Raw genomic sequence first — 55590 nt, forward strand, 5'->3', positions numbered from 1 at the left:
TTAATGGAAAACGGCGGCCGTATTCAGCCCAAACAAAAACTGGAGTCACGGTTATATGAATGGGGCGACGAAGTCTCAAGCAATACTATCGAAGTGCACATCCACCATTTGCGTAAAAAGCTGCCGGAGAACTTTATCAAAACCATTCGTGGTGTAGGCTACAGTATCCCTGTTAACGGAGCCTGACGATTGCACTCAATACGGCGCACGATAACGCTGGTGCTTATCAGCTCGCTGATCCTGGTGATTTTCAGTGCTGCGATCCATGGTTATCGCGCGGCGCTGTCGATGTCGTCGCGGTTTATGGATCAGGAGCTAACTACTCTGTTGTATTCGGTAGCACTGAGCAATGGTCAGCAAATGGATGGCTTCGGTAGTAGTGAACTGGTGTATCAGATCTGGCGCGACGGTACACTTATCACCGACTCGCCCAATCAGCCAGATGAGCCGCTCACCATTGGCGCGGATGGCTTTTCCGAACAAAATTTTGATGGCCGGCGCTGGCGGGTTTATAAACAGACTCTGACAGACGGTACTACAGTTATCGTTGGGCAGCCGTTACAAAGCCGCGTGGGGTTAACCGATGCTTTAACGGTATCGGTCATTATGCCGTTTATTTATGCGGTACCGATATTGGCGCTTATCGTCTTCATATCGGTGAGTCTGGGGTTAAAGCCCCTTAAGTTACTGTCATCAAAACTGTCTAACCGCCAGGGCAAGGATTTGTCGCCGGTGTCTTTGCCCCAGGTGCCGACTGAAATGCAGCCGGTGATGGACACCCTTAACACCATGTTCCTGCGCCTTAATGAAGCCTTTGAGCGCGAACAGCAGTTTGCTTCCAATGCCGCCCACGAGCTGCGCACACCACTGAGCGTAATGAAAATTAACCTGCATAATCTGGCCAAAGAGCGCCATGACGATGCGGGTAAACTGCAAGCCATACAGCAGGACACCGATCGAATGATCCACGTGGTGAATCAGATTTTACTGCTGAGTCGCACCAGCCCGGAGATGTTTCACTTGCAATTAAGTAAGGTGGACGCTTTTGTTGTGGCGCAAAATGTGATTGCTGACATTTACAGTAAAATCGACAGTAAACATCAGGACATCAGCCTCGAGGGCGACAGTGCATTTTTGATGAGCACCGAATTTACCCTGTACACCATGTTACAAAACCTGATTGCCAACGCCAGTGCCTATTCGCCTCAGAGCGCAGCCATTCAGGTAACGGTGTTGAGTCAGGATAATCAGGTGTGTTTTATGGTGGAAGACTCAGGCCCTGGTATAGCACCACATGAGCGCTCCCAGGTGCTTAAACGCTTTTACCGCGATCAGAAAGATGAAAAGTACAAGTCAACGGGCAGCGGCCTGGGACTGGCCATTGTTGGGCAAATTGTCACCTTGCATCATGGCAAAATTGCTCTCGATGATTCTGTGCTGGGGGGCTTAAAAGTGACGGTGAGTTTACCTTTTGAGGTAACTGAGTCATGAAGCTGATTCTGCAAACCATAACGCTAACCCTGTTAACACTGGCGCCATTGCATGCGTTGGCAGCGCTGCCAGAAGTGGTGATTGAAATTCGTGACCATCTGTTTATCCCGCAAACCGTGCGCATTCCGGAAGGTAAGAAAGTGCGTCTGGTATTTATTAACCATGATCCCTCGCCAGAGGAAATTGATAGTTTTGATCTTAACCGCGAGAAGGTGATTTTTGGCCACAGCAAAGGCACTATTTTCGTTGGCCCATTGCCAAATGGCCGCTATAAGTTTTTTGGTGAATTGCACCCGAATTCCGCATTGGGCTATGTCATTGTAGGCGACAAGGAGGCAACGGATGCTGATTAACACCGTGATCCTGTTTATTCGTGACACCTTGCCCGTATTTCTGTTGTTCAGCTTTTTACTGGCTCAGCAGGGGGGAAATGCGCGTTATCTGCTTGGCGGCACACTGGCGGGTTTTCTGATGGCTGTGGGATTGTATTTCAATTTATCCGTCGTTTCTGAATGGTTTGAGGGGGGCGGTCTGGAGCTCATTAAAACGCTGGTGCTGGTTGTTATGCTAAGCGGGTTGGGAGAGTTTGTCCGCCGGCAATATCAGGGCAATACCTCTTCAACGCAGTGGTTAAGTGCCTTGCTGATGGTTGGCATTACGTTTATTAACGTGATCCATTTTATTATTTATTTACTTGCCTATTGGTCGGCATCCGATGCCGGTGCGTCACTCATTCTGGGCAATGTCATTGGGCTTGGGATCAGCCTGAGCGTGGGGGTACTGCTCTATGTCGCAGTCGCTGCAATTCGCGTCAGAGTGATTAAGTTCGCGGTTCTGATCCTCTTCTTTGCTGGTCAGATTGCTGGCATCGCGATGTTGCTGGAACAAATAAATTTGCTGCCAAATCAGCGTCGGTTATGGGATACCTCAGGCTGGGTGGCGGATGACAGTGAGTATGGTCACTTTCTCAATGTGTTAATCGGGTACGAAGCTACGCCGACGGGAGCTTATATGTTGATTTACGTGGCTTCGATACTGTTTCCGGTTGTGTATTGTTACTTATGTTCGTTACTGGTTGGTAAGCGTCAGCTAACCGGGGAGTTAAGATGAGATTATATCTGGTTATAGCCCTGTTACTGGTTTTGCCGGGCAAGGTGTGGGCCGACAATTTTACCGTCGACAGGGTTTATCATCCCTATGTTTTACCCTTTGAGCGTGAAGTCGAATGGCGCCTGACCTCTCGCCAGAGTGAGGAAGACGGCAATATTCTGATGCAGCGGATTTCGTTTGGTCATGCGTTGTCTGAATACACTATTCTGGAGGCCTATATTGTTGGCTCTCGTGATGACACCGGCAATTTCGGTGTGGCTGGTTACGAGCTGGAGTTGCGTTCGATGCTTACCGAGCAAGGGCAATACTGGGCTGATTGGGGGCTGTTGTTTGAATTGGAAAAACAAAATGCCAGTAACGATTGGGAGTTTAAGGGCGGTGTGCTCACCGAAAAAGAACTGGGGCGCTTTAGCTTAACTACCAACGTGCTGTTGGTGTACGAATGGGGAGACACCATCGAGTCTGAGTTTGAAAGCGAGTTTAAAATGAAATTTCGCTATCGCTGGATCCCGGAAATTCAGCCGGCTGTGGAGTTTTATGCCGCGGAGGATTTTATTGGTGTAGGTCCGGCCTTTATGGGGATAAAGCGCTTCGATAAACAAAAGCAACTTAAATGGGAGCTGGCTTTTATTGCCGGACTCAACGGTGACAGCAAAGACCATACACTGCGTATGGCCATGGAATACGAATTTTAGTAAATCGCTACACCCTTGATGTATATCGTCGGTACGCTACTGGCAATGGTGTTTGGCTGGCTGTCTTGGGCGGCCAGGCTCCCGCCAGATGCGTGGCAATGCCTGAAAATAGCCGCTTGAGTTAGCCAGACTGTAGTGCGCAAAATATAAAGTGTACCGTCATCCATACCGGTAAACCCCAATTGCAATGCCAACATCTCTTGTGGCGTGCTGCACTGATGGTTGCTCCTGACCATTACTGTATACGCAGCCTGACTTAGTTTATGGTTAAAGAGGTGTTCACCTGAGTTGGCCAGAAATTGCTCGAGGCGCTAAACGATCAGTGAAATTCAACTCTTTGTCATTATTAACGAGTATCAACTTGCCACTATAAATAGCTAAATACCATAGGTACTGCATCATGGGGAAACAGTCCGCACGTTATATTGGCGTTAGCGTGCAGAGAGGCCCTGAGGTATACTCTGAGATGGTTTTCAGGCGGCATAAGGTCGCTTTGGCAGATGAGGCAGAAAAATTAGCACAATGCGGTTAATTTCCTATTGCATACTCTTACTTCTAAGCAGTGTATTCTCTGCCGGTCGTGCAGTGGCCTTACCGCCGACGCAAGAGATCATCTTTGCGATTAATTCGCCCGGCTCACCGCCCTATCTGTATTTTGATTCGCAAAGTCAGTCCTATCAGGGCGTGGTTGTGGACTTTTTTAACAGCTTTGCCGACAAGGCAAACCTGCGGGTCACTTACCTTGATTCCAGCCGCGCCCGCAACGAGTTATTCCTGCGCCAGGGTAAGGCCGATATGTTTCTTTCTGGCGAGGAATGGCTGGACGACCCCAAGGGATTTATCTTCAGCAATCCGCTGCTACAGCATGATAGCTATCTGTACGCAACAACCGCTTTTGACGGGCCATTTGAGTTGGCTGAGAGTAGCGGAGAGTTGGTTTGTACCCGCCTTGGGTTTAAATATCCGGTGTTACAGACGGCTTTTGAAAGTGAACAGCACCCACTGATTCGTGTAAACTCGGCCAGCCAGACACTGATGGCGCTTATGCTCACCAAAGGCCGTTGTGATTATGCCATTATGAGCGAACAAAACGCGTTGTCGGTGCTCAATAAACGCCAATTCTGCGACAATGAGTTTTATCAGTCTCCCAATGTGATCAGCAGTGTTGATCTGGTGTTTGTCCTCCGGCCAGGAAGGCAAGATCTGCTGCCAGTCATCAATCAATATATGGCCAGTTATATCAACAATGGCCAACTCGCCAATTCCATTGAACGCCATTCCGGTGTCCACACATTTCCCAAGTTGCTCTGTGATTAAAAGTCCGGCATCGCGGATTGAGTTTGTCGCTTAATTTGCGTGGAACTGCAGAGCTCGTCAGCAGTTTTAGCCGGATTCGGATGGCTAACCCGTTGGTGTTATATAAAAAGAGCCAAGGCAAACCCGCTGATTTTTATTGGTGAGACAAGCTTTTAAGGAGATCCGGATAACGTAGACGTTTCCGGAGTGCCCAAAAATCTGTAGATTTTTGGGCACTTAAGGTTCGCTTAATATTGACAGTTCATAATTTCGCTCAACAGTCACCCAATGAGACGAAGTTATGTTGAGTACCATCCAACCTGTTTCAGAACAATTATCACGCCTGCGTGTTCCGCGTAAAGGCTCGACTGTGGTGCCTGCTGCCAGCTTACCAAGCTTACAGGTAGTCAATCAGCAAAGCACAAAGAGAAAAACCATTGAAAACCATATTGCTAAAGGCTTTAACCAGGCCTATCAGGCAGACATTACCGAATTTATGCCCGTGCTGATTGCCCTCGGAGGTAACAACATCGAAGCCGCACTGGGCATTCGTACCGGCAATGAAAAAATGTTTGTGGAAACCTATTTCCCTGACTCTTTGGAGCAGGCACTAAGCGATAATGGCATCCATTGTCCGCGCCATCGACTGGCCGAAATCGGTAATCTCTACAGCAAATCTTCCCGCTATACCATGCCGTTGTTATTGCTCACCGCCATGGGATTATTTCAGCAGCATATTTCAGTATTGGTGTTTACTGCCACTACCCGACTACAAAGAATGATGGAACATGGCGGCCTGGCTCTGCATTACCTTACAGACGCCGATGAAACCCGGTTAGGTGAGCCAAAACAAAATTGGGGTACCTATTACCAAACAGGACCTAAAGTCGTGGCAGCCAAGGTCGCCGATATTATTCAGTTAACCCTGGACAACCCGAAATTACGCACCGGCTATGAGCAGTTTGCGCCTCTGGCTCCGGCGTTCTCGGCACAATTGGGAGCACAGTTATGATTTTGCAAAACTGGCAACAATGGCCAGCCAGGCAAGCGCTTAGCTGGCGAAGCGGCAGTCTGACTTATGCAGAGTTGAATGACCGGGTGAGTCAGGTGGCTGACTGGTTGGCTTCGCACTTTGCAGAACGCATAGCATTGCTGGCCGATAACAGTGCCGAATGGATTACTTGCGATTTGGCCTGTCAGCGGGCAAATAAATTACTGGTTCCGGTACCACCTTATTTTTCAGCGACCCAGCGGCAACACCTGCTTGCCGAAGCCGGTATTGAACTCATTATCACCGATCAACCCAGATTGTTTTCCGGTGGTCAGCCGACGTCTTCGCCGTTTAATCAATTGTACGCAACATTGTGGGATAACCCGATGTTGCCAGAAGTCCCCGTCGGCACTGGGAAAGTTACCTTTACTTCCGGCTCTACCGGTAATCCTAAAGGCGTCTGCCTGAGCAATGTCTCGCAAGCCAGGGTTGCTGCCAGTTTGGATGCAGCGCTGAAGATGCCGCATGTGCGCCATCAATGCCTGTTACCTTTGGCAACCCTGCTGGAGAATATCGCTGGTGTGTACGCTCCTTTAATCTGTGGTGGCACAGTGGTGATCTGCGGTAGTGACGAGCTGGGTTTTTCCGGCGCCAGGTTAACCGACCCGGCGGCGATGCTAAGTGCTATCAGCAAAGCTCAGCCTCAATCGTTGATTCTGGTGCCAGAGCTCTTATTGATGCTGGTTACCGCCTGCAGTAATGGCTGGCAGCCACCACGGTCATTAACGTTTATTGCGGTGGGCGGCGCTCATGTGCCCGCTGGTTTGATAACCACAGCCCGAGAAGTCGGTTTGCCGGTTTATCAGGGCTATGGCCTGTCTGAATGTGTCTCGGTAAATACTCTCAATCTGCCTGGTGCAGAAAGTGCCGATAGCGTAGGGCGCTCGCTTGGTCACAATACCCTAACGGTTGAAAACGGTGAGCTGGTGGCCAGTGGGACGATTTTTCTTGGCTACCTGAATCAGCCTGAGTCGTTTTATCCATCAAAAGTGAAAACCGGCGATTTGGTGAGTAAAAAGGATGGTTATTACTACGTGGCTGGTCGCAAAAAAAATCTCATCATCACCTCTTTAGGGCGCAACATCTCGCCAGAGTGGATCGAGAGTCAACTGATGGCTGGTGGCTTGTTCAGCCAGGTATTGGTGGTAGGCGAAGCGCGCCCGCACTGCGCTGCACTACTGGTACCACGCCATAAATCGGTCACCGCGCAAATGATTGAACAATACCTTGCGGCAGTGAATAAACAACTGCCCGACTATGCCCGCTTACAGGCGTGGCAAACCCTGCCTGAAATTGCTGCCGATACCGGCTTATTTACCGCTAATGGCAAATTAAAACGGGATAGAGCCGTTTCGCATTTTCAGTCTGTTATCGAAACTATGTACGCGCCAGAAATTGTATAGGCGAGGAGTAATCAGCATGAATTTATATACCCGTTTAGAGCAGGAAACCCAGGCAGAAAGAGCTTATTTAACCAGTTCGCCTATCATTCAGCAGGTGTTTAAAGGTGATATTTCCCTGCACGATTACACCGCCTTCCTACGCGAAGCTTATCACCACGTAAAACACACAGTGCCTTTACTGATGGCCACCGGCGCGGCATTACCAGAGAGTAAAGAATGGTTGCGCGAAGCGGTTGGCGAGTATATCGAGGAAGAAATGGGCCACCAGGAATGGATCCTCAACGACCTGGCTACCTGCGGTGTGGATAAAGAGGAGGTTCGTCACAGTCAGCCTGCTGCGGCCACTGAATTAATGGTGGCTTACGCTTACGACGCAATACGTCGTAAAAATCCTTTGTGCTTCTTTGGCATGGTGTTCGTGCTGGAAGGTACCAGCATCGCGCTGGCGGATAACGCTGCCGCCATGATCAGGAAAACCCTGGATTTACCCGGTGGCGCGTTTAGCTATCTGCGTTCTCATGGGTCGCTGGATCAGGAGCATATCGTGTTCTTCCGTGACCTGATGAATAAAATTGACGATAAAGCTGAGCAGGATTTAATCATTCACTCTGCCAAAATGTTCTTTCAGTTGTACGCCAATATCTTCCGTACGCTGGAATGTAAAACAATGCTGGTGGAGGCCGCGTAATGGCTATTCAATGGCAACATCAGGTGTGCCTGATCACCGGCGCCTCCGGCGGTATTGGTGAAGCCATTGCCCGCAAACTGGCTGGCCTGGGTGCCTCGCTGATCCTGACTGGCCGCAATAGCGCTAAACTCAGCGAACTGCTTGAATCATTGCCAGGGCGTCACACGGTTGCCTGCGCTGATATCACCACGGCAGATGGTCTGGATAAGGTTGTGGCGGTGTGTCATGAGCACCCGCCCACGATGCTGGTCAACAGCGCCGGTATTAATGAAATTGGCGATTTCAGTGCTATTCCAATGGCCCGTATTGAAGCGCTATTGACCACTAACTTAACGGCGCCTATCGCCCTGACCCAGCGCTTACTTCCTGTATTGCAACGTGCAGGCAAGAGTTACGTGGTCAATGTTGGCTCTACCTTTGGCAGTATTGGCTTCCCTTGTCATGCAGCCTATTGCGCGTCTAAGTTCGGTTTACGCGGATTTACCGAATCACTTATTCGCGAGTATGCGCACAGTTCAGTTAACTTTTTTTATCTGGCGCCGCGGGCCACTCAAACGGCCATTAATTCCGATGCAGTGGTATCGATGAATAAGGCTCTGGGTAATCAGATGGACCCGCCTGAACGGGTTGCTGATGCCCTGGTTGCACAACTGGAAGGTAATAAATCCCGTTGGTTTATTGGTTTCCCGGAAAAACTGTTTGCCCGCATTAATGGTGCATTTCCTGGCATTGTCGACCGTGCGCTTATTAAAAAACTACCCGTTATTCAACGCTTTTTGACATCTGTCACAAAGGAGAAACTGTCATGAAAACTGTTCGTTATCTGCTTGCTTTGCTGGCGGCTGTGTGTCTGCCACTGACTGCCGCTGAGAGCACACCTGGTTTGGCTGACATTCAGTCGGCCTGGGCTAAAATTAACTACGCTGACATCGATAGCGATAAAAAAGCCGATGAATTTAAATCACTGATCAAACAAGCCGAGGCGTTGGTGGAAGCCCAGCCTAAGCAGCCGGAATATTTAATCTGGCTGGGTATTGTGCAGTCGAGCACTGCCGGTGCAGAAGGTGGCATCGGCGCACTGAAATACGCCAAGTCTGCTAAGAAGAGCTTTGAAGATGCGCTGGCTATCGATTCTCATGCGCTGCAGGGATCGGCAATGACCAGCCTTGGTGTGTTGTACCATAAAGTCCCCGGCTGGCCGATTGGCTTTGGCAGTGACAAAAAAGCAGAGCAGCTGTTAAAAAGTGCGCTGAATGTGAATCCGGATGGTATAGATAGCAACTATTTTTACGCAGAATACCTGTACGACGATGGCGAATATGAACAGGCGCTGGCTTATCTGGATAAAGCGTTAAATGCCGCGCCACGACCCGCACGACCATTAGCTGACGAAGGTCGTCACAAAGATATCGCGGCTCTGCGCGCCAAAGTAGAGAAAAAGATCCACTAAAAGTTATAGCTGTTTGTTCGAAACGCCCTGGTGGCAGGTTACGTCAATACCATAGTTTGCTTATTAATGGCGCTGGCCTACCACTGTTTTGTAAGGCGTCAGCGCTGAAGGTAGGTTTGCATACCCGCCGTTTTCTCCAGCTTGCGTAACACCAGTACGGCCAGCAGAATACCTACTGCATCGGCGCTTAGATCGGCAAAGTCAAAGGTACGGGAGGGGATAAAGGCCTGGCTGATTTCCTCTCCGATCACGAACAGCGTAACCGCGATGGCACCGAAATACAGCCTGGTGTTATTTAGCGTCCAGCCGGTAAACTTAGATGCCAGCACAGTTAAAAAGGTTAAGGTGCCGAATAAACCTACGTGGCCAAGTTTGTCGCCGTAGGGAATGGCTGCAACAAAGTCAAAAAATACACTGTTGTGCCCGGCGTTGGCCATATAAATAACCCACACAATAAACAGTAAAAAAGCAAGGGCTGCTAAGCGGGTTAAATTAGTCATTGAATGTGTACCAAACGCTGATTGACTTCGTCCTGCAGACCGCCGTCAGTAACTTCCCGGGTAGCCGCAAATAATCCCGGCTTGTAGGCGAGGGTTTTGGTAAAAATTCTGACTTCCATGTGTTGCCTTTCAAAATAGCCAGTACAGTGTGACTATAATCCACCGGATGCGTCGATAAAGCTACCTGTTACAAAGGATGATTTATTAGTTGCCAGCCAGATGATGGCTTCAGCAACTTCTTGTACAGTGCCCGGTCGCTGCAGAGGTATCTTTGCCTCCAGGCGTTTGACTCTGTCTGGCTCGCCACCTGAGGCATGCATTTCATTATCTATCAGGGCCGGTCGCACTGCATTCACCCGAATCCCTTCGTCAGCCAGTTCCAGTGCGGAGCCGCGGGTAAAGCTGTCTATGGCACCCTTTGATGCGGCGTAATCCGTGTATTCATTGGGGGCTCCGGATTTGGCCGCCGTGGAGGAAACATTTACGATAGTGCCGCCGCAGCCGCCCTCTTTTGTCGACATTCTTGTTGCCGCTGCCTTGGTACACAAGAAGCAGGACAGTACGTTTACATTCAGGATATGACGAAACCGCTCCGCCGAAATGCCGCGCAGGCCGGTTTGTTGCGCCAGGATGCCGGCGTTGTTAACCAGCACTGCAAGGGGGCCCAAAGCGTCGGCCTGTGAAAACAAGGCTTCAACCTGATCTTCCTCAGACACATCTGCCTGTACCGCGATGCACGGCACACCCATAGCGCTAATTTCTTGCTTTAATGCTTCAGCCGGTCCGGCAGAGTTCTGATAATTAAGCACTATCGAATAGCCTTTTGCTGCCATCAGCCGCGCTGTTGCTGCGCCTATTCCTCTGCTGCTGCCGGTAATGACTGCGACCTGATTTAGCATGGGATGTGCCTCTTATTGTTCAGTTTACGAAAGCGTTTAGCGACGAACGAAAGTAATGCATTTCTTTGTTATTGTCGACATTAATATTCATAAAAACCGTAATAAATATATATTTCTAAAGTTTTACATTAATATTGTCGACAATGTTGGCGTGAAAAGGATTGCGATTTTGACTTTATATAATTTACTCGGCGCCATTAATACCCTGTTTATCATGATAAGCGTACTGGGTGTTTACTCTCAACTGGGTACCATCTGGCGCCGTAAACACATGGCGAGTGAGGTAGCGCGCCCGACCGCTTTACTTTCTCTGAATCAGTTTACCGTAAGCTTTTTTGCCTACCTGTCATTTTTTATTTATGGCTACTCCATTGAGCCATTTAATCACTATATTGTCTGGCCGCGGTTACTCGCGGCAATGCTGGTGATGGGGATTTTGTTAGAAATCTGGCTGGACCGCAAATCCAGGGCGGCCCGGTTGAGTGTTGTGCTGGCAGCGGCGAGCCTTGTATTAGCGGGGGCGGGGTTGTTGTCAGGTGAAACTATCGCCGATCAGGGCCGGCACATTGCGACATTGCTGATTGTACTGGTGTCGGTGTTTATTGCTCAGGGCTACTATCATCAAATCCGCTTGATCCTGACCGCGGGTCAGACCGGTGCGGTGGATCTTAAAATGAGTCAGTTTATTTTGCTGATGGACATTTCTACCATTGCCTTTGCGCTGAGTATGGGAGTGAGTAAAGGATGGCCATTGCTGGTACTGGCAATCACCAGCGGTATTACCAAACTGGTGATTATGTATCTGTTCCGCTGGGTAAAAGTAAGTGCAGTAGCACAGCAGCGCCGGCAAGCGTATGCCACGAGATAGTCAGCTTAGGTTACGGAGCCAACATAACGAGTTACATGTTACCTGTGCTGTTTTTGCACAGTAATGTGTCACTTTTTGATATTCACAGGTGTGAGTCGGTGTATTAACATTTTTTTATCGTTTATCCGGCTGGCTACAGGACCCTCAATACCCATGAAGCTAAATAACATTGTACAATTTCGCTGGCTTAATCTGTTGTTTTTAATGTGTTTAGCCATAACGTTAGCGCCGCAGGTAAGAGCCATGAATGAGACTGTTGTAAATCTGGGTGATCGCGATATACCCGAAACTGATAAAGTGCCTGGCATGCAGCACGTGCTCACACTGGTAGTGACGGTCGATGAGCTTGTTGAAGTCGGTGAGAGTGACAAAGGCATCCGCAAATACGTGCCAATTACCGGGGGATACTTTGCCGGACAGCATGTAAATGGTGAGTCGTTGTCTGGTGACGTAATCCCTGGTGGTGCGGACTGGCAGCTAAAGCGCCCTGACGGCGTGTTGGAAATTGACGCCCTTTACAGTATCAGAACTTCGGATGGCCAAACGATTATTATCCATAACAGTGGGATTGCATCCCAGGCCGATGAGGGAGGCCCCTACGTTCGTACAATACCAAAATTCCAAGCCCCGAAGGGCAGGTATGACTGGCTGAATCAGCGTGTTTTCACCGGTACCATTGACCTGATAAAAGGTGGTGGTGCGGTAATCATCCGTGTGTTTCAGGTTTTATAAAACCAATTTCAGGAGCACATGCTGATTGCGGGAAAGTTTACCCGTCACACGCAGAAAAGAATGCGCTGACGGGCAGCCAGACTAGCTGAAAGTTATTTGGTTTTAGCTACGCTGATTTTTTCAATATCCTGCCTGTTTACCGCACTTTCATCGTCGTCGGTCGCCAGTTTGAAGTCCAGTTGTACTAAAATACCGGTTTGTCTTTGTGCCTTACCGCTTTGGACCCGTGGCTTATACTGCCACTGCTCCATCGCTTTCACTGCACTAGAGTCAAATACGCCAGCCGGTGACGACTTAACCACTTTAATGTTGTCGGTAGCGCCGGTTTCAGTGATATCAAACTGGAGAGTGACAAATCCCTCCTGATTTGCCAGGGCTGCGCTGTCTGGATAAACCGGCGGCACACGTTTTACCGGCGTAGCCAGATTGACTTTGTCGGCCTGAACATCACTGGCAGGCAGGTTTGCCAGTGCTGTGTGAGTGGTAAGAATAGCGGCGACAGCCAGTGCAGCAACACCAGCCACTTTACTTGCCGAATTTGGCTTATTGATCAGATTGAGTCGTTTTAACATGGTGCTTTTTTCTCCGAAGGTCGGGTAGGTTGTAAGGTACGAAGAGTTTTGTTCTGCGCAGGCCACCAGGGCTTTTGCGTAGAGCAATTTTTCCTGTGGACTTTTCTGGCGCAATACCTGGTTATCGCACGCCAGCTCCTGATTAATTCTGAATGAGCGCAGGGCTAGCCAGACCAGAGGGTTAAACCAGAAGACAGTGACTATTATCAGCGCCAACGCATTCCATACGTGATCGCCGTGCCGAAGGTGTGTGTTCTCGTGTTCCATCACTAATCGCTGCTGCACGGGGCAAAACAGCCTGGTAAAGCTTGCCGGAAGTAATATTCTGGGAGCAAACAGGCCAAACAGCATAGGCGTGGTGGCCCGCCGGGCAAACCAGGTGTTGTTACTGCCAGCCACAGGTTTACCTATGGAGCGGGCAAGCTGTGAATACTGCGTTATCAGGTAAAGCGCTATGCAAGAGGCACCCGCTGCCCATAAACCCAGCCATACTGTGTTTTGTGAAACGTTTACCGCTACCGATCCGCTTACTACATAGCGGGTAAAACTATTGGCAGGCAATGAAATCACAGGGATGGGCAGATTAGCCATCAACAGCACAACCGGTACCATCCACCACAGTTTGTACATCAGCCGGATGCCAATTCTGGCGGTGAAAAAGTGCTCCATCACCATCAGGGTGATAAGCACTAAACATAATGGGCCTTGTTGTTGAATAAGCTGCTGAATGAGCCACTCAGTCATTGTTTTGCTCCCACTGTTTAATCAGCGCCTTAAGCTCATCCACGTCCTGTTGAGACAGCGAATTCTGGTTGGCAAACCCGGCTACCAGAGGCGCTACCTTGCCTTTAAATATTCGGCTCACAAAGCTGGAGGCTTCTTTTTTGGTGTAGTCTTCCCTGGCAATCAGCGGGCGGTATAGGTACTGACGCTGGGCCTTATCAAAGTCCACTACGCCCTTCTTAACTAATCGGCTGAGCAGGGTTTTTACGGTTTTATCGTGCCACGGCTTTTTTTGATTTAAACGTTCAACAATATCGCTGGATGTGGCGGGGTAGTCATCCCACAGTACATCGAGCACTTCAAATTCGGCGTTGGAGATATCCGCTTTTGGATTGTCGTTACTCATCGATCACCTCTTCCCAAATTCAATTTGATGATTACATTTGTAGTCGATCTGTTTTTAAGATTACATGTGTAATCTTTTCTGGCAAGTGATTTTTTGAAAAAGATGAAACAAAGAGCATGATTTTGACGGCGGATTAAAATACGTATCCACCAAAGAAAAAACAAATTAAGATCCATTATCTTGTGATCCAGATACGGTCTTTCAGATGATTGATACAGAGGATGAATATTTGGCCACTCGTGAAGTAGTGCCTTGGCTTGGCTATATGAAATGGTCTGAAAACCTCTCCCCCAGTTTTCACAGAGATTTTATGATTGGTTTCGCAGGATTGGCCGGCCAAACACGCTGACCATTAGTAACGACCTGACAGCAAATGTGCGCTTCAAGATTTACACTAAGTTCCATCGGCGTCTTACTAATCGAACTGATTTGGGATTCCATAGCGATAATTTTAACGAGTCTGTGACTCAGCGTTTACAACTTCCAATGGACGTCGAATTTGAAGTGTCTATAGATTTTCTGCCAGAGAAAGACGCTGTAGTCCTTAATATTAATCGCCCCACAATGAGAATAGATAAGGACAATTTACGGATAAATAGTATTGTGGAGATGATGCAACCCCGGCGACATGACCAGCATTTTATTCACATTATGCAAATCCTATCGCACAATCCTGTCATGGATTATTTCGAGATTTATTTGTCTCTTACAAGTTCGCACAGAATTCACTTTGACGAATTTCAGATAATAAAGTGGCACGTTAATCCTTACTGCATAGAAGAAATTAGTGATATTCAATACTGCGATTGAATGGTCAAGCCACTACTTACGAGGATATGAGCTTCGAGGAACGGCTGGGGTTATTAGCCCAGCACGAAATTCACTGCCGTCAGTCTACTAAGGTGAAGCGACTGCTAAAGCAAGCATCACTGCGCCTTGATGCACATGCCAGCCGCTTGAAGTACCGCAGTGAACGTGGGTTACGTAAAGATAAAATCGGCTCGCTACTCAGCGGACAATACCTGCACCACGCGCACAATATAATCATCACGGGGGCCACTGGCTGCGGCAAAACCTACCTTGCCTGCGCATTAGCCAAACAAGCCTGTGAGCAACACCAAACCGTCCGCTATTACCGCTTAGGGCAACTCCTTGATGAGCTAAACATCGGCCACGCCGATGGCAGCTACCGTCAGCAACTGGCCCAAATTGCTAAGAAAAAGCTACTCATCCTGGATGACTGGGGAATGGAAAAACTCAACGCACGACAAGCAAATGACCTGCTCGATGTGATGGAGGAGCGATACCAAAACGCCAGCACCATCATTGCCAGTCAATTACCGGTTGCTGAGTGGTACAAGTTGATGACCAATCCCACCGTAGCCGATGCCTTACTCGACCGATTATTACACAATAGTCATCGCATTGAACTCACGGGAGAGTCGATGAGAAAACTAGACCAATCCGATCACTTAAGGTAAAACTGGCAGGGACGAAAAAGAAGATGAAAAAGTGATCGGATAACTCCGAAACGCCTGATCGAATTCACCGAAATACGCAGGGCAACCAGGAAAACTAATCCAGCACGTACTTGTGCCTTCTCTATACTCAGATAGGTAAGTGTATTTTGACTCATCAGGTAGATTTCAGTCAGCGTTTTCTTTTCGTCATTGATAATTAACTTATACGGATAATTAAACGTGCGCCAAAGCTCGAAAATACAATACATGACAATTATCGGCGTGCCATAAAGGCCAAGTTCATACTTAGCTAGCGTTTCTGGGTCGATGCTTGCTGGATCCCTAACAACATATTGGTATAACCAGAGTCCTATAAGAAATATGACAATATAAATTCGAGCTAAAACATTATTTCTCTTAAAAATACTTTCACGATGGCTGGACACAATCGCAATATCCTTTTTGATTATTTCATCCTGTTATCGGCTGAATAAATCGTACTATGGATTAGTTGAGCCTTAAATTGGATCCAGCAAAAATCGTTGTGTTTTAAGTTTTAGTCGTTATACTGCTAACAACTGTATGGAATAACAGGCTGTTTATGCGTCCACTAACCCCCCGACAACAAGAAGTACTCGATCTGATCAAATCCACTATGCTGGATACTGGTATGCCGCCCACGCGTGCTGAGATTGCCCGTCAGTTAGGCTTTCGCTCTGCTAATGCTGCAGAAGAGCATTTAAAGGCGTTGGCGAAAAAAGGCGTGATTGAAATACTTCCGGGTACTTCGCGGGGGATTAAGCTTAATATTCCGCTGGATGACGAAGTGGAAGAAGAAGGCTTACCGCTGATTGGCCGGGTTGCGGCTGGCGAGCCGATTCTGGCTCAGGAACATGTGGAAATGCACTATAAAGTGGATCCGGCGTTATTCCATCCAAAAGCCGATTTCCTGCTGCGTGTAAACGGTATGAGTATGAAAGACATAGGCATACTGGACGGCGATTTGTTAGCAGTGCACCGCACCAGCGATGTCCACAATGGACAGGTAGTGGTGGCCCGTGTAGATGAAGACGTTACCGTAAAGCGCTTGGAAAAGCGCGGGCGTGAAGTACTGCTGCATGCAGAAAATGAAGAATTCTCACCCATTAAGGTCGACCTGGCTAATCAGCCGTTTAATATCGAAGGTATCGCTGTAGGCGTTATCCGTAATGCCGACTGGATGTAAGCACCCCAGGCATTATTTTTTAAATCTATGAATTTGAAAACCGGCATTCGCCGGTTTTCTTGCGTTTAGGGTTTTATTTTCTTTAAGCCACGCTTTCCCGGTACTTTTTGCCTGTTCAGGTCTACTTATTAAGTTAGTAAAAGCTCACTAACAAAATTCACGCCGATTACCCTCCTCGCACAAAAAATAACCATTTATCCGAATTTTAGACAAAAATAGCTGGACGTTATAGTCACAATGAGTAATTCTTATACAGTGCTTAACAATAAAATAACAAAGTAAGCACAAAATATTAAAAAGGCAGTTCAAATAACAACCAATACAGACCAGTCAGGCTTTTTCGCATTGGGGCGTTTCGCGAGTGGCTACCGGTCTAACGGAGGTGTCGAGTGAAACAACTCGGGATATGTGTACTGAAAGCCTGGACAGCACTCGTTCTGTTGGTAGCTGGCGCGACAGCGGTAGCAGCAGGAAGCGGCGAAGTGTCGGCACTGAATCTGCGGCGTGGCGCGACAGAGATCAGTGGCCAGGTTTACGATCTGCACATGCTGATGTTCTCCATTTGTGTGGGGATCGCAGTAGTCGTGTTTGGGATCATGTTTGTTTCTATGTATTTGCATCGCAAATCACGGGGTGCAAAACCAGCTAACTTTCACGAGAGTGTGAAAGTCGAAATAGCCTGGACCGTTTTACCCTTCTTAATTCTTATCTTTATGGCTGTACCAGCCGCCAAAACACTGCTAGCAATGGAAGATACTACCGAACCGGATATGACCGTGCTGGTAACCGGTTCGCAGTGGAAATGGCATTACAAGTATATGGATCGCGACGTGGAGTTTTATTCACTGCTGGCGACTCAGCGTGAACAAATCGATAACCGCTACGCCAAGGGCGAAAACTACTTGCTGGAAGTCGACCGCCCTTTGGTAATCCCAACCGGGCAGAAAGTACGCTTTCTGATCACCTCTGACGACGTGATCCACTCGTGGTGGGTGCCTGATTTCGCAGTGAAAAAAGATGCTAACCCGGGCTTTATTAATGAAGCCTGGACACGGGTAGATGAGCCGGGGATTTACCGTGGTCAGTGCGCTGAACTGTGCGGTAAAGACCATGGGTTTATGCCGGTAGTGGTGATTGCTAAAGAACCGGCTGCATATGAAGCCTGGGTCAGTGAGCAGGAGTCCATTCGTCAGCAAGCCCGCGAGGAAGAACAGCGTTTACTGGCGATGAATATGTCGATGGAAGAGCTGATGACCGAGGGTGAGCGTGTATACAACGCTACCTGTGCCGCCTGTCACATGCCAAACGGTGAAGGCTTACCCGGCGTGTTCCCGGCCCTGAAAGGCAGCCCCATGGCACTCAACGACATGCAAGGGCATATCGACATTGTATTAAACGGAAAAACCGGCACCGCTATGCAGGCGTTTGGCAAAATGCTGAGCCTTAAAGAGCTGGCGGCGGTGATTACCTACGAGCGTAACGCCTGGGGCAATAACACCGGTGATATGGTGCAGGCCAAAGACGTTAATGCTGTGGCCAGCGGGGAATAGGAGCAGAACATGAGCAAAGCAACTGAGATTATCAGCCCCGCCCACGGGGAGGCAGATGCCCACGATGACCATCATGAGCATCATATTCCCAAAGGCTTAATGCGCTGGGTGCTGACTACCAACCATAAAGACATCGGCACACTGTACCTGTGGTTTGCCTTCATTATGTTTTTGGTGGGCGGTGCCATGGCGATGGTGATCCGGGCCGAACTGTTTCAGCCCGGGTTACAAATTGTTGAACCTAATTTCTTTAATCAGATGACCACCGTGCATGGTCTTATCATGGTGTTTGGGGCAGTTATGCCGGCCTTTACCGGCTTGGCTAACTGGCTGATCCCCATGATGATCGGTGCGCCGGATATGGCGCTGCCACGGATGAACAACTGGAGTTTCTGGATCCTGCCGTTCGCCTTTACTATTTTGCTGGCCTCACTGTTTGTTGAGGGCGGTGGCCCGGCCTTTGGCTGGACGTTCTACGCACCGCTGTCTACTACCTACAGTGGCGACAGTACGGCATTGTTCGTGTTCTCGGTGCACATCATGGGTATCTCATCCATTATGGGTGCGATAAACGTGATAGTGACCATCTTTAACATGCGGGCGCCGGGCATGACCTGGATGAAAATGCCGTTGTTTGTATGGACCTGGCTGATTACTGCGTTCCTGCTGATAGCAGTAATGCCGGTACTGGCAGGCGCGGTGACGATGGTGCTTACCGATAAGTTCTTTGGTACCAGCTTCTTTGATGCTGCCGGTGGTGGCGATCCGGTGATGTTCCAGCATATCTTCTGGTTCTTCGGTCACCCCGAAGTGTACATCATGATTTTACCGGCCTTCGGTATTATCTCGCAGATTATCCCTACCTTTGCCCGTAAGCGCTTGTTTGGTTACGCCTCCATGGTATATGCCACGGCTTCTATTGCGCTGTTGAGCTTTATTGTGTGGGCTCACCATATGTTTACTACGGGGATGCCGGTGGCGGCAGAGATGTTCTTTATGTTTGCCACCATGCTGATATCGGTACCAACCGGGGTGAAAGTATTTAACTGGGTAGCCACCATGTGGCGTGGGTCCATGACCTTCGAAATCCCGATGATGTTTGCTATTGCCTTTATTGTGTTGTTCACCATTGGTGGTTTGTCGGGCCTGATGCTGGCGATAACGCCGGTGGATTTCCAGTACCATGATACCTACTTTGTGGTGGCACACTTCCACTATGTGCTGGTAACCGGCGCGGTGTTCTCGATTATGGCCGCGGTGTATTACTGGATCCCGAAATGGACCGGCCGTATGTTTGATATCACCCTGGCTAAATGGCATTTCTGGTGCTCGCTGATTTCCGTAAACGTGCTGTTTTTCCCTATGCACTTTGTAGGGCTGGCGGGTATGCCGCGGCGGATCCCGGACTATGCCTTGCAGTTTGCTGACTTTAACAAGTGGATTAGCCTGGGCGGTTTTGCCTTTGGTCTCTCGCAGCTCATTTTCCTGGCGGTGATGATTAAAGCCTGTCGTAAACAGGGTGAGCCGGTGTCTGATCAGGTGTGGGACGGTGCGGAAGGTCTGGAGTGGGAAATCCCCTCACCGGCGCCTTATCACACCTTTGAAACGCCACCGATTGTGAAGTAAGGGCACAACCATGGCCAATTCCAACTCGGCACTGGTAACCAAATTACTGCTGATTGTGGTGGGCATGTTTGGCTTTGGTTTTGCTCTGGTCCCGTTGTATGACGTGTTTTGCGACATCACCGGTATCAACGGCAAAACCAATGAAACGGCCGCGGTTTACTACGATGGGCAGGTGGATGAATCGCGCACCGTTACGGTGGAGTTTATTACCCGCACTCATACTGGTATGCCGTGGGAATTCAGGGCACAAACCAAGAAGGTAAAAGTGCATCCCGGTGAAATGAATATGGTGGAATTTTATGTGCGCAACCCGGCTAACAAGTCGATGGTTGCGCAGGCCATTCCATCGGTTACACCGGGTCAGGCGGCGTTGTATCTAAACAAAACCGAATGCTTCTGTTTTAACAGTCAGCCATTGGCGGCCGGCGGCGAGTCGCTTATGCCCATGCGGTTTTATGTGGATCCGCAGCTGCCCGAAGACATTCACTTTTTTACCGTGCAATACACCCTTTTTGACGTCACTGGTAATGGTACCGATGACAAACAACTTAATAACCCTTTCCTGACTTCATTTAGCGATAACTGAGTCTAAGGAGAAAGTAATGCAACAAGAGTATCAGAAATACTATGTTCCGGAGCAGAGCTACTGGCCTATCGTGGGTGCCATTGCACTGTTTCTAATTGCGGTAGGGGCCGGTAACTTTGTTATAGAAGCCACTCGCGGCGAGAGCGGCTGGGGCGATAACGTACTGGGCGCTGGCATCGTTATGTTACTGGTGATGCTGTTTGGCTGGTTTAAGGATCAGATTAACGAGTCCATGAGCGGCTTGTACAGCGACCAGTTGGGCCGCTCGTACCGACAGGGAATGAGCTGGTTTATTTTCTCTGAAGTGATGTTTTTTGCGGCTTTCTTTGGCGCGCTGTTTTATGCCCGCATGATTGCAGTGCCATGGCTTGGCGGTTCGTCGAATAACGCCATGACCAACGAAGTATTGTGGCCGGGTTTTCAGGCAATGTGGCCGCTGGTGGAAACACCGGGAGGCATTAATACCACGCCAATGAGCTGGGCGGGCCTGCCCACCATCAACACCATTATTCTGCTCATTTCCTCGGTTACGCTACACTTTGCACATGTTGGGCTGGAGCAGAATAAACGTAAGCAGCTTACCACCATGCTGGGTGCCACCATTTTGCTGGGCTGCGTGTTTTTGTTCTTACAGGTAGAAGAATACATTCATGCCTATCAGGAGCTGGGGCTAACCCTCCAATCCGGCGTGTATGGCAATACTTTCTTCCTGTTGACTGGCTTTCACGGCATGCACGTTACCCTGGGTACCATCATTTTAATGGTGTTATACCTGCGCGTAATCAAAGGCCATTTCACACCCGACAATCACTTTGCCTTTCAGGCAGGCAGCTGGTACTGGCACTTTGTAGACGTAGTGTGGGTAATGCTGTTTGTGTTTGTTTACGTGTTGTAAGGCTAATAAGGACTCGGATTGGGCGTGATCAGCCCGGTGGCCATGGCTACCAGGATGATCACCACAATCAGGGCCGACGTCATAACCCGCCGGCCAATATATTTACTCATCGGGGCTTTACCTGAGTTGTTACCCAGCATCGCTTTCATCGCTAAAAACAGGTTAATGATCATAAAAATCAATAAACCAACAATAATCACTTTGATGACCATGAGTAAAACTCCTCAGTACTCCGTGGCGAATGGTTCCGGCCCCAAGAAATGGCCGGTACTGGCAAGCTGCTTAACGCTGATGGCGGTTGTAGTTATGGTGTTTTTGGGTGTCTGGCAGCTTGATCGCATGGAGCAAAAACAACAGCGTCTCGACAGCATAGCGCAAAAATACACCACTGCGCCAATGCATCCTTTCGACGTTGCCGATCAATGGCAGGATGTGCGTGATGTACCGGTGCAGTTTAGTGGTGAGTTGCAGGCAACACAGCTTATCTATCTCGATAACCAGATCACCAATGGTGCCAGCGGTTATGACGCGCTGGTGCCAGTGATTACCCGCGGTCGGCCGGTACTGGTTAACCTTGGCTGGGTGGCGGCCACTGCTTCCCGGGCTGAGCTACCAACAGTTGAGCTTCCCACGGGGCCGGTGGTAATCGAAGGGGTAATAACCCAGCCCGGGCTCAATCCACTGATCAAAGAAACTCAGCAACAGTTCAATGATTTTCCGCTGCGGGTGCAGCAAATAGATATTCCTCTGTTTAATCAGCAATGGGCATCGCGACTGCCAGACATGGTCGTTGAGCGGTTGTCGTCGCAGCCTCAGATGAGCCGGTTTGTTACTAACTGGCAGCCGGTTGTGATGTCACCGCAAAAACACCTCGGTTATGCCATTCAGTGGTTTGGCCTGGCCATTGCTGCAGTAGTTATTTTCATTATCGTGCTCATCAGGAGAACCCAATAATATGGCAACCGCAATTACTCCTCAGGCTAAACCCAAACGCTCGCTGCTGATTTTAATGGCGGCATTTATTATTCCGGTAGTGTTAGCCAAGCTGGCCCTCGACTTTAACTGGTTTGAGCAAGGCGCTACCAATAAGGGTGAGCTGCTGCAACCGGTAGAAAACCTCCAGCCATTGCTTAGCGAGCAAACACCAAAGTGGCGGGTAATGTATATCGTCCCGGCGCAGTGTGGTAACGAATGCGAAAATGCAATTTACGCCATCCAGCAAGTCTGGCTGGCACTGGGCAAAGAGTCTGACCGGGCTCAGCCTGCGGTATTTTTAACCGCAACCAGCGACAGCAAAGCCATGAATATTCTGCATGATTACGAACATATCAATGCGGTTACGCTTAACCAGTCGCAAATGCAGCAGTTGGAAGCCAGCCAGGTCAACGAGCATATTTTTCTGGTCGATACTCAGGGCAATGCGATGTTGCGTTATCCCCTTTATCAGCTTCGTCAGGATGCCGTAATGGGCAGCCGCGACGTACTGTCTGATCTGCGTAAATTACTTAAACTGTCACGTATTGGTTGAGGCGACACTATGCGGAAGTTGGTTGGTTTTAGTATTCTCCTGGCCGTCGTAGTCATTGTGCTGGGTGCCTACACCCGTTTAACCGATGCAGGCTTAGGCTGTCCGGATTGGCCGGGCTGTTACGGGCATCTTACGGTGCCGGAATCTGACATGCATATTGAGGCGGCTAATGCCGCTTATCCTGAGCGGCCGGTAGAAACACAGAAAGCCTGGAACGAAATGATCCACCGCTATTTTGCCGGCACCCTGGGCCTGTGTATTTTAGCGATCGCCGTGTGGGCGGTGAGCAAGCGATCTGCTGAAATTCCCTTAAAACTGCCGCTGATTTTGCTGGCGCTGGTGTCTTTTCAGGCATTACTGGGGATGTGGACAGTCACGCTCAACCTGCTTCCGGTGGTGGTGATGGGCCACCTGTTGGGTGGTTTTAGTGTACTGACCTGTCTGTTCTTACTGTATTTACGGTTATCCCGATACCGGATTGGTTTTGTGGATATGCGGATTAAACGCTATGCCACGTTTGCCGCACTGGGCATTGTGGTGCTGGTGGGTCAAATCGCCCTGGGCGGCTGGACCTCAGCTAATTATGCGGCGCTGGCCTGTACCGAATTTCCGGTTTGCGAAGGCGACTGGCTAAGCCGCCTGGATATGGCCGGCGCGTACAGTGTGCCCGAGGCCACCAATTACGAATATGGCGCCCACGATTACGCCGAGCGCATGACTATGCATATTGTTCACCGGTTGGGCGCGGTGATTACTTTTCTGTATCTGGGGTGGCTGGCTATCAGCCTGTATCGTCGCTCCGCTTCTCAGCATCTGCGCAACGCGTCGGTGGTATTAGGTCTGGTCTTATTGGCTCAGGTTGGTCTGGGCATCAGCAATGTGGTATTCAGCCTACCTCTGCAGGTTGCCGTTTTACACAATGCCGTAGCGGCATGTTTATTACTGGTGCTCGTTCTTATTACTTACACACTGTATCGAAAAGTGTAGGAGATTCTCATGGCAAAATCGCAATCGATTAATGCACCGCTGTCAGCCTCCAAAAGCCGCCCGTTAAGCGGCTGGCGGGCAAACTGGCGTTATTATTACGAAATGACCAAGCCCAGGGTGGTGATGCTATTACTACTTACCGCCCTGGTGGGGATGTGTCTGGCCACGCCAGGCTGGGTACCCGCCGATCGCTTAATTGCCGGGTTACTGGGCATTGGTCTGCTGGCCAGTGCGGCAGCCGTACTTAACCATATTGTGGACCATAAAATAGACAGCCAGATGGCGCGCACCTTTAATCGTCCGGTGGTGAAAGGCAAGGTAAGTATTCAACAGGCGCTGATATTTTCGTTTGTGCTGGCGGTAGTGGGTTATGCGTTGCTTGAAATCTGGGTTAACCGCCTAACTGCCATGCTCACATTAGCCAGCCTCGTAGGCTATGCCGTGGTTTACACCATGTTTCTTAAACGTGCCACACCACAAAATATTGTGATTGGTGGTTTAGCCGGTGCCGCGCCGCCATTACTTGGCTGGACGGCTGTTACTGGTGAAGTGCATGCCTACGCATTACTGTTGGTGCTGATTGTATTTACCTGGACACCACCGCATTTCTGGGCGCTGGCTATCCATCGCGAGAAAGACTACGCCAAAGCCAAAGTGCCTATGCTACCGGTGACTCACGGTATTGCTTTTACCAAAACCTGTGTGCTGCTGTACACTATTCTGCTGTGTTTAGTGTGCCTGCTGCCTTACCTGATTGGTAAAGCGCATCTTATTTATCTGGTCGGTTCATCGCTGCTTAACGCCGGCTTTCTATATTATGCGTTAAAGCTCAAATATGCGGCCGATGAGCAAACCGCCATGACCACCTTTAGATACTCGATTGTCCATCTGATGGTATTATTTGTTGTATTGTTGGTTGATCACTATGTTCCGATGGCTTTATGAATCAAAAATTGTTGTTAACCCTGGTGGCGGCGCTGGCCCTTGTGACCGGCGTGGGTATGGCGTGGTGGTTCACCACGCAAAGCACCGAAAACGAAACGCCCAAGTATCTGCAAACCTTTCCTGAGCCTCGCCAGCTGGCTGAGGTCACGCTGGTCAATCAACAGGGTGAAACGGTCACTAACGAAGTGTTTAAAGGGCATTGGAGCCTGCTATTTTTAGGCTATACCTTTTGCCCTGATGTGTGCCCAACTACTATGGCGGCATTAGGAAAAATTTATCCAGAACTAAAAAATATTTCCACCGACTCACCGATTCAGGTAGTGTTTGTCTCCGTGGATCCAAAGCGGGATACACCTGAAAGGCTCGCCTCTTATGTTGAGTACTTCAACCCGGAGTTTGTTGCTGTAACGGGTGAGCATAAAATGTTGTTCCCGTTTGCGAGATCGCTGGGGCTGATGTACGCCATTGCTGAAAGTACCGATAACCCCAATTATCTTGTTGATCACAGTGCTTCTGTGGTTGTCGTCGATCCGAATGGTTTGGCCATCGGAAGGTTTAAGCCTGAGTATAATCCTGGTGAACTTGCAGTAAGTGACAGTATTCAAATACTTACTGATATGCCTGTTATTACCAAAGAACAATAAATGCCATGTTGTAGTGTTATCCGAAATGCCAAAAAGGATGATGGTAGTATAGCTGTTCCCCTGCTGTTTAACGCTGGTAAGCACTTGCTTACTGAGGTCTTTGGCCAAGGTGACCAACAAGCCACCCTGGACTACCTGTTATCAGCCTGGAAGAAAGGTGGTGGACAGTACGGTTTTGAAAATCATTGGGTTGCCGAGTATAACGGCGAAGTGACCGGCCTGGTTAGTTGCTGGCATGATCGCTTGCCTGAAAACTTCGACAGAGAAACCCTGTCTTCTATCGTTGAACACTATGGTATCGATGACGCGCTTGAGATCGTCATGCGCTCTCAGCAATACCTGGCCGTGTTAGAGGCGCCTTTATTTACCGAACTCGGTATTGGCCACCTGGCCGTATCACCCGACGCGCGGCGTCAGGGGACGGGCTCTGCCCTTATCGAGTTTATGGCAGTAAAAGCCCGTGCGATGAAGAAAAATGCGCTCGTTTTAAACTGTGAAATTGCTAATGAAGGCGCGATTGCTTTTTATCAGCGGTTAGGGTTTGGTGAACACCGGACCAACGAACAGTTTGTGCAAATGATCAAAGCGCTGCATATAGAAACGCAATAACCAGTGGGCGATTGACGGTCGCGATATACTTGCGTCAGTAATCGCCGCTGTTTCGCTTAATCCGGATAATGTCCCTTCTCGTTGGCCACGAAAAACGGCATCGAATACCAGTAAAAGCGGCCGCCTGCCGACTCTGATGGCGCAGTACAGTTCACCCGTGAACGTCCAGTCGGTAACTTTGCATCCAAAGTAAAACTAAACCCGCTGGCAGTGGTTGCTACGTCAAGTGTACCGCCCTGATAGTAACAGGCCAGCTGCGATAATCTCACGTCTTTAGCGACAGTCTCGTCGAGAGTAATCGTAATGGTGTCATCAAGCTGGCGGCCGGCCATTTGCGGGTCGGCCAGCGAAGCACTCTCTACCGGCATAGCCAGACTGGCCATTTTGGTTTTCAGAGTGCTCAGCTTGGCATAGGGCCCGGCAGCAGGAAAACGCGGGATAGCCGTCATATCGGTAAATTTACCGAAGGCGCCAGAGTGCTGTCCAAACCCGGTATAACCATGCTCGGCCAGGCGTTTAGCCAGCGTACGATTGTATTCGCCGAAGGGGTAGGCAAGGTACTTAAGTGATTCACCGGTCTGTTGCTGTATGATTTTTTCAGCACGGGTGATGTTCTGCCACACCCGCTTAAGCCAGGCTTGTTCGCTTTCTCCGGCCTGTTTTTCCAGCAGGTGCAAATGGTCCATGGTGTGATTGGCAAAGGTCACTCCCTGTTTTTGCATTTGCCTTACCTGCTCCCAGCTAAGCTGATTACCCTGTTTACCAATGACTTCAGGGTTTATAAAAATGGTGTAAGGAAAGTCATGCTTGAGCAGTAACGGGTGACCATTGGTGAGTATATTTTCGTAGCCATCATCAAAGGTAATGGCCAGCGCGTTTTCCGGCACGCTACGCTTGCCTTTTGCCGCTTCAACCAGCTCCTTTAAGGGCACTACCGTATAGTTTTCAGCAATGTAGTCGAGGTGCTGAGCAAACTCTTCGGGGGTTACTGAGGTGCTGCGCGGGGTATCATCCGCTACATGGTGATACAGTAAGATCACGCCACTGGAATGGGCTGGACCGGCCTCGGCCTGACTTGCCGTGCCGTGCAAAAATAACAGGCTCAGTAACAGCGGGATAAATCGGCGTGTCATGATAAACTGCATGCATTCTCCTTGAAATTAATACAAAACTCGCAAAGGTTCCGGTGACAACCCTATCCTATCAGTTACGTGGCAGTGCTGCCCACATTCAGTTATTAAAGCTGGCTCTGCCGATGATCCTGGCGAATATCACCACGCCATTACTCGGACTGGTTGATACGGCGGTAATGGGGCATATGGATTCATCGGCGCAACTCGCCGGCGCATCCATTGGCGCGTTAATTCTTACCCAAATTTACTGGGTGTGCGGTTTTATTCGTATGTCGGCCACCGGTATGAGTGCACAGGCCAGGGGCGAGGGCGATCTCAGCGTGATGGCCAGGTCATTTTATCAAACCGCGGTAATTGCCATCACTATTGGCCTGCTTATCTGGTTAACCCAACAGGCTATTTTGCAAGCCGGCTTATGGCTAGCGGCTCCGGCTGCCGATGTGGCGGTTTACAGCCGTGAATACTTTAATATCCGGGTGTGGGGTGCACCGGCTGCTCTGCTCAATCTGGCTTTGATTGGCTGGCTGGTGGGACAGCAAAAAACCACCAGTGTGTTACTGGTGCAGATTGTCGGTAACCTGCTTAATGCCGGCCTCGATATCCTGCTGGTCTGGTGGTGGGACTGGGGCGTAAGCGGTGTGGCGCTGGCCAGCGTAGTCGCCGAATACACCATGATGGTCATGGCGATGCTGATTGCCTTAAAACATATTCAGTGGCAGCCGCCGGCAATGGAGTGGTTTAATAAAACGGCGCGTAAATTTTTAATGAAGCTAAACGGTGACATGCTGTTGCGTAATCTGGCGTTGCAGGCTTGTCTGGCTTTTTTAACCATTCAGGGCGCTCGGTATGGCCAGACTGCCACCGCCGTAAATGCCATCCTGATGCAGTTCTTTGTGCTGATCGCGCTGGGCCTCGATGGCATTGCTTACGCTGTAGAGGCCACCGTCGGAGAGGCCGCCGGTGCCAGGAGTACCAAAGGGGTGATGCGCCAGACACAGCGGGGGTTATTGTGGTCGGGGTTGTTTGCCGTCGGCTATGCGGTGATATTCTGGTTTTTCGGGCCGCAAATCATTCGTTTACTCACCGACATTGAGTCTTTGCAGCAGGCAGCGTACGCCTACCTTGGCATGATGAGCGTGTTGCCACTAGTGGCTCACTGGTGCTTTTTATATGATGGCGTGTTTGTGGGCCTGACCCAGGCGAGAGCCATGCGCGATACCATGGTAGTCAGTGCGTCGCTAGTGTATTTCCCGGTGTGGTATTTCACCCAGTCTGAGGGTAATCCGGCCTTGTGGTGGGCTTTGCTGGCCTTTTTACTTGCCCGGGGGATCACACTGGGAGCGGTGTTCTACTGGCGCAGGGATAAACTCGTTGTGAGTGCCTGAGTTTACTTGTGCCGGTGGGGATTAATCGACTTTGTGAGGCGCTGCCAGAGCAGGCCAAGATAACCAGACATCGCCCAGCCGAAGCCGCCGAGCAACACGACTAACCCCACATAATATAGTGGCTCAAACCACCAGGCGCCTGCCGCCATAACGCCCAGGCCCGCGGCAAAAACGCAGAGGCCCTGAATAAAGCGTTGCCAGTGGCTAAAAGGCAGCATGGCGCTGTGAGATTAGTAGTAAGAGTGCTCACCCGACTGATGCTCTGTGGCATCGCGAACGCCTTTGATTTCGCCGGCGAATTCTTCGAGCATCTGCTTTTCGATACCTTCTTTAAGCGTAACATCAACCATTGAACACCCGTTACATCCGCCGCCAAACTGCAGCACGGCATAACCGTCGTCAGTGATTTCGAGCAGCACAACCTGACCGCCGTGATTGGCCAGTTGCGGGTTAATTTCAGATTCAATCATGTAGTTCAGACGTTCTACTATTGGCGCATCGTCTGCCACTTTACGAGCCTTGGCGTTTGGCGCTTTCAGCGTTAGCTGTGAGCCCATCTGATCGGTTACATAATCGATTTCGGCTTCTTCGAGATAAGGCGCGCTCTCTTCGTCAACCACGGCATCAAAGCCGTCGAAGGGTAAACAGGTGTCGGAAGGCTCCACCGCATCGGGTGGACAATAAGAAACACCGCATTCAGCACTTGAGGTTCCCGGATTCACTACGAAAACACGAATATTTGTGCCTTCTTCCTGTTTAGCCAGCAACTTAACAAAGTGTCCCTGGGCCTCTTTTGATATTGAGATCATTGTAGAGTCCTGCATAATCAATAACTGTCGCATATGATAACAAATTAACCTGAGTAAAACAGTCAGGTATTGAAAATATATTATGCCGAAGTCACAGGTTTCAAGACCATCAAATAAAACTAATTATGGTGTCCGTAAAATGCTATCAGCGCCAATAACGACAAATTCCACCCCTTTACGCTCATGTCTTGCCAGGCTATACACTGTTCTGATTGTTGCGTTTTCGCTTTGTTTCAGCGCTATGGCCACCGCCGGGGGCAAGCCGGCCAAAGCCTACTTACCTGACAATGTTGAGCTTGATCCCACGATACCCACACCTGAATCAGTGCTTGGATACAATGTTGGCGACTGGCATGTACGCCATGATTTACTGGTCACTTACATGCGCAGCCTCGCGGCGGCTTCTGATCGGATAAGCCTGGAAGTCACCGGTTATACCCACGAACAACGCCCGCTGTTGTTGTTAACCATTACAGCGCCGCAAAATCGCAGTAAGCTGGAAGACTGGCGTACCGCCCATTTGGCTCAGGTACAGCAAGGTAAGAAAACACCGGCAGATGCGCCACTGTTTTTTTACATGGGCTACAGCGTACACGGGAATGAGCCTTCCGGTGCTAATGCATCGCTGTTAGTGGCTTATTATCTCGCAGCCGCTCAGGACGAGCGGGTAACCCGTTTGCTGCAGGAAAACGTGGTGCTGCTAGACCCTTCCTACAACCCGGATGGGCTATCGCGCTTTGCGCACTGGGCCAATATGCACAAGGGCAAGGTACTCAATGCCGACCCGGCGCATCGTGAACATCAGGAAGGCTGGCCCAACGGACGCACTAATCATTATTGGTTCGACCTTAACCGGGACTGGTTAATGCTGGTGCATCCTGAGTCTCAGGCGCGCATCAGCAAATTTCAGCACTGGCGCCCCCATGTGTTAACCGATTTCCACGAAATGGGGACCAACAGTTCTTACTTCTTCCAGCCGGGTGTGCCGAGTCGCAAAAACCCGTTTACGCCGGAAGGTAACGTACGCCTGACCAACGCGCTGGCAGAATACTATGTCAGCGCCTTCGACAGCCAGAAACAACTGTATTTCAGTCAGGAAGGCTTTGATGACTTTTACTACGGTAAAGGATCATCTTATCCTGATGCCCAGGGCAGTATTGGCGTGTTGTTCGAGCAGGCCAGTAGTCGTGGCCACCTGCAGGATTCTATTAATGGCCCGCTGGCGTTCCCGCAAACTATCCAGAACCAGTTCACTATGTCAGTGGCGGTGTTTGATGGCGCCATGGCAAACAAAGCGGCGCTGCTCGACTATCAGCATAACTTTTATAAAGAAACCGCAGAACTTGCCAGTCAGGATGACAATGCAGCCTATTTAATTCATGAACCGCAGGACAGCTGGCGCCTGGAAAAAGCGCGCTGGGTGCTCACCCAGCACAATATCCGTTATCAGCAACCGCGCGAAGATATTGAAGTTAACGACACCGTGTATAAAGCAAACAGCACCCTGGTAGTGCCGCTGGCGCAACCACAGTACCGCTTAATCAAGTCGTTATTCTCCACTCAGCAGGATTTTGTGGATAACACCTTTTACGATGTCTCTAATTTCAACCTGCCACTGGCGTTTGATTTAACTTTTGCCCCCATGAGCAGCCGTGAACTGCGCCGCGCCAAATTCACCGACACCAGCCCGTCACCTGCTCCGATAGTGCCGGTAGACAGCGAAGCCTACGCTTACGCATTTGAGTGGCATCACTACAAAGCCCCGGCGTTGTTACAGCAACTGCTAGATAAAGGCGTGGCAGCGCGTATTGCCACCCAGCCTTTTACCGCAGCAACTACTCAGGGCAACCTGTCGCTGGCGGCTGGTACCATCGTGATCCCGCGGGGCGTGCCTCAGCCACAGGCGCTTATTGAGCTGGTTAATGCGGCGGCGGTTGATGCCGGGGTGCAGGTGTTATCCCTCAGCAGCGGCTTCACCACTACTGGTATCGACATTGGTAGCCGCAGTATGGTGCCGGTAAAAGCGCCTAAGGTTCTGCTGGTAGGTGGCGAGGGCGTCAGTCCTTATCAGGCCGGTGAAGTGTGGCATTACCTGGATACACAGGTAGGTATGCCGGCCACCCTGGTGGAACAACGTCATCTGGATAACGTTTCCCTGCATGATTACACTCACGTTGTATTTGTTGGCGGCCGCTATGACTTGCCTGAAGGCGTTGATGAAACGCTAACCGACTGGGTTCGTGCCGGCGGCACCCTGGTAGGCCAGACTTCGGCATTGCGATTATTTGCCCGGCATAACTGGTTGGATATCAAACTGAGTTCAAGGCAGGACGTCGCCGACCTGTTTAGCGACAAGAAGCTGACCTTTGCCGATCGTTCCGCGCACAATGCGCAGCAACTGGTAGCCGGGGCGGTTTATCAGGCCAGCATCGATACCTCTCACCCGCTGTTTTACGGCTATGACGCGCCGCAGTTAAACCTGTTTAAAACCAGTAATATGATGGTGTTCAGCAATGCCTCGCCAACAGTGGTTGCCGCCCGCTATACCGACTCGCCGCTGGTCGCAGGTTTTAGTGCCGACCCGGTGGCAAACGAAATAGCCGGTTCGGTAGCGGTAGTAGCCGAAGCCATGGGACGCGGCCGGGTGATTGGCTTTACCGACGATCCGCAATTTCGCGGGTTCTGGTATGGTACCAATAAGCTGATGAGCAATGCACTGTTTATGGCTGAGGCGATTAATTAAGCCTCGCGGTGACCAAGGATTTGACGACCAGGCAGCAGTAGCGCCTGGTCGGCCTTATTTGGTGTAACAGCCAACGCCCAGACTGTGATTTCTGTGTGCGGTGCTACCTGATGGATGAGCCTGCTCAGAGTGGCGATAGTGGCACCAGTCGTTACCACGTCGTCAATCAGGGCTACCCGGGCGGGAAAGTCGCCGCTTCCCAGCTCATATGCCTGTTTAAGGTTGCGCAGTCGCTCGCGCCTGCCAAGGGATTGCTGACTGCGTTGCCAGCCTCTTCTGTGAGCCCATTTTGGCATCACCGGGATATCCAGGTGCTTTCCAAGATAGTCGGCTAACAGCAGGGTCTGATGATACTGTCGCTTAGCGAAACGCCAGGGACTAATCGGTACGGGCAGCAGGCAGTCGGGTAACGGGCAGGATGAGGCCGCAGAGTATCGCAAGAACCATTGTGCCAATGGCTCCGCCAGCAGCGGGTGGCCGTATTTAAAACGGCGTATCAAATGATCCAGCGGCCACTGAAAGTAACTTAGCGCACACATTTGCTGGTAGGGGCCGGGCGTCAACCCCTGCTTAATGTTGGGCCAGTTTAACAGGTTGCCGGCTACCTTCTGGTTATTAAAGAACAAACAGTCTTGTTCGCAAACCTCGCAAACAGCGGCCTTGCAGTGTTGCTGACATAAATAACATAACCCTGCAGGACGGAATTTCGTCGCGCCTTTGAGACGTTCCACGCATTTCGCTATTGGGGTTTTTAAAATGCTCATGTAAACTTTTGCTACGTTCTGTCAGGAAGTGATTACGTGGGTGACAATAACACTAATACAGCATTAAAAAGCCTGTCTCAGGGATCGGGAAGGACGTTGGTTTTGCTCCATGGCTGGGGCATGAACAGCGCCGTTTTTAGTGAGTTTTTACCGTTTCTGACCGCCGATCTTGAAGTGATCCGCATTTGTCTGCCAGGCTTTGGTCTGAATAGCGACAAACTGCCGGAAGACTACTCACTCGATACCATTACGGCATTGGTTAATGAATCCGTTCCCGAGGGCTCTGTGGTAGCAGGTTGGTCGCTAGGTGGTTTAGTAGCGCAACAGCTGGCGCTGTCTTACCCGGATAAGATTGCCGGCTTAATTACCCTGGCCTCCAGTCCCTGCTTTGTCTCCAACGGGTGCTGGAAAGGCATTGAGCCAGAAGTGCTGAACGGTTTTCAGCGCCAGTTGGCGCGAGATTACGAGAAAACCCTGGATCGTTTTTTAGCTATTCAGGCTATGGGTAGTGCATCAGCCAGGCAGGATGTAAAAACTATACGCCAGCAACTGGGCGCTTTGCCCTCCCCTGCCGAAGTTGCGCTCGCTGCCGGCCTTTCCTTGCTGGAAACAGTGGATCTGCGAAGTATGATTGGGCGGATAAATCAACCCACGCTGCGACTGTATGGCCGTCTGGACAGCCTGGTTCCTACCAGTAGCATCGATCGTATTCACGAACTGCATCCGGGCGCAGATACCGTGGTAATGCCCCATGCTGCCCATGCACCGTTTATTTCTCATCCGCAGCAGACCGCTGATATCCTGTTGAATTTCATCAATAACCTGACCCGCATTGACCGTTATTACAGCTAGCTCGTGATGACGTACCGCAAAGTATTGCACCTGAGTGGAGCTACTTTGCGGTAAATAAATCGATGACTCATGCAAAGCGTCAGACGCATAATCGCCCGCCATAAAAGGCTTGTGTAACGATTTAATACCACGCCTGTGACTACCTCAGACTTTATTTTTTAACCATTTTGGTTAATAATTGAACATGAGAGTGTAGAGGTAGTGTATGGTGATAAGCAACAACGTAAATTCTGCGATAGTTGCTGGTCAGTTTGGTTTGCAACAGTCGTTTGAGGGCATGACCCAGTCAGCGATGAACATTGCACAGCGGACAGCCCAGCAGGACGTGGCGCAAAATGGTACCGGTGATTTTCTGGCCGATGCTTCGTTGCGCAGTTTGTCCACCACATCTGATTTGCTGCCATCGGGCGGCGACAGTATGACATCTGATTTACTGTCGATGCAGATGTATACCAATAATGCCCTGGCTTCGGCCAAGGTTATAGATGTTGCTAACGATACGGTTGGCCGCATCATCGACACGATTGCCTGATCGCAGGTAACCCGTTATGAATATTGTCACGCCCATCCCAACGTCTTTTGCCATTCCAACCGCTAATCTCAGCGTGGAAGCGGCCCGGCGTGATAATCTTGCCCGTGAGTCCATTCCCCAGCCATCAGATGCCAAACAAGGCAGTGCTGAGCAGGGCCTGGGCTCCGAATCAGACAAATTAAAATCTTCGGTTAAAGGTAATCAGCCGCTCACCTATGAACGTCCACAGTCGAATCAGGGCAGCGCAGCGCAGGTAACCGGCGACAGTCAACAACAGTTCAACGATGCCAGCGAAGAAAGTGCCGGCAAAGAAGACGCTCGGGAGCGCCAGCAGGAGCAGGCCGAACAGCGTCAGGTTGAATCCCTCAAAGAGCGGGATCAGGAAGTGCGCACCCACGAACAGGCACACGCTACTATTGGAGGTCAGTACGCCGGTTCGCCTCAGTATGATTTTCAACGGGGTCCGGACGGCCAGCGCTACGCTATTGACGGAGAAGTATCTATTGATGTCTCCACCGAAAATACACCGCAACAAACTATCCGCAAAATGCAGCAGGTGCGTGCCGCTGCGCTGGCGCCCGCTGAGCCATCACCGCAGGATTTGCAGGTTGCCGCAGAAGCGTCCCGCATAGCATTTGAAGCGCGCAGTAAACTGGCCGAAGAGCGCAAAGAAGCGTCGGCAGTGAGTCCGGAAGAAGGCGATTCTTCCTCGCGAGTCGCATCTGAAGTCCCTACGCTGGAAGAAATTGTGGCGAACAATCAGCCACAAATTCCAACCCGCAAACTTGACGAACTGGCCGCCGACGAAGACAGCTATAGTCAGCAAAGCAGTGGCCGGCGCTCGCTGCAAATAGACAGTGAGCAGATGCAACAGAGAAATACCGTGATTGCGTCATTTTATAAAAATGTCGCGGTGCCTGCAGAAGGTGGATTCAGCGCCTCGGCTTAGACGAGCAGATTTACAAAAAAGCCCCGTCTCTTACGAGCGGGGCTTTTTTAGTTCTGCTGAGCTGCTTAATCAGTTTTTCTTTGCCTTGGCAAAGGCATCGGCGAAAGCATTACCCATGGCTGCATTAGCAGGTGCGCTCTGGCGGCCTTGCTGGCCTTTCTGATTGCGGTTGTTGCCGCCTTTGTTTTGCGGCTTGCCGCTACCCTTTGGTCCTTTGCTTTGCGGAGCCGGAGTGTCATCCAGGCGCATGGTAAACGAGATGCGTTTACGATCTGCGTCGACTTCCAGCACTTTTACCTTAACGATATCGCCGGCTTTCACCACCTCGCGTGGATCGGAGATAAACTTATTGGTTAGAGCTGAAATGTGTACCAAACCGTCCTGATGAACACCTACATCTACAAAAGCACCAAAGTTGGCCACATTACTGACAACGCCCTCGAGGATCATACCTGGCTTCAGATCTGCCATGGTTTCTACGCCTTCTTTAAAGGCGGCGGTTTTAAACTCCGGACGCGGATCCCGGCCGGGCTTATCCAGTTCTTTAAGAATGTCTTTAACGGTTGGGATACCAAAGTTGTCACTAACAAAATCTTCCGGATTAAGCTTACGCAGTAAGTCGGTATTACCAATCAGGTCATTTACCGCCACATCGGTGCGACTCACAATGCTATCTATTACCGGGTAGGCTTCCGGGTGCACCGCTGAGCTATCCAGCGGGTTAGTACCGTTTACAATGCGCAGGAATCCGGCGGCCTGTTCGAAGGCTTTTGGCCCCAAGCGCTCGACAGATTTTAAATCCTGGCGTCGGGCAAAGGCACCATGGGTATCACGGTAGCTAACAATGTTATGCGCAAGGGTTTTGTTTAACCCGGATACATAGCTGAGCAGGGCCGGTGAAGCGGTATTTAAATCAACGCCAACGGCGTTAACACAGTCTTCGATAACCTGATCCAGCGACTTGCCCAATAAACTCTGACTGACATCATGCTGATACTGACCCACACCAATGGCTTTAGGCTCAATTTTAACCAGTTCTGCCAGCGGATCCTGCAAGCGACGGGCAATCGACACCGCACCACGTAAGGAAACATCCATACCCGGCAGCTCTTTTGAGGCGAGCTCAGAGGCCGAATAAACCGACGCGCCGGCTTCGCTGACCATAATTTTCTGGGCCTGTAGCTCGCTGTTGGCTTTGAGCATTTCACCTACCAGTTTGTCGGTTTCCCGCGAGCCGGTACCGTTACCGATGCTGATCAGTTCTACCTTGTGCTGTTTGCACAGGTTAGCCAGAGTGCGCTGGGATTTATCCCACTGGTTTTGCGGTGCGTGAGGGAAGATAGTAGTGGTACCTACCACCTTACCTGTTTTATCTACAATGGCGACCTTAACCCCGGTACGCAGGCCCGGATCCAGGCCCATGGTGACTTTCGCACCGGCTGGCGCTGCCATGAGCAGGTCGTTGAGGTTTTTAGCAAACACATTAATGGCTTCTTCTTCGGCTTTTTCGCGCAGCTGACCAAACAGTTCGGTTTCCATGTGCAGGCCGATTTTGATTTTCCAGGTCCAGGTAACTACCTGAGCCAGCCATGCATCGGCCGGGCGACCCTGATTGCGCAGTTCAAAGTGCTCAGCAATAATTTGCTCGCAATAGGAGGCCTGAGCTGGCGAGTCTTCCTGACCAGGATCGGCGACCATCTGAATGTGCAGCATATTTTCATTACGGCCACGGAACATTGCCAGGGCACGGTGGGAAGGCACTGAGGCGAGTTTTTCTGAGTGGTCGAAGTAATCACTGTACTTCACGGCTGCTTTTTCCTGGCCTTCCACAACGCGGCTGCGAAGGTGGGCGTTTTCGTTAAGATAACGACGAATTTTCGCCAGTAAGCCAGCGTCTTCGGCAAACCGTTCCATCAGGATATAACGCGCGCCTTCAAGCGCTGCCTTGGTATCTGTTACGCCGTTTTCCGCACTAACATAGTCAGCAGCCACGGTATCCGGGGTCAGAGTTGGATCAGCAAACAGCGCATCGGCCAGCGGTTCGAGGCCAGCTTCAATAGCAATTTGCCCCTTGGTGCGGCGACGCGGTTTATACGGCAGATATAAGTCTTCCAGCGTGGTTTTGTTGTCGGCTTTGAGAATTTGTTGCTGCAATTCAGGCGTGAGCTTTTCCTGCTCACCGATAGATTTTAAAATCACCTGACGGCGGTCTTCTAATTCACGTAAATAACCTAACCGCTGTTCCAGGTTACGTAACTGGGTATCATCCAGTCCCTGGGTGACTTCTTTACGGTAACGAGCGATAAAAGGTACGGTTGAACCTTCGTCGAGCAGTTTTACAGCCGCTTCAACCTGAGCAGGTTTAACGGCGAGTTCGTTGGCAATGGTATTAATTATCATCATGTATGAGATTCAGGCGGTAGTGAATTTAATGATTGGAAGTGTCCCTTCCTACCTACTATTGATTTGCAATCGGTAAGCGTTACCCACGCTTTTAATGGGTCCAGAGTATAGCACCTCTAACCGCCGTGTCATATGGGTTTGCTAAGCTCATTTCGGGCTGCAAACAGGTGACAGAGATAATCCCTGGCTGGCACAGTTAATTGCCGATACAATTTACTTTTGAGCATCATTTTTTAAAAGGTCTGGCAAATTGCGTACAAACCTGGTGACCCGGGAAGGGTATGACAAACTGCGTAACGAACTGAATTATCTGTGGCGTGAGTACCGGCCGGAAATTACGGCCAAGGTGACCTGGGCTGCCAGCCTGGGCGATCGGTCAGAAAACGCCGACTACAAAGAAAACAAGCGCCTGCTGCGTAAAATCGACTCCCGGATCCGGTTTTTAAGGAAGCGCCTGGAAATTCTTAAAGTGGTGGATTTTGCCCCGGAGCAGGCCGGCCGGGTGTTCTTTGGTGCCTGGGTGGAAATTGAAAATGACGACGGTGACACCAAGACCTTTCGCATTGTCGGGCCGGATGAAATTTACGACCGCAAAGATTATATTTCCATTGACTCGCCGATGGCGCGGGCCCTGCTGAAAAAAGAAGAAGATGATCAGGTGGATGTAAAAACACCCGAAGGCATCCGGGTTTGGTATATCAACCGGATTAGCTACGTCGAAGAAAACCAGGAAGAATGAGATGATGTTACGATTCATGTGGTGTGCTGTTTTATTAGTACTTAGTCAGAGTGCGGGTGCTTATGACTTCGGCTCGGGGGATATTAAGGTTCCCGAAGGTTTTGAGGGGCCGGTAATGAAAGCGCCCAGTGAGGCCTTCTCTGCCGTTGGGTTTACCCGTCGTCACGACGATAGTGACAAGAGCACGCTGCTACAACTAACAGTGTTTACGCCGCCAAATGGTATACCTGAACTCAATCAGGCCAGGCAAATCGCGTTTTCCAAACAATACCTGATGCAGTTTTTAGAGGGCGTGAAGCGCCGCCGGGATAATTTCTCTACGTCTGCCATAGAAACGGTATCGATTGACGGCCAACCTGCCGTTCGGATCCGTTGGACCGGGCGTAGTACCGATAACGATGTTGAATTGTATGGCGAGATGTACTGCGTGATATATCAGCAGCAACTGCTCAGTTTTCATGTTCAGGATTTTACCGATTTCGACACTACCGGATATGAAGATGCGCGTAGTGCTGTTATGGCGATTGCCTTTGATTACGGCGTTGCCGAAAACGCTGAATAGACTCAGCTTAAAGCCAGCAGCAGTAAATAAAATCATATTTTTATACAAAATGCCGATAAACTGTGTAGCAGATTAGCGACAAACTTTGTGTTTATGTCTATAATCAATACGATTAATGATTGTTATCTATACTAAAGATCCCTATCCGTCGCCTCGGTTCTCAGGTATTGTAATCAAAATGTAAATATATTGAACGAATTCGTCATACAAGTGACTAAATCCTTGTAGTTACTTATTTATAAATGGAATCGTTTACATCAAATGAATTGAGATTATGAACCGATACTCACCAACAGAACGAACTGAGCAACACCAAAAGCGAGCTGACAAGCCGGCAACCGCCAGCGCCCTCGGCTTATGTTTAATGGGCTTCCTGCTGTTGTTAAGCGGCGTTTTAATGTTCATCCTCACCACTGTGAATGCTTTTAGTAGTAATGAAGGCACTAAAACCATGGTGTCAGTGCTGATCTGCCTTGCTATGTACCGGGCCGGAAAGTTTTTACTGCAACAGGTGCGCAAGTTCAAAATGCCGCCTAATCGCCGCCGTAGCGTTATCTCTTAATTTCTTAAGCAACAGTTATCTAAATCAACAGGGGCACACAGTGACAAGTGGGCCCCTGTTCGGTTAAGAGCAGATTGGAATAAAACCCATGCCTTCTAGCTCGAAATATTTTTTAAAAAGTAGCGGTTCGCCGTGCAAACCGGTAAATCTAAACTAAGCTTAAAGAGCAAACAAAACTTTACCCGAATGAGTATTTGGGCGCATGCGTTGCTACCGTTTTGATTGGCATGAGTATGCAGACAGTACGGACTTACTGATGAGCAAGGACAGGTGCTGAATAAAAAGCCGACAATCAATGTCGGCTTTTTCTTTTTTGGTTCGATGGAATATCAGCGCGGCGCTTGAGAGACCGCGACGGAAATTATTCTGCGGCTTCTTCTTCTGCCGGTTTAACCACTTCCAGTAACTCAACTTCAAAGATCAGTGTTGAGTTAGGTGTGATATTACCTGTAGCACGTTCGCCATAGGCTAACTCAGAAGGAATGAAGAAACGGGTTTTACCGCCTTCTTTCATGGTTTGAACGCCTTCAGTCCAGCCTGGGATAACGCGGTTCAGTGGGAATACCGCTGGTTCGCCACGAGAGTAAGAAGAGTCAAACTCGGTGCCATCCAGTAAGGTTCCTTTGTAGTGAACTTTAACTGTGTCGGTGGCAACCGGGCTGGCGCCTTCACCTTCTGCCATTACTTCGTACTGCAGACCTGACTCAGTAGTAATTACACCTTCTTTCTGACCGTTTTCAGCCAGGAAAGCTTCGCCTTTGGCAATATTTTCTTCCGCCATTTTGCTGGCCAGTTCCTGTTGCTTGGCTTGCATTGCCTGCTCGCCCGCTTGCGCCAGTTGCTGGATTTCAGCCGTTTCAAACATCAGGGTGTTACCCATACCGTCTTTAATACCTTGCATCAGGGCGTCTTTATCGATGCTTTCACCAAACTGTTGCATCTGCTTGTCGCGGGTAAACACGAACATACCCATGCTGGCACCCATGGCATACGCTTGCTTTTGCGCGTCGGTCATTTCTTCTTTAGTCAGCTTTGGGTCCTGAGCAGGTTCGGTAGTGGTGCCCTGTTGAGGCTGACATGCTGCCAGACCCAGTGTAGCCATGATAGTTAGGGCAACGAGCGACTTTTGCATAAACTTCTCCGTTAGTTGGTCTCTCTTGTCGCAGCGCCAATTGTGCTGCAACAAATCAAATTCTTTAAATGTAAATCAGGTTATAAACGCTTTACTGTAACACGCCTGATAAGATAATCACGAATATCGGTTTCACATTGCGCCCAATCCCCAGGATAAGCGACGCATATTACGATTTCGTGCTATGTTAATGCGAGCATTCGCAATAAGAAAGGCCTATGACAACACCATCACTGAAAACGTTCACTTCTCGTCTGATTGTTACGCTACTGGCCGGATTTGGTTTAGCCGGTTGTATTGTTCCGGATACCACGCCGGACAATCAATGGCGCATTGTTGAAGATGGCGCCTATGCGGCAGACGTATCGGTGGATGGCCAGTTAAGCGTAGTGTCTGGTATCAATAATGGCATCCATGTGTGGCGCTTTGGTGAAGCTCAACCGTTATTTCAGTGGAGCCACCAAAGCGAAGACGGCGACCAGAGCAATAATTTGGTGGCCAATGTGCATATCAGTGCTGACAGTCAGTTTGCAGTAACATCAGACCGTGAGGCTTTTGCTATCTGGAGTTTATCTTCTGGTGAGCCGGTGGGTTTCTGGCGCATCGACGAGTCAACTATCCGCGATGTGGCGCTGGCCAACGGCGGACGCGGTGTGTTGGTGGGGCGTTCCAGCGGCAAGGTGATGTATTTTGAACCGGAAAGCGGCCGGCGCATTGAGTTTCTTGGTCATCAGGAGCGCATTAACAGTGTGGATATTACGCCGAATGGCCGTTATGCTCTGACCGGTGGAAACGACTATGTAGCTTACCTATGGAGTACCGATAGCGGGCAGGTGATTCATACGTTTACTCATCCCAGCCGCGTTACCCTGGTGGCGCTGGATGACGAAGGGCGTTATGCCTTTACTGCCGACAGTCAGCAAAAATCGCAAATCTGGAACGTACAAACAGGTGAACCGATTAGCCAATTGCAGTATATTGCGCGCCAGAAGATATTTACCGATGCTGTGTTTTCTAAAGATGGTAAGTACTTGCTTACCGGAGCCCCTTCAAGAAGGTTGTATTTGTGGGAAGTTGCAACGGGTGAACAGGTGGGAGAATGGAAAGTTGCCCCACGGGAAAACATGTCACCCCCTTCTGCCGTTGTTTACGGCGTGAGCTTCGTTGATAACGAACACGTGCTGTCGGTAAGTAGTAGCGGATTAGCTGAGCTGTGGAGTATGCCCTGAAATGACAACGAACAACGACAAGCTGGCTAACGAGTTAGCCAAAGCCGAAGAAGCGATTGCCGAGCTGGAAACTAAGGTGGCTTTTCAGGAGCACACCATTGATGCACTCAATGAAGCGCTGGCCCATCAGCAAGTACAAATTGATAAAATGCAGTTTCAGTTACGACATGTTATCGACAAGGTCAAAGGCATGGAGCCTTCCAATATCGCCAAAATGTCAGAAGAAACCCCGCCCCCCCATTATTAGCAGCTCATTAAAAAGGATTGCGCTAGAGCTTACCGGCCAACAATACCTGGAGCCAACGACTATCCTCCGGCCCCAGACGCGCCTTAGCGTGCAGTGCCGGGGTGGCCAGAATATCCCTATATACATGACAAACCGCAGTTTCGGTTAAGTTGCGCCAATGCTCGCTGTTGAGCTCGGGCAGGCAGGCGTTAGCCAAATTAGGATCGTGCAGCGGGTCGTGTTCTACTTCACTGGTGCGCAAGGCAAATTCCAGTTCGTGCAGAATGGGGTTAACTACCTTAAGTGTGGTGGACTCAGAAAACTGCCCAAGCACATGTTGCTCTGCCTCTTGAGCCCGCTTTTCCAGTTGTGCCCGGGTTGCTTTCTCGCAAAGCGGTTTAAGGCCATGCCTGACCAGTAAAGACGAAATACCGGGCAAAACCGCTTTAATGGCAATGCCGGCACCAATCAGCGGGTTAAATACCGCTGCAATGGCCCCGATAACCAGCATTCCGTAGGTGAGTTTGGTATCCAGCGCGTCAATATCGTCAGCCAGCTTCTCCAGTGTACTCACTTCATGCTGATGTGAGGAATAGGAAAGGTCTCGTGCTGCTTCGACCATGTAGTGGCGTAACGTGCCCTCATAATGTTCGTTGGGAAAATGAAAAATACGCCGTTTTGGCAGTTCATTAATCTCAGGTACGCCTTTGGGCAGATAGCGCATGGTATGCAGTGAAAAGCCGGCGTCGCTGGTAAAATCAGGGATCACAAAATAGTGCTTTTCATCAAACTGGCAAGCTGTTTTCTCGCCACGTTCGAGCGAGGCCAGGACCGGTAGCTTACCTACCTGTTCCCTGATAAGGGTGGCAGTGTTATCGAACTCTGACTTCAGGCTGTCGAGCCCTTCGCTCAGCCGATTAAGGAGTGACTTCATCAACGTACGCCCACAATACCGGTTAACAATGCCTGTCCGCCGGAGGTTAACAGGTAACCCAGAGCGGTAAGGTTGAGAACCACCGTAAACCAGAATATGGCTTTAAAGCTTCGCTTTGCGGATTTATGCCGCAGCCACTGCTGAGCTAAATAGGCACCGGGCCAGCCGCCAACCAGTGCTATCAGGTGTAAATGGCTTTCCGGCGTGCGCCAGCGGTTAGCGCGCGCAGCGGATTTGTCCAGGGCATACATGACAAACGCAATCAGGCTGGCAACGCCATAAACGTAAAGCACTTCAATGGGAATGCGTTGAAACCAGGTAAGGCCACCAAGCAAGGCTAAAAAGGGTAGCACCAGCGGAACCCGCCTTTTAGATGGTCGGGATGGTGGTTTCGATGCTTTCTTCGGGCGGGGCTTATTGCCCGTTGGATGGTCGTTAACCAGGTTAATTTCAATTGCCCGAAGTTTACCTTTGCGGTCCTGACTGGTTTGGTACTGGATTATATCGCCGCTCTGAGGGCGGCGGGAATAAAAGCTAAACGCCTTAATATGCACAAAGGCGCGCTGGCCGCCGCCTTTGGGCTCAACAAAGCCGTAGCCCCGGTTATCGTCCCAATTAAGCAGCTTGCCCTGTAGCTTCATGGGTTCAGCCCAGGCAAGCTGCTACCGGCGTCTGGGGCGCGGTAGCAAGGCAAGTAAAAAAGATTAACTGTTTGGCTTGTCATCTTTTGCCGGCGTTTCACCTGGAGCGGATTTAGCGGAACCGGATTGAGGCTTCTTCGCTTTGGTCGTCACCAGGTCACCGTCAATCACAGCACTGCCCTGGATAAGGTCTTCCAGTGTGCCATCTTCCGCATCCACTAAACCCACTTCACGCAGTAATGAGTCGACTAACGGGGCATTGGCGCGGTAGTTAAGTGCCGCGCTGGTAACCTGATCAGCCAGGCCTGCGCCGCCGCTGTCGCCTTTACCGCCAGCATTACCGAGACTGTTGCCATAGCCTTGTAAAATCTTAATGCCGTCGATGTTTTCCAGTGGTTTAACCGCATTGGCAATAATGTCTGGCAGGATCTTAAGGATGGCCAGTGAACGTTGCAGATCAATTTGCTCATCTTTCAGGGTATTTTCGGCTTCGTACATGGCTTTCTTACCAGCTGCTTCCACGGCGAACACTTTCTCGTCGGCTTCGGCCTGCAGTTTCTTGGCATCTGCGCTGGCCCGGGCTTCGGTAAGAATGGCTTCTGACGTATTGATCGCCGCTTCACGTTTGGCTTCGGCTTCAACGGTAATATTCACCGCTTCACGCTCTGCTTCTTTACGGGCGTCAATCACTTCGATTTCCATGCGACGATTTGCTTCGGCCACCTGGCGGGTAGTAATAACGGCTTCTTCTTTTTCAACCTTGAGTTTTTCGGCTTCAGCGGCTTTAGCGCGGGCGGCGGATTCTTCTTCCGACTTATTGGCTATGGCAATTTGTTTATTTTGCTCGGCCACTTCAATTTGCTGGAGTTGCAGAATACGCGCTTCATCAATCGCTTTGCGCTTTTCAATTTCGCGCGCTTCAATGGTTTGCGCTTTTTCGATTTCCGATTCGGAAATGGCTTTTTCTTTGGCAATCTCGGCCTGACGCTCTTCCTGCTCTTTTTGTTCGCGCTGTTTGGCGATTTCGGCTTTTTGTTCCTGCCGTTTGAAGGCCAGAGACTGTTCTTGCTGAATGCGGGCTTCTTCTTCGTCACGCTTAATGTTTAACGACAGTTTTTCAGCTTCCAGGTTGCGCTGCTCAATCTGAATGCGGTTTTCCTGTTGAATATCGTTAGTTTCTTTGCGTTTCTCTTCGATGATTTTGGCTAAGCGGGCGCGACCTTCGGCATCGAACGCGTTGTTTTCGTTAAAGAACTGCAGGTCGGTCTGGTCGAAGCCGGTTAAGCTCACCGATTCCAGCTCAAGGCCGTTCTTTTCCAGATCGTTAGCCACACTTTGCTGCACTTTTTGTACAAAGTCAGCGCGTTGTTCATGCATTTCGGTCATGGTCATCTCGGCCGCCACCGCACGCAGTACGTCGACGAACTTGGATTCCATGAGCTTTTTCACTTCTTCAGCACGAGTTGTTCGTGTGCCCAGGGTTTGCGCCGCCATGGAAATGCCGGCTGCATTAGGCGCTACGCGCAGATAGAAGTCGGCTTTCACATCTACCCGCATGCGGTCTTTGGTGATCAGCGCATCCTTGGAGGTTTTTTCTACCTCAATGCGCAGGGTGTTCATATTAACCGGGATAATTTCATGCACCACCGGTAAAACTACGGCCCCACCGTCTTTAATGACTTTTTCGCCGCCAAGGCCGGTACGAACGAACGCAGTTTCTTTGGTGGCTCGGGTGTATAATCGGGCCAAAGTAAAGCCAATAACCAGCAGCGCAATAACTGAAACGCCAGCGACAATCAATATAAAAGGCGCATTACCTAAATTTGAATTTTCCATAGTGACTACTTCCATCGCAAAGGGTTAAAGGTCGGAATAGCGACTTGCTAACCAGCGGTAATCCCGCTTTTGTATTAATAATATTTTTTCGCCCTGACTGAATTGTTCATCAGGCTCGATAGGCTCTACCAACAGGTAGTGAGGCTGACCATGAGCATCAACAAATTTGCCTTCTGCAGGACTGTTCTGGCGGGCAACACCAACGGTGATGTGGCCTACCGTGCCGACCAGTTCATCGGCTGTGGTGGCCGATGACTCTTGTTTGGGAAGCAGGCGGGCAATAAAGGTGCCGAACCGGGCCGTGAAAAACAAGCCGGCTACCACAGCCAGCAGCGTTATCAGCCAACGGGCAAAATAGGTGTCCAGCAGCGTGAGAGAAAGAAAATTAAACGTCAGACCGGCAGAGCCGAAAGTGGTAAGCAGTAATACCAGCCAAACCAGCAGGGGCACCCTGTCGAGCGCCAGCCAACTACCAAACTCGGTAAAACCTGAAGAAGTATCAGCGTCGGCATCCAGTGCCGCCTGATCGTCGACTAGCCCTAACAGACTAACCCCAAAAAACATCCCTGCCATTTCCAGAATGAAAAGCGCTATAACAATGCCCAGCGCACAGCTAAACCAGAAATTGGCATCATCTAATAAGAATGACAACATGCCACCGTCCCTGATGGTGAATTCATAATCGAGAAAAGGAGTGTAATCCTAAAATAGCCAGATGGTAAAGCACTTAATAGGTAGTTCAGGCCTAACGTTCAGGATACGTCGTTGCCATGTTGTCCAAGTTTTCTAAGCACATACAACCGCCAGATTGTATAGCTATTTACCATTAGCAGCGTCATCTCCAGCAATTTACAGCCAATGGAGCCAACAATAATGTTGTTGGTAAGCCAGCAAATAGCACCGCATAAAAACGCCAGGCGCATTTTAATGCCCGACAAACAGTACAGCGCGTAAGTGCCTATGCAGGTGCCCAGAATGGGAAATAGGTCGTACCATACATCGGCCAGATACATTCCCAGTGCCAGCGTAATCGCAATAAACAGGTAAGCCACGATGTGCGAGCGGGTTTTAATCGATAAGCCGGTTCTAACCACCGATAACAACGCGCTTAAACAGGCGGTAGTGGCGCCCAGCAACGCAAAATGCAGCGCGTGATTTAAGTTCATCACTACCATCATAATGCGCAGATGCTGATCGTCTTTCTGGTAGAAACACAAAATACCGAGCACAAAGCTCAGCATGCCAAACGCCTGGGCGAGATTAAATTCGGGTAAGTCGGGTAGCAAAATAAACGGTTTGGTGATTATTCAGGTTTAAACACGCCAATTACGTTGGCGTTTTTGCTGGCGGTTTTAACTTCTTCCTGAGGTTGCGATTCGGCATAGCCGCACTCTACACAGGTGAGCTTTTCGATGTTGTTTTCGAAAAATAACATAATGGTGTCGGTGGCTTTGCATTTGGGGCAAGTGGCACCGGCAATAAAGCGTTTTCGTTGGCGTTGACTCATGGGGTAAACCGTTGTGAATAATTAAGGTTATTACGCACTGCGCGCAAATGCAGATCGCTTGCAGCGCTTCTGGTAAACTACGCAGCCAGACTATGTTATCACAGGTATTCGCAGTTTTATGATCCAGTTATCCGACGTCACCTTGTTGCGCGGCAGTAAAGTACTGCTGGATGGCGCATCGGCACAGGTTTTTCCCGGCCATAAGGTTGCCCTGATTGGCAGCAACGGCTGTGGCAAGTCGAGCCTGTTTGCTTTATTACGTGGTGAGCTTAGCGTGGATGCCGGTGACTGCGCAGTGCCTGCCGACTGGCGCATTGTGAGCGTGGCGCAGGAAACGCCGGCGGTAGAACGCAGTGCCATTGATTATGTTATCGACGGCGACAATTATTTACGCGGCCTGCAGCAAAAACTCAGCGAGGCTGAAGCGGCGAGCAACGGCGAAGAGATGGGTAAGTATCATGATTTACTCGCTCAGGCAGGCGCCTATGATGTGGAAGCCAGAGCCGCCACCATTCTTGCCGGTTTGGGGTTTGCTCAAAGTCAGCTTACCGCGCCGGTTACCGATTTCTCGGGGGGCTGGCGGATGCGTTTGAATCTGGCCCAGGCGCTGCTGTGCCCTTCAGACTTACTGTTGCTCGATGAACCCTCCAACCACCTCGATTTAGATGCCGTGATCTGGCTTGAGCGCTGGTTACAGCGTTATCAGGGCACACTGCTGCTGATTTCCCACGATAAGGCGTTTATCGATAACACCGTGGCGCAGATCATCAGCGTTGAACAGCAACAATTGATTGCCTACACCGGTAACTACTCAAGCTACGAAACCCAGCGTGCAGAACGACTGCGCTTACAGGACATTGAATATCGTAAGCAGCAGGACAAAATCGCTCATCTAGAGTCGTTCATTACCCGCTTTAAAGCCAAGGCCAGTAAAGCCAAGCAGGCACAGAGCCGCATTAAGCAATTAGAGCGGATGGAAACGCTGCTGCCGGCCCATCACGCCAGCCAGTTTAGTTTTGAATTTAAAGCCCCCACTGCATTGCCTAACCCGCTTATTCAAATGGAAAAGGTCATGCTGGGTTATGGTGAACACATTGTGCTAGAGCAGGTAAAGCTCAATCTGGTGCCGGGCAGCCGAATTGGTTTGCTGGGCCGTAACGGCCAGGGTAAATCTACGCTAATTAAACTCCTCGCCGGAGTACACGAGCCGAAAACCGGTGTATTTACCACGGCGAAAGGGTTAAACGTGGGGTATTTTGCCCAGCATCAGCTGGAGTACCTGGATCCTCAGGCCTCGGCCTTACTGCATTTACAGCGTTTAGATAGCAAAGCCACAGAACAGCAACACCGCGACTTCCTTGGCGGCTTTGGCTTTCACGGCGATGAAGCCACCGGCCCGGTTGCGCCCATGTCTGGCGGTGAAAAAGCCCGTTTAGTGCTGGCGCTTATTGTGTATCAGAAGCCGAATCTGTTGCTGCTCGATGAACCAACTAACCACCTCGATTTAGAAATGCGTCATGCCCTGAACATGGCTTTGCAGGGCTTTGAAGGTGCTATGGTGCTGGTATCGCACGACCGTTTCTTATTAACCGCGGTGTGCGAAGAGTTTTATCTGGTCGACAGTGGCGAAGTGGCGCCATTCAGTGGCGACCTGGATGATTATCGCGACTGGATCCTCGCGCAGCAAAATGTCGATAAAGCGGCAAATGCTGAACCGGTGGAAGACAAACCCAAGGTGGATCGTAAAGCCGAAAAACGCCGCGAGGCGGAGTTTCGTCAGTCTACCGCGCACCTGCGTAAGCAAATTCAACAGTCTGAAAAGGCAATGGAAAAGCTCAACGCCTCGCTGGCCAAAGTGGAGGAGGAGCTGGGTCGCAGTGAACTCTACGAGGCCGATAACAAGCCTGAGCTAATGAAGTTCTTAGATCAGCAGGCAACTCTAAAATCTCAAATAGAGGATGAGGAGATGCAGTGGCTGGATGCGCAGGAACAACTGGAAGCGGCTAAAGACGCCTATGACATCAGCGCCTGAGCTAACATCTGAACTGTTCTGGCAACATAGCCTGCAGCACTATGCAAAGCCCGGTGTGGCGGATGCCTGCCTGGCATTACAGGATACCTACCAGGTAAACGTCAATCTGCTGCTGTTTTATCATTGGTGTTTTGCGGTAAACCAACCGGTCAGCCAGGCATTATGTAACGCGCTCGATGAGGCGATAGCTAGAACCGACCCAGCGATACAGGCACACCGAAAAAGCCGGCGTGCGGCCAAAGGCAGTAGCCACTACGAAGCCCTTAAGCAGCAGGAGTTAGAACTCGAAGCAGCACAGCAAGCAGAGCTGGTAACCACCTACCTAAAAATCAAGGGGTCAGAGTCGTTGAATAGGGCATTCAACGACTCTGACCCCTTGATTTGCATTATTGAGATGCTTGGGTTGCCGCACAACCGGGCTGTTCGCACTTTAATCACAACAGTATTACAGGCATGACCATACGGACCAATCAATCACACGGAAGCATTGTTAAAAGCAGTTTTATTGCGCCGCGCTGGGCGCGTAACCGGCATATTCAAACCATCTACCCGCGCTTTATTCAGCGCCGTTTGCCGCTCAAATACACTATGGAGCGGATTAAGCTCGACGACGGTGATTTTCTCGATTTGGCCTGGGGGCCGGCACCGCAAACGCTGACCGGACTGGTGGTAATGTTTCACGGCCTGGAAGGCTCCATGCACTCCCATTATGCCAACGATATGATGGCCACGCTGAGTCAGGGCGGCTGGCAGGTGGTGATGATGCACTTTCGTGGTTGTAGTGGCGAAGCCAATTTAACCCCCAGGGCTTATCACTCTGGTGAAACCGGCGATCCGGCTTTTATAATTAATCTTTTGCAGCAGCGTTACCCTGATACCCCCAAAGCCGCTATTGGCTTTTCCCTGGGCGGCAATATGCTGCTTAAGCTACTGGGTGAACACCCAGACAGCCTGGGGTTAAAGGCGGCAGTAGCGGTGTCGGCACCGTTAAAACTCGATGAGTGTGCTACCAGCGTAAATCAGGGCTTTTCCAAGGTGTATCAGAAGTACCTGCTTGGCAGTATGAAGAAAAACCTGCTAAAGAAAATGCAGCACATAGATTATCGCGACATCTTGCAAATCAGCGAAGCCGATGTAGAAGGCATCCAAACCTTCTGGCAGTTTGATAATCTGGTCACCGCCCCGCTACATGGGTACGCAGACGCCAAAGACTACTACGAGAAGTGCAGCGCTTATTACTTTTTAAAAGCGATCCATTGCCCGACGCTGATTTTGCATGCACTGGACGACCCGTTTATGAATCACCTGGTCATCCCGCCGGAGCAGGAACTGGCGCACAGCGTGACCGTAGAACTGAGTGAAACCGGCGGCCATGTTGGTTTTATGCAGGGTACACCAACCGCGCCAGAAGTGTGGATGCACCAGCGCGTGTTGCGTTATTTCTGCGACTATTTACCCACAACCTAAGGAGTCTGCATGATTATTCCTATCGACGAACTAGCGCCGGATACCCTTAACAATATTGCCCGGGAATTCGTGTTGCGTGAGGGCACCGATTACGGCGAAATTGAGGCGGCCTTTGCCGATAAAGTTGAGCAGGTAATTACCAAACTTAAAAGTGGTGAAGCCATTTTAGTGTATTCCGAACTGCATGAGACTGTGGATATCCGCCCGGCCGACAGCTACCAGCCTGATACGCAAGAATAAGTTACCAGCGTAATCGGGTTGTAAAGGTCTAAAATCTTTTCAAAATATGTCAGGGTGTTGACCAATCTTTCAACAGCGCGCATGCTGGGACCAACATAACTCAAACTCTGCGCTGTTTACCGGCGCCGGGTTTATCTAATGATCCTTACTCTAACGACACAAGAGAACATTATGAGAACACTCTCTGTTATTGCAGCGGGCGTGATGTCTGTCTGGCTGGTCGGCTGCGGTCAACCTGCACAGACCGATGCACAGTCTGATAGTGCGGCAACCATGTCGGATGCCAAAACCATCGCTGATGCCGCCAGCGGCGTGGATATGAACGTCGATTACAATGTCCCGGTAGAATACTTCAAGCTCGACAATGGCCTTAAAGTGGTGTTATCCAAAGACGAGACCGCGCCAACGGTTACTGTTGCGGTGTACTATAACATCGGCTTTCGGAATGAGCCAAAAGACCGTACCGGCTTTGCGCATTTGTTTGAACATATGATGTTTCAGGGCTCGGAAAATCTTGGCAAGATGGAATTTATTAAATTGGTAAATGACAACGGCGGCGTGCTGAATGGCTCGACCCGTTTTGACTTTACCAATTATTTTGAGATTGTCCCGGCACACAAACTGGAAACCTTTTTATGGGCAGAGGCCGATCGAATGAAAGGGCTGGCCATCACTCAGGAAAACCTGACTAACCAGCAGGGCGTGGTGAAAAACGAAGTAAAGGTAAATGTGCTTAACCAGCCTTATGGCGGTTTCCCGTGGCTTGATATGCCCCAGTACGCCTTTAATAACTGGTACAACGCGCACAACTTTTACGGCGATCTGGCCGACCTCGATGCGGCCAATCTGGAAGATGTGGCGGGGTTTTTCGACATGTACTATGCGCCAAATAATGCCGCACTCGCTGTGGTAGGCGATATTGATGTAGCCGAAGCAAAAGCCATGATTGAGAAATATTTTGGTGATATTCCGGCCGCTGAGATTGCGCCTCAACCGGATTTATCTGAGCTACGCCAGGAAAAAGAAAAGGTCTTTAATAAGTACGATAAGCTGGCGCCTAAACCGGCCTACGCCTTCGCCTATAAAATGCCATCCCGGGATACGCCTGAGTACTTCGCCATGGGTATCATCGACCAGATCCTGGTGCAGGGTGAAGACAGCCTGTTGTATCAGGAGCTGGTAAAAAATAAACAAATTACCGGCAGTGTGGGTGGCGGGATTAACTACCTGCTTGGCAATATGTTTAACTACAACGGCCCTATGCTGTGGATGAGCTCGTTTACTCACGACGATACCGTAAGCCAGGAAACCATTACTTCTGCCATTGATTCTGTCGTTAATCAACTGTCTGAAAAACCACTCAGCGATGAAGAGATGTCCCGAGCGATCGTGAAGATCCGTTCCAGTCTGTTTGATTCCATCGACGGTTTCTACGGTTTCGGACGCGCCGATCTACTGGCCAGTTTTGCGTTGTTTGATGATAAACCGCAAAAAATTAATGAACTGGAAGCCAATTTTAAGCAGGTAACGCCTGAGCTTATTATGCAAACAGTAAAAGATTACCTGCGCCCAACCAATCGCACCATTCTTACCGTAACGCCCGGTGAAGCGCCGGCCGACGAATCACAGGCACAGGGAGAATAACCATGAAATTAGTCAAAACACTACTGGCTTCCTCGCTGATCACGGTGCTGACATTGTCGGTGAATGCTAAGGAAATGCCACCGGCGGGCGGTACGCCGGGCGATTTCACTGTGCCTGCGACACAGGAAATGACATTGGACAATGGCCTGAAGGTGACCTTTATCCCTTACGGCAGCACCCCTAAAGCCACGGTAAGGCTGGTGACCAACACCGGCAATATTGATGACGATGAACAAGTCTGGTTAGCCGATCTGAGCTTTGATATGTTGCGCCAGGGCACCACCAGTCAGTCAGCCAAAGCCCTTGCAGAAGCCGTTGCCAGTATGGGCGGTGAAATTAATACCAGCGTGGGCATGGACTCCAGCTTTATTGGCATGGATGTACTTGGTGAGTTTACCCCGGACGCGGTGGGCGTACTGGCAGATATGGTGATGAACGCCACATTTGATGAAGCTGAATTTGAGCGCATTAAAACCGATAGCCTGCGCGATCTGGCGGTGCAGCAATCCAACCCGTCGGCAATTGCCAGTGAGGCATTTTTCCAGTCGATTTACGGTAATCATCCATATGGCCGCCTGTACCCTACAGCGGAAAGCCTGGGGGCCTTGACCGTGGCGGATGCAAAGACTTTTATTTCGACTAACTTCGTACCGAATCGCAGCCATTTGTATGTGTCGGGCGTTTTTGACCAGGCAGCAGTAAGTAAGGCTGTAACAGCGGCGTTTGCCGACTGGCAGGCGGGCGAGGAACGTGCTGTGAAAACGGTGCTCACCAAACCCGGCCCGACCCTTGAACTGATAGAGCGCGAAGGTGCGCCTCAGTCGACATTGCGTTTAGGGTTATCCACTGTGGATGCCACCCATCCGGATTACACTAAGCTTAGTGTGATGAACACCCTGCTGGGTGGTGCATTCTCCAGCCGCATTACTTCCAATATCCGTGAAGATAAAGGCTACACCTATTCGCCGCGTTCCGCGGTAGTAGACAGAGTTGGTAGTGCAGTGTGGTATGAAGGCGCCGATGTGACCGCTGAAGCCACTGGTGCATCACTGATGGAAATCTTTAAAGAGATCGATTTGTTAGCGAATGAAGCGCCACCGGCTGAAGAACTGAAAGGGGTGCAGAACTACATGGCTGGAATCTTCGTGTTGCGCAATTCTTCACGAAGCGCAATCATTTCGCAATTGACGTTTTTGGAGCTGCATGGCTTGGATGAGTCCTACCTTACCGACTATGTGCAAAACGTGCATGGCGTAACGCCGGAAGAAGTCAGCAACACGGCTAAGAAGTATTTGGATAGCGATAAGATGCATCTGACCATTGTAGGAGATACCGCAACGGTCACGCCTCAGCTGAAAGAGGTTAAAGCCCTGGAAGCCTACCAGTAGATGTAAGACAGCGCTGAGAGAAACAAAAAAATGCCGGACCCACATCCGGCATTTTATTTCTGAGGGATTGAAGAATAAAAAGCCCCGCCTCGTCCTTGTATGCGGAGCGTAAACTGTTATTTAGAACGCGTAACGGGCAGAAAGCTGAAATACATCTGCGTCGTCCATAAATTCATAGTTGGCACCTACCGCAAATTGCGGGTTGAAGTAGTAATAAGCACCGGCTTTAAGGGTAATGTCGCCGTCGTCCAGATCCAGGTAGCCCAGTTCACCGTTCACTTCCAGCTCAGGCGTTAACATGCTGCGCACACCGGCATTCAGGCTGTAGCCATTGTCATCGTAAAAATCCGCATCAATGCGTTCGAAGTTCGCGCCAACATAGGCATCGGTAGTGCTATTTACGGCTAAGCGATAACCACCACCGAGCGTCATGGTGGTAAAATCGATATTACCGGTCTCTGCCCAGCCAAATTCGCCGTTCACATAAAAGTTGGGATCGAGTAAATACTTCCCATTCACCTGTAAACCGTCCGGATCGAAACCACCATCGCCGTCATAGCTCAGGTAACCGCCTTCTACATAGCGCCAGTCGGGCGTATCCGCATTGACTGATACAGAAAACATGGAGGCTGACAACGCGGTGAGGGCGATAATTGAAGATGCTTTCATAGTGGTACTCCTTAAGAAAAAACAAAAAGCGTTTTGCTGCCAGGGCTTTTGCAAGCATTGGGCCAGGGTGTAAAAAAAGTTAAATAAAAGTGAATTAACGCTTAATAAACAGCTGTTTATGCACTTTTCAGATAGCTTTTCCGAAGAGGTTGGAGTGGTGTTTAGGTTGATTTTTAAACAGGCTTTCTGTGAAATGTGTTGCTAAATACCAACACCTACTTAGCCTAAAGTATAATTTTCACGGTATGTTTTTTAGTCGAATAAACTCTTCATAAATAAATTTATCGTCTAACTGTATAATATATAGCGATTTTATTTTAATTTGCGTGCAAAGCAACAAGGTTGGATCGGCATTTGCTCTAGTCACTGTAGTTTTTCTGGCTGCTTTGAATCAAATGGAGATAGCAATGCCACCAACCAAAAGGTTATTACCTTCTTATCTGGCTGCTTTATCAGCAGGCGGTCCGGTTTTCAGTGACCGCACACTCGTTTATTCAGTACGTGCATTCGCATGTGTCATTCTTATGCTGTGCGGCGCGGCTGTGACTCAGGCCGAAGAAGTGTCGGCGCAAAATCTGCCACCCGAATCCGCGCCTATTTTAAATAGCATAATTGAAGAAGCCCGTCAGTCGGCCACCCAGGCCTACGAAACAGACGATCATGAACTGTCTGACGCGCTTAAAGAAATGAATTACCAGACTTACCGTGCAATCCGTTTTAAAGCCGACAAGAGCTTATGGCGCGGTGAGAACCCCTACGAAGTACAGTTTTTCCATCCCGGCTTTTTGTATCAGCAGCCGGTAACCGTGTATACCATTGGCGCAGATAACCAACCCAGGCGTTTACCCTTCGAGCGTGAAGCGTTCCGCTATGACGGCGATGCCGCACCACTGGCAAAGGAAACCGCTGACGATAACGGTTATGCCGGTTTTCGCGTTCACTTCCCGATTAAAAATCAACAATACAAAGACGAATTTGCCGTATTCCTGGGCGCTTCTTACTTCCGCCTGATTGGTAAAGAACACGTATATGGCATTTCCGCGCGTGGTCTGGCTATCGATACCGGCCTGCCGGAAGGAGAAGAGTTTCCGCATTTCACCAAGTTCTGGTTAATTGAACCGGGTCAGGGTGAGCCCATGATGATTTATGCCCGCCTGGAGAGCCCTTCGGTAAGCGGTGCCTATAAATTTATTATTACCCCGGGGGATGAGACCAACGTAAAAGTACAAAGCTGGTTATTTGCCCGTGAAGACGTTGCCAAACTTGGCGTAGC

63 protein-coding genes (2 of these 63 running past the window's edge) are annotated in these 55590 nt (G+C 50.0%); 42 read left to right on the plus strand and 21 right to left on the minus strand.

Annotation, left to right across the window (positions count from 1 at the left end):
* The 5 genes in view from AC566Q_RS25475 to AC566Q_RS25495 are tightly spaced (at most 3 nt apart) and all read left to right on the plus strand, a layout consistent with a single transcriptional unit that may run on beyond the window.
* A protein-coding gene (locus AC566Q_RS25475) for a response regulator (protein ID WP_105935017.1) crosses the window boundary here: on the plus strand, positions 1-186 show its final stretch. The gene continues 480 nt to the left of window position 1, outside the view; only the last 186 of its 666 coding nucleotides appear in the window; its start codon lies off the left edge, out of view; it ends in the stop codon at positions 184-186.
* A 3-nt stretch (positions 187-189) separates the two neighbouring features.
* Entirely contained in the window at positions 190-1491 is a 1302-nt protein-coding gene (locus tag AC566Q_RS25480) for an ATP-binding protein (protein WP_499612392.1), read from the plus strand.
* On the plus strand, positions 1488-1844 hold the full coding sequence (locus AC566Q_RS25485) for a cupredoxin domain-containing protein (protein WP_105935019.1): 357 nt from the start codon (positions 1488-1490) through the stop codon (positions 1842-1844). Before AC566Q_RS25480 ends, AC566Q_RS25485 begins: the two co-directional genes overlap by 4 nt.
* Complete coding sequence (locus tag AC566Q_RS25490) at positions 1834-2601, plus strand: FTR1 family protein (RefSeq protein WP_499612394.1); 768 nt, start codon at positions 1834-1836, stop codon at positions 2599-2601. Before AC566Q_RS25485 ends, AC566Q_RS25490 begins: the two co-directional genes overlap by 11 nt.
* Entirely contained in the window at positions 2598-3296 is a 699-nt protein-coding gene (locus AC566Q_RS25495) for a hypothetical protein (protein WP_499612396.1), read from the plus strand. Before AC566Q_RS25490 ends, AC566Q_RS25495 begins: the two co-directional genes overlap by 4 nt.
* Here AC566Q_RS25495 and AC566Q_RS25500 read toward each other — a convergent pair.
* Positions 3293-3532, minus strand: coding sequence for a hypothetical protein (locus AC566Q_RS25500; RefSeq protein ID WP_499612397.1), 240 nt, complete (start codon positions 3530-3532; stop codon positions 3293-3295). The genes AC566Q_RS25495 and AC566Q_RS25500 overlap by 4 nt on opposite strands.
* 349 nt (positions 3533-3881) lie before the next feature.
* On the opposite strand from AC566Q_RS25500, the gene AC566Q_RS25505 reads away from it, so the two are divergent.
* From AC566Q_RS25505 to AC566Q_RS25530, 6 genes are all read left to right on the plus strand, one after another.
* Positions 3882-4613, plus strand: coding sequence for a substrate-binding periplasmic protein (locus AC566Q_RS25505; protein ID WP_499612399.1), 732 nt, complete (start codon positions 3882-3884; stop codon positions 4611-4613).
* Positions 4614-4893: 280 nt separating this feature from the next.
* On the plus strand, positions 4894-5604 hold the full coding sequence (locus tag AC566Q_RS25510; protein WP_499612400.1) for a thermostable hemolysin: 711 nt from the start codon (positions 4894-4896) through the stop codon (positions 5602-5604).
* The gene (locus tag AC566Q_RS25515) at positions 5601-7046 is read left to right on the plus strand and encodes an AMP-binding protein (RefSeq protein WP_105935025.1); all 1446 of its coding nucleotides are present in this window, start codon (positions 5601-5603) and stop codon (positions 7044-7046) included. Before AC566Q_RS25510 ends, AC566Q_RS25515 begins: the two co-directional genes overlap by 4 nt.
* 16 nt (positions 7047-7062) lie before the next feature.
* Positions 7063-7734, plus strand: coding sequence for an iron-containing redox enzyme family protein (locus AC566Q_RS25520; RefSeq protein WP_499612402.1), 672 nt, complete (start codon positions 7063-7065; stop codon positions 7732-7734).
* Positions 7734-8543 carry an SDR family oxidoreductase gene (locus tag AC566Q_RS25525; protein ID WP_105935027.1) on the plus strand — a complete coding sequence of 270 codons (810 nt, stop codon included), beginning with the start codon at positions 7734-7736 and terminating at the stop codon, positions 8541-8543. Before AC566Q_RS25520 ends, AC566Q_RS25525 begins: the two co-directional genes overlap by 1 nt.
* A complete protein-coding gene (locus AC566Q_RS25530; protein ID WP_499612405.1) occupies positions 8540-9184 on the plus strand; it encodes a tetratricopeptide repeat protein in 645 nt (214 codons plus the stop codon). The genes AC566Q_RS25525 and AC566Q_RS25530 overlap by 4 nt, the downstream gene beginning before the upstream one ends.
* Positions 9185-9282: 98 nt before the next feature.
* On the opposite strand, the gene AC566Q_RS25535 is transcribed toward AC566Q_RS25530, so the two are convergent.
* Genes AC566Q_RS25535 through AC566Q_RS25545 form a run of 3 tightly spaced genes read right to left on the minus strand, consistent with a single transcriptional unit; the run spans position 9283 to position 10583 of the window.
* Complete coding sequence (locus tag AC566Q_RS25535) at positions 9283-9684, minus strand: VanZ family protein (protein WP_105935029.1); 402 nt, start codon at positions 9682-9684, stop codon at positions 9283-9285.
* The gene (locus tag AC566Q_RS25540) at positions 9681-9803 is read right to left on the minus strand and encodes a hypothetical protein (protein ID WP_276309521.1); all 123 of its coding nucleotides are present in this window, start codon (positions 9801-9803) and stop codon (positions 9681-9683) included. The genes AC566Q_RS25535 and AC566Q_RS25540 overlap by 4 nt, the downstream gene beginning before the upstream one ends.
* A 33-nt stretch (positions 9804-9836) precedes the next feature.
* On the minus strand, positions 9837-10583 hold the full coding sequence (locus AC566Q_RS25545; RefSeq protein ID WP_499612408.1) for an SDR family oxidoreductase: 747 nt from the start codon (positions 10581-10583) through the stop codon (positions 9837-9839).
* A gap of 169 nt (positions 10584-10752) precedes the next feature.
* On the opposite strand from AC566Q_RS25545, the gene AC566Q_RS25550 reads away from it, so the two are divergent.
* Together AC566Q_RS25550 and AC566Q_RS25555 are read left to right on the plus strand one after the other, a co-directional pair.
* Positions 10753-11451 carry a hypothetical protein gene (locus AC566Q_RS25550; protein WP_499612410.1) on the plus strand — a complete coding sequence of 233 codons (699 nt, stop codon included), beginning with the start codon at positions 10753-10755 and terminating at the stop codon, positions 11449-11451.
* A 243-nt stretch (positions 11452-11694) separates the two neighbouring features.
* Complete coding sequence (locus AC566Q_RS25555; protein WP_499612411.1) at positions 11695-12183, plus strand: DUF3237 family protein; 489 nt, start codon at positions 11695-11697, stop codon at positions 12181-12183.
* A gap of 92 nt (positions 12184-12275) precedes the next feature.
* On the opposite strand, the gene AC566Q_RS25560 is transcribed toward AC566Q_RS25555, so the two are convergent.
* Both AC566Q_RS25560 and AC566Q_RS25565 read right to left on the minus strand, forming a co-directional pair.
* The gene (locus tag AC566Q_RS25560; protein WP_499612413.1) at positions 12276-13499 is read right to left on the minus strand and encodes a M56 family metallopeptidase; all 1224 of its coding nucleotides are present in this window, start codon (positions 13497-13499) and stop codon (positions 12276-12278) included.
* Entirely contained in the window at positions 13492-13884 is a 393-nt protein-coding gene (locus tag AC566Q_RS25565) for a BlaI/MecI/CopY family transcriptional regulator (RefSeq protein WP_499612415.1), read from the minus strand. Before AC566Q_RS25565 ends, AC566Q_RS25560 begins: the two co-directional genes overlap by 8 nt.
* An 806-nt stretch (positions 13885-14690) precedes the next feature.
* Here AC566Q_RS25565 and istB point away from each other — a divergent pair.
* The gene (istB, locus tag AC566Q_RS25570) at positions 14691-15365 is read left to right on the plus strand and encodes an IS21-like element helper ATPase IstB (RefSeq protein ID WP_499612417.1); all 675 of its coding nucleotides are present in this window, start codon (positions 14691-14693) and stop codon (positions 15363-15365) included.
* Here the strand turns inward: istB and AC566Q_RS25575 are convergent.
* Complete coding sequence (locus AC566Q_RS25575; protein WP_499612418.1) at positions 15353-15790, minus strand: hypothetical protein; 438 nt, start codon at positions 15788-15790, stop codon at positions 15353-15355. The two genes, istB and AC566Q_RS25575, sit on opposite strands and share 13 nt — an antisense overlap.
* Positions 15791-15945: 155 nt before the next feature.
* On the opposite strand from AC566Q_RS25575, the gene lexA reads away from it, so the two are divergent.
* From lexA to AC566Q_RS25600, 5 genes are all read left to right on the plus strand, one after another.
* The gene (lexA, locus tag AC566Q_RS25580; protein ID WP_105933005.1) at positions 15946-16569 is read left to right on the plus strand and encodes a transcriptional repressor LexA; all 624 of its coding nucleotides are present in this window, start codon (positions 15946-15948) and stop codon (positions 16567-16569) included.
* 437 nt (positions 16570-17006) lie between these two features.
* Positions 17007-18119 (plus strand): cytochrome c oxidase subunit II, encoded by a 1113-nt coding sequence (coxB, locus tag AC566Q_RS25585; RefSeq protein ID WP_240621823.1) that lies wholly within the window; start codon positions 17007-17009, stop codon positions 18117-18119.
* A gap of 9 nt (positions 18120-18128) precedes the next feature.
* Positions 18129-19745 carry a cytochrome c oxidase subunit I gene (ctaD, locus tag AC566Q_RS25590; protein ID WP_499612420.1) on the plus strand — a complete coding sequence of 539 codons (1617 nt, stop codon included), beginning with the start codon at positions 18129-18131 and terminating at the stop codon, positions 19743-19745.
* A gap of 10 nt (positions 19746-19755) precedes the next feature.
* Positions 19756-20331, plus strand: coding sequence for a cytochrome c oxidase assembly protein (locus AC566Q_RS25595; protein WP_499612422.1), 576 nt, complete (start codon positions 19756-19758; stop codon positions 20329-20331).
* Positions 20332-20347: 16 nt separating this feature from the next.
* Entirely contained in the window at positions 20348-21226 is an 879-nt protein-coding gene (locus AC566Q_RS25600) for a cytochrome c oxidase subunit 3 (protein ID WP_499612424.1), read from the plus strand.
* 2 nt (positions 21227-21228) lie between these two features.
* Here AC566Q_RS25600 and AC566Q_RS25605 read toward each other — a convergent pair whose 3' ends face one another.
* Positions 21229-21438 carry a DUF2909 domain-containing protein gene (locus tag AC566Q_RS25605; protein ID WP_279319594.1) on the minus strand — a complete coding sequence of 70 codons (210 nt, stop codon included), beginning with the start codon at positions 21436-21438 and terminating at the stop codon, positions 21229-21231.
* Between AC566Q_RS25605 and AC566Q_RS25610 the strand changes: the two genes are divergently transcribed.
* The 6 genes from AC566Q_RS25610 to AC566Q_RS25635 are packed head-to-tail and all read left to right on the plus strand — an operon-like array spanning position 21437 to position 25939.
* Entirely contained in the window at positions 21437-22180 is a 744-nt protein-coding gene (locus AC566Q_RS25610; protein WP_499612426.1) for an SURF1 family protein, read from the plus strand. The two genes, AC566Q_RS25605 and AC566Q_RS25610, sit on opposite strands and share 2 nt — an antisense overlap.
* A 1-nt stretch (position 22181) precedes the next feature.
* Positions 22182-22754 (plus strand): redox-active disulfide-containing membrane protein, encoded by a 573-nt coding sequence (locus tag AC566Q_RS25615; RefSeq protein ID WP_499612427.1) that lies wholly within the window; start codon positions 22182-22184, stop codon positions 22752-22754.
* 9 nt (positions 22755-22763) lie between these two features.
* Positions 22764-23741, plus strand: coding sequence for a COX15/CtaA family protein (locus AC566Q_RS25620; RefSeq protein ID WP_499612429.1), 978 nt, complete (start codon positions 22764-22766; stop codon positions 23739-23741).
* 9 nt (positions 23742-23750) lie between these two features.
* The gene (gene cyoE, locus AC566Q_RS25625) at positions 23751-24686 is read left to right on the plus strand and encodes a heme o synthase (protein WP_499612431.1); all 936 of its coding nucleotides are present in this window, start codon (positions 23751-23753) and stop codon (positions 24684-24686) included.
* The gene (locus AC566Q_RS25630) at positions 24683-25330 is read left to right on the plus strand and encodes an SCO family protein (protein WP_499612432.1); all 648 of its coding nucleotides are present in this window, start codon (positions 24683-24685) and stop codon (positions 25328-25330) included. Before cyoE ends, AC566Q_RS25630 begins: the two co-directional genes overlap by 4 nt.
* Complete coding sequence (locus AC566Q_RS25635) at positions 25331-25939, plus strand: GNAT family N-acetyltransferase (RefSeq protein WP_499612434.1); 609 nt, start codon at positions 25331-25333, stop codon at positions 25937-25939.
* Positions 25940-25995: 56 nt separating this feature from the next.
* Here the strand turns inward: AC566Q_RS25635 and AC566Q_RS25640 are convergent, their stop codons facing one another.
* On the minus strand, positions 25996-27084 hold the full coding sequence (locus tag AC566Q_RS25640; RefSeq protein WP_499612436.1) for a polysaccharide deacetylase family protein: 1089 nt from the start codon (positions 27082-27084) through the stop codon (positions 25996-25998).
* A gap of 110 nt (positions 27085-27194) precedes the next feature.
* Here AC566Q_RS25640 and AC566Q_RS25645 point away from each other — a divergent pair, with 110 nt between their 5' ends.
* Positions 27195-28457, plus strand: a complete 1263-nt coding sequence (locus AC566Q_RS25645; RefSeq protein ID WP_499617622.1) for an MATE family efflux transporter — start codon at positions 27195-27197, stop codon at positions 28455-28457.
* 2 nt (positions 28458-28459) lie between these two features.
* Here the strand turns inward: AC566Q_RS25645 and AC566Q_RS25650 are convergent, their stop codons facing one another.
* On the minus strand, positions 28460-28675 hold the full coding sequence (locus AC566Q_RS25650; RefSeq protein ID WP_499612438.1) for a hypothetical protein: 216 nt from the start codon (positions 28673-28675) through the stop codon (positions 28460-28462).
* Positions 28676-28687: 12 nt separating this feature from the next.
* On the minus strand, positions 28688-29266 hold the full coding sequence (gene nfuA, locus AC566Q_RS25655; RefSeq protein WP_499612440.1) for a Fe-S biogenesis protein NfuA: 579 nt from the start codon (positions 29264-29266) through the stop codon (positions 28688-28690).
* A gap of 139 nt (positions 29267-29405) precedes the next feature.
* Here nfuA and AC566Q_RS25660 point away from each other — a divergent pair, with 139 nt between their 5' ends.
* Positions 29406-32009 (plus strand): M14 family zinc carboxypeptidase, encoded by a 2604-nt coding sequence (locus AC566Q_RS25660; protein WP_499612442.1) that lies wholly within the window; start codon positions 29406-29408, stop codon positions 32007-32009.
* Here the strand turns inward: AC566Q_RS25660 and AC566Q_RS25665 are convergent.
* Entirely contained in the window at positions 32006-32773 is a 768-nt protein-coding gene (locus AC566Q_RS25665; RefSeq protein ID WP_499612444.1) for a ComF family protein, read from the minus strand. The two genes, AC566Q_RS25660 and AC566Q_RS25665, sit on opposite strands and share 4 nt — an antisense overlap.
* Positions 32774-32809: 36 nt before the next feature.
* On the opposite strand from AC566Q_RS25665, the gene bioH reads away from it, so the two are divergent.
* From bioH to AC566Q_RS25680, 3 genes are all read left to right on the plus strand, one after another.
* Positions 32810-33625: a pimeloyl-ACP methyl ester esterase BioH gene (gene bioH, locus AC566Q_RS25670; RefSeq protein WP_499612445.1), complete on the plus strand. Its 816-nt coding sequence runs from the start codon at positions 32810-32812 to the stop codon at positions 33623-33625.
* Positions 33626-33830: 205 nt separating this feature from the next.
* Positions 33831-34157: a hypothetical protein gene (locus AC566Q_RS25675; RefSeq protein ID WP_499612447.1), complete on the plus strand. Its 327-nt coding sequence runs from the start codon at positions 33831-33833 to the stop codon at positions 34155-34157.
* A gap of 16 nt (positions 34158-34173) precedes the next feature.
* Positions 34174-35106, plus strand: a complete 933-nt coding sequence (locus tag AC566Q_RS25680; protein WP_499612449.1) for a putative metalloprotease CJM1_0395 family protein — start codon at positions 34174-34176, stop codon at positions 35104-35106.
* Between the two features lie 69 nt (positions 35107-35175).
* Here the strand turns inward: AC566Q_RS25680 and AC566Q_RS25685 are convergent, their stop codons facing one another.
* On the minus strand, positions 35176-37506 hold the full coding sequence (locus tag AC566Q_RS25685; RefSeq protein WP_499617624.1) for a Tex family protein: 2331 nt from the start codon (positions 37504-37506) through the stop codon (positions 35176-35178).
* A 253-nt stretch (positions 37507-37759) separates the two neighbouring features.
* On the opposite strand from AC566Q_RS25685, the gene greB reads away from it, so the two are divergent.
* The 3 genes from greB (at position 37760) to AC566Q_RS25700 (ending at position 39372) form a co-directional block, all read left to right on the plus strand.
* Positions 37760-38248 (plus strand): transcription elongation factor GreB, encoded by a 489-nt coding sequence (gene greB, locus AC566Q_RS25690; RefSeq protein ID WP_499612451.1) that lies wholly within the window; start codon positions 37760-37762, stop codon positions 38246-38248.
* 1 nt (position 38249) lies between these two features.
* Positions 38250-38810, plus strand: coding sequence for a hypothetical protein (locus tag AC566Q_RS25695; protein WP_499612453.1), 561 nt, complete (start codon positions 38250-38252; stop codon positions 38808-38810).
* Between the two features lie 274 nt (positions 38811-39084).
* Complete coding sequence (locus AC566Q_RS25700; protein WP_499612455.1) at positions 39085-39372, plus strand: hypothetical protein; 288 nt, start codon at positions 39085-39087, stop codon at positions 39370-39372.
* Between the two features lie 361 nt (positions 39373-39733).
* Here AC566Q_RS25700 and fkpA read toward each other — a convergent pair whose 3' ends face one another.
* Positions 39734-40504, minus strand: coding sequence for an FKBP-type peptidyl-prolyl cis-trans isomerase (gene fkpA, locus AC566Q_RS25705; protein ID WP_105933027.1), 771 nt, complete (start codon positions 40502-40504; stop codon positions 39734-39736).
* Between the two features lie 218 nt (positions 40505-40722).
* Here fkpA and AC566Q_RS25710 point away from each other — a divergent pair, with 218 nt between their 5' ends.
* Together AC566Q_RS25710 and AC566Q_RS25715 are read left to right on the plus strand one after the other, a co-directional pair.
* A complete protein-coding gene (locus AC566Q_RS25710; protein WP_499612457.1) occupies positions 40723-41733 on the plus strand; it encodes a WD40 repeat domain-containing protein in 1011 nt (336 codons plus the stop codon).
* A 1-nt stretch (position 41734) separates the two neighbouring features.
* Positions 41735-41980: a SlyX family protein gene (locus AC566Q_RS25715; RefSeq protein WP_499612459.1), complete on the plus strand. Its 246-nt coding sequence runs from the start codon at positions 41735-41737 to the stop codon at positions 41978-41980.
* Between the two features lie 22 nt (positions 41981-42002).
* On the opposite strand, the gene AC566Q_RS25720 is transcribed toward AC566Q_RS25715, so the two are convergent.
* The 6 genes from AC566Q_RS25720 to AC566Q_RS25745 form a co-directional block, all read right to left on the minus strand.
* A complete protein-coding gene (locus tag AC566Q_RS25720) occupies positions 42003-42893 on the minus strand; it encodes a hypothetical protein (protein WP_499612460.1) in 891 nt (296 codons plus the stop codon).
* A complete protein-coding gene (locus AC566Q_RS25725; RefSeq protein ID WP_499612462.1) occupies positions 42893-43534 on the minus strand; it encodes a DUF1294 domain-containing protein in 642 nt (213 codons plus the stop codon). The genes AC566Q_RS25720 and AC566Q_RS25725 overlap by 1 nt, the downstream gene beginning before the upstream one ends.
* 63 nt (positions 43535-43597) lie before the next feature.
* Positions 43598-45385 (minus strand): flotillin family protein, encoded by a 1788-nt coding sequence (locus AC566Q_RS25730; RefSeq protein WP_499612464.1) that lies wholly within the window; start codon positions 45383-45385, stop codon positions 43598-43600.
* A 9-nt stretch (positions 45386-45394) separates the two neighbouring features.
* Positions 45395-46024, minus strand: coding sequence for an OB-fold-containig protein (locus AC566Q_RS25735; RefSeq protein ID WP_499612466.1), 630 nt, complete (start codon positions 46022-46024; stop codon positions 45395-45397).
* A 98-nt stretch (positions 46025-46122) separates the two neighbouring features.
* The gene (locus AC566Q_RS25740; RefSeq protein ID WP_499612468.1) at positions 46123-46656 is read right to left on the minus strand and encodes a YgjV family protein; all 534 of its coding nucleotides are present in this window, start codon (positions 46654-46656) and stop codon (positions 46123-46125) included.
* Between the two features lie 17 nt (positions 46657-46673).
* A complete protein-coding gene (locus tag AC566Q_RS25745) occupies positions 46674-46877 on the minus strand; it encodes a YheV family putative zinc ribbon protein (protein WP_105933032.1) in 204 nt (67 codons plus the stop codon).
* A gap of 118 nt (positions 46878-46995) precedes the next feature.
* Between AC566Q_RS25745 and AC566Q_RS25750 the strand changes: the two genes are divergently transcribed.
* The 6 genes from AC566Q_RS25750 (at position 46996) to AC566Q_RS25775 (ending at position 53648) form a co-directional block, all read left to right on the plus strand.
* The gene (locus AC566Q_RS25750; protein WP_499612470.1) at positions 46996-48909 is read left to right on the plus strand and encodes an ATP-binding cassette domain-containing protein; all 1914 of its coding nucleotides are present in this window, start codon (positions 46996-46998) and stop codon (positions 48907-48909) included.
* Entirely contained in the window at positions 48893-49366 is a 474-nt protein-coding gene (locus AC566Q_RS25755) for a TIGR02444 family protein (RefSeq protein WP_499612472.1), read from the plus strand. Before AC566Q_RS25750 ends, AC566Q_RS25755 begins: the two co-directional genes overlap by 17 nt.
* Positions 49363-50376 carry a hydrolase gene (locus AC566Q_RS25760; protein WP_499612474.1) on the plus strand — a complete coding sequence of 338 codons (1014 nt, stop codon included), beginning with the start codon at positions 49363-49365 and terminating at the stop codon, positions 50374-50376. The genes AC566Q_RS25755 and AC566Q_RS25760 overlap by 4 nt, the downstream gene beginning before the upstream one ends.
* A 9-nt stretch (positions 50377-50385) precedes the next feature.
* The gene (locus AC566Q_RS25765) at positions 50386-50616 is read left to right on the plus strand and encodes a YheU family protein (protein WP_499612476.1); all 231 of its coding nucleotides are present in this window, start codon (positions 50386-50388) and stop codon (positions 50614-50616) included.
* A 171-nt stretch (positions 50617-50787) separates the two neighbouring features.
* Positions 50788-52260 (plus strand): M16 family metallopeptidase, encoded by a 1473-nt coding sequence (locus AC566Q_RS25770; RefSeq protein ID WP_499612478.1) that lies wholly within the window; start codon positions 50788-50790, stop codon positions 52258-52260.
* Positions 52261-52262: 2 nt separating this feature from the next.
* Positions 52263-53648: a M16 family metallopeptidase gene (locus AC566Q_RS25775; protein WP_499612480.1), complete on the plus strand. Its 1386-nt coding sequence runs from the start codon at positions 52263-52265 to the stop codon at positions 53646-53648.
* A 120-nt stretch (positions 53649-53768) separates the two neighbouring features.
* Here the strand turns inward: AC566Q_RS25775 and AC566Q_RS25780 are convergent, their stop codons facing one another.
* Positions 53769-54317, minus strand: a complete 549-nt coding sequence (locus tag AC566Q_RS25780; RefSeq protein ID WP_499612481.1) for an outer membrane beta-barrel protein — start codon at positions 54315-54317, stop codon at positions 53769-53771.
* Positions 54318-54724: 407 nt separating this feature from the next.
* Between AC566Q_RS25780 and AC566Q_RS25785 the strand changes: the two genes are divergently transcribed.
* A protein-coding gene (locus AC566Q_RS25785; protein WP_499612483.1) for an OpgD/OpgG family glucan biosynthesis protein crosses the window boundary here: on the plus strand, positions 54725-55590 show its 5' portion. 766 nt of this gene lie beyond the right edge of the window; only the first 866 of its 1632 coding nucleotides appear in the window; the start codon lies at positions 54725-54727; the stop codon falls past the right edge of the window.

It is taken from the genome of Alteromonas sp. H02 (assembly GCF_059682525.1).

What these genes read in the sequence shown, in the direction of transcription:
- AC566Q_RS25525 (WP_105935027.1), top strand. Translation starts at nt 7,734, where the DNA reads ATGGCTATTCAATGGCAACATCAGGTGTGCCTGATCACCGGCGCCTCC.
- AC566Q_RS25645 (WP_499617622.1), top strand. Translation starts at nt 27,195, where the DNA reads ATGATCCTGGCGAATATCACCACGCCATTACTCGGACTGGTTGATACG.
- AC566Q_RS25720 (WP_499612460.1), bottom strand. Translation starts at nt 42,893, where the DNA reads ATGAAGTCACTCCTTAATCGGCTGAGCGAAGGGCTCGACAGCCTGAAG.
- AC566Q_RS25765 (WP_499612476.1), top strand. Translation starts at nt 50,386, where the DNA reads ATGATTATTCCTATCGACGAACTAGCGCCGGATACCCTTAACAATATT.
- AC566Q_RS25640 (WP_499612436.1), bottom strand. Translation starts at nt 27,084, where the DNA reads ATGCAGTTTATCATGACACGCCGATTTATCCCGCTGTTACTGAGCCTG.
- AC566Q_RS25560 (WP_499612413.1), bottom strand. Translation starts at nt 13,499, where the DNA reads ATGACTGAGTGGCTCATTCAGCAGCTTATTCAACAACAAGGCCCATTA.
- AC566Q_RS25750 (WP_499612470.1), top strand. Translation starts at nt 46,996, where the DNA reads ATGATCCAGTTATCCGACGTCACCTTGTTGCGCGGCAGTAAAGTACTG.
- AC566Q_RS25510 (WP_499612400.1), top strand. Translation starts at nt 4,894, where the DNA reads ATGTTGAGTACCATCCAACCTGTTTCAGAACAATTATCACGCCTGCGT.
- AC566Q_RS25595 (WP_499612422.1), top strand. Translation starts at nt 19,756, where the DNA reads ATGGCCAATTCCAACTCGGCACTGGTAACCAAATTACTGCTGATTGTG.
- AC566Q_RS25775 (WP_499612480.1), top strand. Translation starts at nt 52,263, where the DNA reads ATGAAATTAGTCAAAACACTACTGGCTTCCTCGCTGATCACGGTGCTG.
- AC566Q_RS25565 (WP_499612415.1), bottom strand. Translation starts at nt 13,884, where the DNA reads ATGAGTAACGACAATCCAAAAGCGGATATCTCCAACGCCGAATTTGAA.
- AC566Q_RS25600 (WP_499612424.1), top strand. Translation starts at nt 20,348, where the DNA reads ATGCAACAAGAGTATCAGAAATACTATGTTCCGGAGCAGAGCTACTGG.
- cyoE (WP_499612431.1), top strand. Translation starts at nt 23,751, where the DNA reads ATGGCAAAATCGCAATCGATTAATGCACCGCTGTCAGCCTCCAAAAGC.
- AC566Q_RS25540 (WP_276309521.1), bottom strand. Translation starts at nt 9,803, where the DNA reads ATGGAAGTCAGAATTTTTACCAAAACCCTCGCCTACAAGCCGGGATTA.
- AC566Q_RS25490 (WP_499612394.1), top strand. Translation starts at nt 1,834, where the DNA reads ATGCTGATTAACACCGTGATCCTGTTTATTCGTGACACCTTGCCCGTA.
- AC566Q_RS25685 (WP_499617624.1), bottom strand. Translation starts at nt 37,506, where the DNA reads ATGATAATTAATACCATTGCCAACGAACTCGCCGTTAAACCTGCTCAG.
- ctaD (WP_499612420.1), top strand. Translation starts at nt 18,129, where the DNA reads ATGAGCAAAGCAACTGAGATTATCAGCCCCGCCCACGGGGAGGCAGAT.
- AC566Q_RS25660 (WP_499612442.1), top strand. Translation starts at nt 29,406, where the DNA reads ATGCTATCAGCGCCAATAACGACAAATTCCACCCCTTTACGCTCATGT.
- AC566Q_RS25735 (WP_499612466.1), bottom strand. Translation starts at nt 46,024, where the DNA reads ATGTTGTCATTCTTATTAGATGATGCCAATTTCTGGTTTAGCTGTGCG.
- fkpA (WP_105933027.1), bottom strand. Translation starts at nt 40,504, where the DNA reads ATGCAAAAGTCGCTCGTTGCCCTAACTATCATGGCTACACTGGGTCTG.
- AC566Q_RS25650 (WP_499612438.1), bottom strand. Translation starts at nt 28,675, where the DNA reads ATGCTGCCTTTTAGCCACTGGCAACGCTTTATTCAGGGCCTCTGCGTT.
- AC566Q_RS25760 (WP_499612474.1), top strand. Translation starts at nt 49,363, where the DNA reads ATGACCATACGGACCAATCAATCACACGGAAGCATTGTTAAAAGCAGT.
- AC566Q_RS25615 (WP_499612427.1), top strand. Translation starts at nt 22,182, where the DNA reads ATGGCAACCGCAATTACTCCTCAGGCTAAACCCAAACGCTCGCTGCTG.
- AC566Q_RS25545 (WP_499612408.1), bottom strand. Translation starts at nt 10,583, where the DNA reads ATGCTAAATCAGGTCGCAGTCATTACCGGCAGCAGCAGAGGAATAGGC.
- AC566Q_RS25725 (WP_499612462.1), bottom strand. Translation starts at nt 43,534, where the DNA reads ATGAAGCTACAGGGCAAGCTGCTTAATTGGGACGATAACCGGGGCTAC.
- AC566Q_RS25605 (WP_279319594.1), bottom strand. Translation starts at nt 21,438, where the DNA reads ATGGTCATCAAAGTGATTATTGTTGGTTTATTGATTTTTATGATCATT.
- AC566Q_RS25495 (WP_499612396.1), top strand. Translation starts at nt 2,598, where the DNA reads ATGAGATTATATCTGGTTATAGCCCTGTTACTGGTTTTGCCGGGCAAG.
- AC566Q_RS25695 (WP_499612453.1), top strand. Translation starts at nt 38,250, where the DNA reads ATGATGTTACGATTCATGTGGTGTGCTGTTTTATTAGTACTTAGTCAG.
- AC566Q_RS25665 (WP_499612444.1), bottom strand. Translation starts at nt 32,773, where the DNA reads ATGAGCATTTTAAAAACCCCAATAGCGAAATGCGTGGAACGTCTCAAA.
- lexA (WP_105933005.1), top strand. Translation starts at nt 15,946, where the DNA reads ATGCGTCCACTAACCCCCCGACAACAAGAAGTACTCGATCTGATCAAA.
- AC566Q_RS25630 (WP_499612432.1), top strand. Translation starts at nt 24,683, where the DNA reads ATGAATCAAAAATTGTTGTTAACCCTGGTGGCGGCGCTGGCCCTTGTG.
- AC566Q_RS25520 (WP_499612402.1), top strand. Translation starts at nt 7,063, where the DNA reads ATGAATTTATATACCCGTTTAGAGCAGGAAACCCAGGCAGAAAGAGCT.
- AC566Q_RS25535 (WP_105935029.1), bottom strand. Translation starts at nt 9,684, where the DNA reads ATGACTAATTTAACCCGCTTAGCAGCCCTTGCTTTTTTACTGTTTATT.
- AC566Q_RS25515 (WP_105935025.1), top strand. Translation starts at nt 5,601, where the DNA reads ATGATTTTGCAAAACTGGCAACAATGGCCAGCCAGGCAAGCGCTTAGC.
- AC566Q_RS25745 (WP_105933032.1), bottom strand. Translation starts at nt 46,877, where the DNA reads ATGAGTCAACGCCAACGAAAACGCTTTATTGCCGGTGCCACTTGCCCC.
- AC566Q_RS25620 (WP_499612429.1), top strand. Translation starts at nt 22,764, where the DNA reads ATGCGGAAGTTGGTTGGTTTTAGTATTCTCCTGGCCGTCGTAGTCATT.
- AC566Q_RS25610 (WP_499612426.1), top strand. Translation starts at nt 21,437, where the DNA reads ATGAGTAAAACTCCTCAGTACTCCGTGGCGAATGGTTCCGGCCCCAAG.
- AC566Q_RS25680 (WP_499612449.1), top strand. Translation starts at nt 34,174, where the DNA reads ATGAATATTGTCACGCCCATCCCAACGTCTTTTGCCATTCCAACCGCT.
- AC566Q_RS25500 (WP_499612397.1), bottom strand. Translation starts at nt 3,532, where the DNA reads ATGGTCAGGAGCAACCATCAGTGCAGCACGCCACAAGAGATGTTGGCA.
- AC566Q_RS25675 (WP_499612447.1), top strand. Translation starts at nt 33,831, where the DNA reads ATGGTGATAAGCAACAACGTAAATTCTGCGATAGTTGCTGGTCAGTTT.
- AC566Q_RS25715 (WP_499612459.1), top strand. Translation starts at nt 41,735, where the DNA reads ATGACAACGAACAACGACAAGCTGGCTAACGAGTTAGCCAAAGCCGAA.
- AC566Q_RS25555 (WP_499612411.1), top strand. Translation starts at nt 11,695, where the DNA reads ATGAATGAGACTGTTGTAAATCTGGGTGATCGCGATATACCCGAAACT.
- AC566Q_RS25770 (WP_499612478.1), top strand. Translation starts at nt 50,788, where the DNA reads ATGAGAACACTCTCTGTTATTGCAGCGGGCGTGATGTCTGTCTGGCTG.
- AC566Q_RS25485 (WP_105935019.1), top strand. Translation starts at nt 1,488, where the DNA reads ATGAAGCTGATTCTGCAAACCATAACGCTAACCCTGTTAACACTGGCG.
- AC566Q_RS25710 (WP_499612457.1), top strand. Translation starts at nt 40,723, where the DNA reads ATGACAACACCATCACTGAAAACGTTCACTTCTCGTCTGATTGTTACG.
- AC566Q_RS25530 (WP_499612405.1), top strand. Translation starts at nt 8,540, where the DNA reads ATGAAAACTGTTCGTTATCTGCTTGCTTTGCTGGCGGCTGTGTGTCTG.
- AC566Q_RS25780 (WP_499612481.1), bottom strand. Translation starts at nt 54,317, where the DNA reads ATGAAAGCATCTTCAATTATCGCCCTCACCGCGTTGTCAGCCTCCATG.
- AC566Q_RS25730 (WP_499612464.1), bottom strand. Translation starts at nt 45,385, where the DNA reads ATGGAAGTAGTCACTATGGAAAATTCAAATTTAGGTAATGCGCCTTTT.
- AC566Q_RS25700 (WP_499612455.1), top strand. Translation starts at nt 39,085, where the DNA reads ATGAACCGATACTCACCAACAGAACGAACTGAGCAACACCAAAAGCGA.
- AC566Q_RS25635 (WP_499612434.1), top strand. Translation starts at nt 25,331, where the DNA reads ATGCCATGTTGTAGTGTTATCCGAAATGCCAAAAAGGATGATGGTAGT.
- nfuA (WP_499612440.1), bottom strand. Translation starts at nt 29,266, where the DNA reads ATGATCTCAATATCAAAAGAGGCCCAGGGACACTTTGTTAAGTTGCTG.
- AC566Q_RS25755 (WP_499612472.1), top strand. Translation starts at nt 48,893, where the DNA reads ATGACATCAGCGCCTGAGCTAACATCTGAACTGTTCTGGCAACATAGC.